Source organism: Sphingobium sp. BYY-5, assembly GCF_022758885.1.
Lineage (GTDB): Bacteria > Pseudomonadota > Alphaproteobacteria > Sphingomonadales > Sphingomonadaceae > Sphingobium.
The window spans coordinates 3,119,540-3,175,281 of record NZ_JALEBH010000001.1; the positions used below are offsets into that span (position 1 = coordinate 3,119,540).

Here is a 55,742-nt window from a genome sequence, read left to right on the forward strand (position 1 = left end):
TGTATGAAAAGACCCCGGCGTGTCGCCACGCCGGGGTCAGGGATTCCTGAAGGCCAGTCCAGGAAGGGGATTTCGTCGAGTGCGCCTTCACTTACCAGAAGAAGTCGCGGATCACGTCGACGACATAGCCGTCGCGGACGTCGACCAGCAGCGCGTCGTCATAATAGCGGACCCAGCGCAACGTGCCGTAGGCCGGCGGCAGGCGATAGCTATAGGGATCGTTCAGCCAGTAATTATTGGCATAGAGCGAGCTGTTCAGGACAATCCCGACCGAAAAGGGCCGATAGCCATAATTCCAGCCGCGCGGGGCATAATAGCGGCCAATCCGGTAGCGGTCGCCATAGCGGTTGCGATAGCTGTTCCAGTCGTAACGGCGATCCTGGCGCCAGCCACTGTCCCAACGCCGCTGATCGTTCCAGCGGGTGCGGTCGTCAAAGCGGCGGCCATTGTTGTTCCAATTGGCGCCGTTCCAGCCGCGATTGTCGGACCAGCGCTGATCCGGGCGCCCGTCTTGGCGGCCATCGCGACGGTCATTGCGCCAGTCCGGACGGTCATTGCGCCGGTCGTTGCGCCAATCAGGCCGGTCGTTCCCACGCCCATCCGGGCGCCCGTCCTGGCGGCCATCGCGCCGGTCGTTGCCCCAGGCCGGGCGATCATCCCGCCGTGCATCGCGCCAATTGCGTTGCTGCTGTTGCTGGTCGCGCACGGCATTTTCGATCGCGCGATTGGCAGGTGGATTGGAATCGCCGCGCCAGCGCGGATCGGGACGCTGCGGCATCGCCTGTCCGGCAGGCCGTTCGGCCGCGCGCTGCTGCCAGCCTTGTCGGCCGGCATCGCCGCGCTGTTGCCAGCGCTGCCCGCCGTCATCGCCGCGCGGCTGGGTCATGCGGTTGCCGCGAGACGCTGCATCACCGCCCTGGCGCATGGATCGCTCGCTGCGATCACCGCGTTCCTGACCGGCCTGGGCATAAGCAGGGGCAATGCCGCTCAGCAGCGTTGCGCCCATCAGCCCGGCCAGCATCATCTTCCTGAACATCGTTCGGTCTTTCCTCTAGCGGGGGCAAATTGTCCCCTGATGATGCCGGTCTATCGGATGCGGCGTGTCGCAAGTCTGAACCCGTTCGACAGCATTCCGAAAGAATCATGCCGTGGTGGGCGCGAATAGCGACAGCGAAACGGACAGTTTCCGCATTGTTCGTTGCTGGAGCCGGGGTCGGTTCCGATGTTGCCGTCATGAAACAACCGACCTTCTTCATCCCCCATGGCGGTGGACCCTGCTTCTTCATGGACCCGACCGATCCGGACCGGCCGCACAGCGACCCGATCTGGCAGCCGATGCAGGACTATCTGGCCGATCTGATCGACGGCCTGCCCGAACGGCCCAAGGCGATCCTGATGGTTTCCGGTCATTGGGAAGAAGCGGACTTTACTGTCCATGTCGGTGTCCGGCCATCGCTGCTGTTCGACTATCACGGCTTTCCGCCGCACACTTATATGCTGCGCTGGGACGCGCCGGGCGCGCCCGATCTGGCGCGGCGTGCGGCCGGTCTGCTGCGCGGCGCGGGCTTCGCCACGGCGGAGGAAGGCGCACGCGGCTGGGACCATGGCGTTTTCGTGCCGATGAAGGTCGCGCTGCTCGATGCGGATATCCCGCTGGCGCAATTGTCCCTGCGCCATGACCTCAATCCCGCCGCCCATATCGCTGCCGGTCGCGCCCTGGCGCCGCTGCGCGATGAAGGCGTGCTGATCGTCGGATCGGGCATGAGCTTCCACAATCTGCGCGTGCGCGGGCCGCAGACGATCGCGCCATCGACCGCCTGGGATTATGCGCTGACCGCCGCCGTCACCGATCCGGACCCGCAAAGCCGTGCGGCGCGCGTGGCCGCCTGGGACGAACTGCCGCACGCTCGCTTCGCCCATCCGCGCGAGGAGCATCTGTTGCCGCTGATGGTGGCGCTGGGCGCGGGCGGTGATGGCGGGGCGACATGTACCCATCGCAGCAGCGTGATGGGCTGGACGGTGTCGGGCTATCGTTTCGGCTGAGGACCGGGGCGACCGAGCGCCGGGACGGTCTTCGCCGCCTCTTCGGGCGTGATGCCCGGCGGCGGCGCGGCGGCCACCTGTTCCTCGCCGCGCATGATCCGGCCCGCGCGCTTGATCGCGCCACGCAGCCGGGGATAGATGCCGCAGCGGCAGATGTTGGTGATCGCGGCGTCGATCTCTTCATCGGAGGGATCATTGGTCCGGCGTAGCAGAACGGAGGAGGCCATGATGATGCCGGGAATGCAATAGCCGCATTGGGAGACATTATCTGCCGCGAACGCCTGTTGCAGCGGATGACCGCGATCGGGCGACAGTGCTTCTATGGTGGTGACGAACCGGCCTTCGGTCTTGCCGATCGTCACCTGGCAGGAGCGCACCGCTTCCCCGTCAATATCGACCGTGCAGGCGCCGCAATCACCGGTGCCGCAGCCATATTTGGTCCCGGTCAGGTTGGACGCATCGCGCAGCGCCCAGAGCAAAGGCGTATCCGGGTCCATCCGATACTGGACCGGCCGGTCGTTGACGGTGAAGCGGGTCATGCTGCCTCATCCTCCTCCACCTTATGATAGAGAACCTCGTTGCGGATATGGATGATCCGCGAGGCGAGCCGGATTTCCTGGATGAAGGTGGCGAAGCCCGCCGCCTGCAATATCATCGCCAGGCTGAAGAGGACCGCGACCGGCGTGCCGAGATGCGCGCCGAAGAGATTGCCGGCGAACAGCAGGATGACGACCAGGCAGACGGCGCAGGCGGAAGCGACCGACAGGAAGATCGCGCTGTTCACCACGCTCATTCGCCGGTCGAGCACGCGGATCTCGCCCACCAACCGGTCATGCTCCTTGCCGCGGGTGGTGAGGATCTGCGCCTCCACCGCGCGCGCGCGGTCGATGATGCGGGCCAGGCGGCTGACGCAGACATTCAGGAACGCGCCGATGCCCGCCAGCAGGAAGACCGGGGCGAGCGCCAACTGGATCGTCTGTGCGACCTGGCTGACCTGGGGCAGGGGGATCATCAAGCGGCACCTCTCATCGGATGCAGCTATCCTTTATCGCGGAACAAGGGGCAAGGGGTGCGATTGGGTATAAATGCGTGGCAAAGCGCCACTTTTTCCGGCGTGGCGCTCTCGCAAGGCGGGAGCGCCACCATCCGGATCAGGCAGCGCCCTTGGAGGACGGCGTGTTGATGCCCATCGACTGGAGATATTTCTTCACGTTCCGGGCCGCCTGCCGCAATCGCTGCTCATTTTCGACCATGGCGATGCGGACGAAGCCTTCGCCATCCTCGCCATAGCCCACGCCCGGCGCGACCGCGACCTTGGCATGGGTCAGGAGCTGCTTGGAAAATTCCAGGCTGCCCATGTCCTTGAGCGCGGGGGGCAGCGGCGCCCAGCAGAACATCGATGCGCGCGCTGCGGGAATGTCCCATCCGGCGCGGCCAAAGCTTTCCACCAGCACGTCGCGGCGTTTGTGATAAAGTTCGCGGTTCTTTTCGACGATGTCCTGCGGGCCGTTCAACGCCGCGCAGGCCGCCGCCTGGATCGGGGTGAAGGCGCCATAGTCGAGATAGGATTTCACCCGCGTCATCGCCGCGATCAGCTTTTTGTTGCCGACCGCAAAGCCCATGCGCCAGCCGGCCATGGAGTAGGTCTTGCTGAGCGAGGTGAACTCGATTGCCACATCCTTGGCGCCCGGCACCTGGAGGATCGAGGGCGTCGGGTTGCCGTCATAATAAAGCTCGGAATAGGCCAGGTCGCTCAGCACCCAGACCTTATTCTCCTTCGCCCAGGCGACCAGCCGCTCGTAAAAGGCAAGGTCGACCGTCTCGGCCGTCGGGTTGGACGGATAGTTGACGACCAGGATGGACGGGCGCGGCACGGTGAAGGCCATGGCGCGATCGAGCGACCGGAAATATTGTTCGTCCGGCGTGGTCGGGACGGAGCGGATGGTCGCACCGGCGAGGATGAAGCCGAACGTATGGATCGGGTAGCTGGGATTGGGGGCCAGCACGACGTCGCCTGGCTCGGTGATCGCTGTGGCCAGGCTGGCGAGGCCTTCCTTCGACCCCATGGTGACGACCACTTCCGTCTCCGGATCGACTTCGACGCCGAAGCGGCGGGCGTAATAATTGGCTTGCGCCCGGCGCAGGCCGGGAATGCCGCGCGACTGGGAATAGCCGTGGGCGCTCGGCTTCCTGGCTACCTCGATCAGCTTTTCGATCACATGGTCGGGCGGCGGCAGGTCGGGATTGCCCATGCCCAGGTCGATAATATCCTCTCCCGCCGCACGGGCTGCGGCTCGCATCGCGTTCACTTCGGCGATGACATAGGGCGGCAGGCGCTTCATGCGGTAGAATTCTTCGGACATTATAGGGGCTTTCCTGAAAGCTCTCTGTAGGGAATAGTGCGAGACACGCCGTTTGCGTGTCACAATCTGGCTATAACTGGCCAAACGGTGACGCGCCAGCGAAAGCCGCGCGAACCGAGGATGCCAGGAGGAGGAAGGTGGCCATGGAAAGGATCGACATCATGGAACCCCATCTGCCCAGCCTGGAGGAAATGCAGCAATGGACGCAGATGATCGGCCGGGCGCAGCAATTGATGCTGGAGCAGGCGGCGGGCGCGGTTGGCCAGGCGCTGCCCTTCGACCCGGCGATCGTCTCACGCATCCAGACCGGCTTTGCCGATGAAGGGCTGGCGCTGTGGCAGCGTTTCCTCGATTCGGGCGGGTTGTTGCGCGATCAGCCCGAACCCGCGCCGGTAAACAGCCCCGCAGCGCGCAAGGACCGGCGCTTTGCCGATCCGGCCTGGACCGACCATCCCTTTTACGACCTGATCCGGCAAAGCTATCTGCTGGTTTCCGATTACCTCATGAAGATGGCCGATGCGATTGACGGCGTGGACCCCAAGCAGAAGGCCAAGCTGCGTTTCGCGACGACAGGCCTGCTCGACGCGATCTCGCCCAGCAATTTCCCCTTCACCAATCCGCAGGTGGTGCAGAAGACGATCGAGAGCGGCGGCGAGAATCTCGTCCAGGGCCTCAAGCATATGCTGGCCGATCTGGAGAAGGGCCAACTCACCCATACCGATGGCACCCGGTTCGAGCTGGGGCGGAATATCGCCGCGACGCCGGGCAAGGTGATCCACGAAACCCCGCTCTATCAGCTTATCCATTATGCGCCCTCGACCGGGACGGTGCTGCAAACGCCGCTCATCATCTTCCCGCCCTGGATCAACCGTTTCTACATTCTCGACCTCTCGCCCGAGAAGAGCTTCGTCAAATGGGCGGTGGACCAGGGGATCAGTGTCTTCCTGGTGTCCTGGAAATCGGCCGACGCATCGATGAAGGACATGGTCTGGGATGATTATATCCTGAAAGGCCAGATCGACGCGATCGACACGGTGCGTGACCTGCTGAAGGTGGAGAGCGTCCACACGATCGGCTATTGCGTGGCGGGCACCACATTGGCCGCGACGCTGGCCTTGCTCGCCGCACGAGGCGAAGCGGAGAAGGTGGCGAGCGCAACCTTCCTCACGGCGCAGGTCGATTTCAGCCAAGCGGGCGACCTGACCCTGTTCGTAGACGATGAACAGATGAAGATGATGGAGCAGATTTCATCGGCCGGCTTCCTCGACGGGCGCTATATGGCGGCCACCTTCAACCTGCTGCGCGGGCGCGATCTGATCTGGAACTATGTCGTCAACAACTATCTGCTGGGCATGGATTACCCGCCCTTCGACCTGCTCTATTGGAATGGCGACACCACCAACCTGCCGGCGCGCTGGCACAGGGATTATCTGACCCAGCTCTATCGTGACAATCTGCTGGTCGTGCCTGGCGCGATCAGTGTCGCCGGCACGCCGATCGACCTGACGAAGGTCAAGACGCCCGCCTATGTCCAGGCGGGCAGGGAAGATCATATCGCGCCGCTGGAGAGCGTTTGGAAATTGACCCGGAATCTGTCAGGGCCGACCCGCTTCCTGCTGGCCGGATCGGGCCATATCGCCGGGGTCATCAACCCGCCGGCGGCAATGAAATATCAATATTGGGTCTGTGACGAAGCGCAGCCGACCCTCGATGCCTTCCTGGCAGAAGCGAAAGAAACCAAGGGCAGTTGGTGGCCCGATTGGCAGGCCTGGATCGCAGGACTCGATTCGCGCACCGTTCCGGCGAAGGGCGCGCGCGTGCCGGGGAAAGGCAAACTCAAGGCGATCGAAGATGCGCCGGGCCACTATGTCAAGGCGCGTTAAACTCTTCATTTTCGCGTCTTTATGACGGACCGCGATCCGCTGGCGGTGGCGTGTAGATGGCACTTTTGTTGCACTGCACAATAAGCCTTGCAATCGGTGGGTGAAAACTATATTGTGCAGTGCAACAAACGGAGGATGGTGATGGCCGAAACCCCGAAGACCCCGAGGAAGACCGCGCGCAGCAAGGCCGGTTCGACGACATTGTCGGCGAGCGAGGCGCTCAAGGCGGCTGAAGCGGCTATCGGAAGCGAGCCAGCGAAAAAGAAACCCGCTCCGAAGCCTGCGCGTGTGAAACCGATTGACGCCAACCCGCAAGCTGCGCGTGTGAAGCCGATCGATGCTAACCCGCAAGCCGCGAGCGTGAAGCCGATCGATGCTAACCCGCAGGCCGCGAGCGTGAAGCCGATCGATGCTAATCCGCAAGCCGCAAGTGTGAAGCCAATTGACGCCAACCCGCAGGCCGCGCCCGAGCCGGTTGTCGAACCTGTCGAGACCGAACCAAAAACCACAGAGAGCCTGACTAAGGCCGAAGCCATAGCGATCCAGCCGCTGCCCGCCATAGAAGGAACGAAGATCATGAACGACGTTATCGAGACCGGAAAGAAATTTGCCGAGGAAACCAAGGCCAAGTTCGAAACCGCCTATGCCGATTTCAACGAAAAGGCGAAGGCCGGTGTTGAGAAGTCGACCAAGGCGATCGAAGAGCTGAACGACATTGCCAAGGGCAATGTCGAAGCGCTGGTCGAATCCGGCAAGATCGCAGCCAAGGGCATCGAGACGCTGGGTCAGGAAGCTGCCGATTACAGCCGCAAGAGCTTCGAGAAGGCGACCGCCTCGTTCAAGAGCTTTTCGTCGGTCAAGACGCCGACCGAATTCTTCCAGTTGCAGAGCCAGCTGCTGTCGAGCAGCTTCGACGAGTTCACCAAGGAAGCTGCCAAGAACAGCGAAGCGCTGATCAAGCTGGCTGGCGACGTCGCCCAGCCGCTGACCGCGCGCGTGACCCTGGTCACTGACAAGGTGAAGACGCTCGCAGCCTGATCGGCGGCATCGTCCAGTCATAGCGTGAAGGGCGTCTTTTCCATCGGGAAGAGGCGCCCTTTGCTTTGCAAAGAGGCTGCGTGCGTGGCGATCGGCTGTGTCGCCCCCTTGCCATGGACGGACGAATCGCCATATTCTTTTCCATCATGAACAGTGTCACCACCGCATCGGCGTGGTCCGTGAATATGGCGGGCCGGGATCAGGACGATCAGGGCGAGGGGCCGGATGGCCCCAATGTCGGGATCGCGACCCGTACCCGCACGCGCACCAAAAAGCCGTCACTCTACAAGGTGTTGATGCTGAACGACGACTATACGCCGATGGAATTCGTCGTGCATGTCCTGCAGAGCTTCTTCCGCATGGACATGGAGGAGGCGACCCGCGTCATGCTGCATGTCCATCAACGCGGAGTCGGCGTCTGCGGCATTTTCAGCTATGAGGTCGCAGAGACCAAGGTGAACCAGGTGATGGATTTCGCCCGGCAGAACCAGCATCCGTTGCAATGCACGCTTGAAAAGGCGTGATGTCGGCAGACCGGTGATCTCGCGCCGGCAATAGCGGCCTTATGCGATCCCTCCGCATATGAAGGGGGACTTCCCCTCGATGCTTTCCATGACGGCCGCTGCGGCCTACAGGGTTACGGGTGAGCGAAGAACGCCCAGCCGCCATTCATGATCTGGCCGTCATCGGCGGCGGCGTGAATGGTTGCGGCATTGCCCGCGACGCGGCCGGCCGGGGCGCCAGGGTGCTGCTGCTAGAGCGGGGCGACCTGGCGCAGGGCACATCATCGGCATCGACCAAGTTGATCCATGGCGGTCTGCGCTATCTGGAGCATGGCGAGTTTGCGCTGGTGCGCGAGGCTCTGTCCGAACGCGAACGGCTGTGGCGGATCGCGCCGCATATCATTCATCCGATGGGCTTCGTCCTGCCCTGGACCAGGGGGCTGCGACCGCGCTGGATGCTGCGGCTCGGGCTTTTCCTCTACGATCATATCGGCGGCCGCCGCGCCTTGCCTGCGACCAAGGCGATCGATCTGCGCCGTCATGAATCTGGCGCACCGCTCAAGCCCGGCTTTGGCCCCGCCTATTGCTATTCGGACGGTTGGGTCGACGATGCGCGGCTGGTCGTGCTCAACGCGCGTGATGCCGCCGATCGGGGCGCGGACGTGCATAGCCGTACCGAGGTGACGGGATTGGCGCACGAGGCTGGACTCTGGACGATTGAGACGCGCGCGGCGGACGGAACCATGCGTCATTTTCAGGCGCGGGCGCTTGTCAATGCGACCGGACCCTCTGTGCTGGCGCTGAAACAACTGGCCCATGGGCATGGGGAACGGCACATGCGGCTGGTGCGTGGATCGCATATCGTCGTGCCGCGCCTGTTCGATCATGGCTTCGCCTATTTCTTCCAATTGCCCGATGGCCGGATCTTCTTCGCCATCCCCTATGAGCGCGACTTCACCCTGATCGGCACGACCGACCGCGATCATGCCGGCGGACTGGAGCATGTCGAGGCGAGCGCCGAGGAGGTCGCCTATCTCTGCGAGGGAGCGAATCGCTATTTCGCGCGCCCGATCACGCCTGACGACGTGGTCTGGTCCTATGCCGGCGTCCGTCCCCTGATCGACGACGGATCGGCAAGGCCGGAAGCGGCGACGCGCGGCTATCGACTGGAACTGGAGGCGGGTGGGGAGGGAGATGCGCCCCTGCTCCATGTGCTGGGCGGCAAGATCACCACCTATCGTCATCTCGCAGCGGAGGCGGTGGCACTGCTCCAGCCGCATCTGCCGGCGCTGCGCGGCGGCGACTGGACGGCGAAGGCGCCATTGCCTGGCGGGGATTTTCCAATGACCGGTCTTGCCGATCTGATCGCGGGGCTGGCGCGCGACTATCCCTTCCTTGACGCTGCCGATGCTGATCGCATCGGTCGGGCCTATGGTACGCTGGCGCGCGTCTGGTTGGGCGGGGCGCGTAGCCGGGATGATCTGGGTGTCCATTTCGGCGCTGGCCTGAGCGAGGCGGAAGTCGCCTATCTGGTCGAGCGCGAATGGGCGCGGGCGAAAGAGGATATAATCTGGCGCCGGACCAAATTGGGCCTGCGGCTGAATGCGGCGCAGGTCGCCGCGCTCGATACGTGGCTGAAGGAGAGGGGATGAGCGAGCGCATGATCCTGGTGCTGGATGAAGGCACCACGTCCACCCGCGCCATGCTCTACACGGTTGACGGCCGGCGGGTCGCGACGGCGCAGCGGGAGTTGACCCAATATTATCCCCGACCCGGCTGGGTCGAACATGACGCGGCGGAGATATGGGATCGCACGCTGGCCTGCGCGCGGGAGATAGTCTTGCAGGCTGGCGGCGCGGACCGGATCGCGGCGATCGGCATCACCAACCAGCGCGAAACGGTTGTCGCGTGGGACCGGCGCACCGGCGAGCCATTGGCGCGCGCCATCGTCTGGCAGGACCGGCGCACGGCCGACCAATGCGAAACCTTGCGCAGCGACGGCCATGAGGCGTTGATCCAGGCGCGTACCGGGCTTGTGACCGACCCCTATTTTTCAGCGACCAAGATGCGCTGGCTGATTGACCATGTGCCGGAAGTGACGGCGGCGGGCGATGCGCTGGCGCTGGGCACCATCGAAAGCTGGCTGGTGTGGAAGCTGACCGGCGGCCTCCATATCACCGACGCCAGCAATGCCAGCCGAACCCAGTTGATGACGCTGGACGAAAAGGGCTGGGACGCGGATCTGTGCGCGCTGTTCGGCGTGCCGCGCGCGACGCTGCCGGAGATTGTCGATAACGCCGGTGACTTCGGAACGACATTGCCCGATCTGCTGGGCGCTGCGATCCCCATCCACGGCCTGGCCGGAGACCAGCAGGCCGCGACCATCGGGCAGGCATGTCTCACCCCCGGCACGGTCAAGGCGACGCTGGGCACGGGCGCCTTCATCCTGGCGCCGACCGGCGCGAGGCGGCCCGTTTCCTCGCACCGGTTGCTGGGGACGGTGCTGTGCCAGATCGCGGGCGTTCGCCACTATGCGCTGGAAGGATCGATCTTCGTAGCCGGCAGCCTGATCCAGTGGCTGCGCGACAGGCTGGGGCTGATCGCTACGGCGGCCGATACCGAGGCGATCGCCCGGTCGGTTCCGGACAATGGAGGCGTCGTCATGCTGCCCGCTTTGTCGGGCCTGGGCGCGCCCTATTGGCAGCCAGCGGTCACGGGAAGCATCCACGGGCTTACGCACGGCACGGGCCGGGCGCATATCGTCCGCGCCGCGCTCGAATCGATCGCGCATCAGGTGCACGACCTTGCCTCCACCTTCGCGGCCGATGGCGCGCCCTGGCACATGCTGCGGATCGATGGCGGCATGAGCGCCAATGACTGGATTGCGCAAGACATGGCGGACATGTTGCGCCTTACGGTGGAACGGCCCGCCGATGTCGAGACGACGGCCAGAGGCGTGGCGATGCTTGCGGCCGTAGGGGCGGGATTTTTCCCGACGCTGGCATCTGCCGCTATTGGCGAATCGGGGCGGACGCGGTTTGAACCCATTCTGCCCGATGCTGCACGGGAGCGGCGGCTCGCGGGCTGGCAATCGGTTCTCGCCCAGGTGCTTCCGGCAGGCTGACGGGGGCATTGGCGACAATTATCCGGATGTTATATTGTAACTTACGGCCGATTGCCTTATGTAGCGGCGATCATGCCGCAGAGCCTTCATCACGCCTTTTCCACTGGGCGAATCGACCGTATCGCGATTGCCCTGTCGGGTTTGTGCGTGGCGCATTGCTTCGTCACTGCCGTGGTGCTTGGGCTATTGGCTTCGGCAGGCGGCATTTTCGCAAGCCCGGTCTTCCATGAAGTGGGTTTGGGGCTGGCCATCCTGTTAGGCGCGGTGGCCCTGGGCCATGGTGCGATCGTCCATCGCTTCATGATGCCCGCAGCCATCGGATCATTGGGGCTGGGCGTGATGACGGGCGCTCTCACGATGGATCATGGCCCGCAGGAAAGCCTCTATACGCTGATCGGCGTCGGTATATTGGCGCTGGGCCACGACCTCAATCACCGGGCTGGCCGATAATCGACGCAAAAAAGGGAGCCGTCTCCGGCTCCCTTTTCCGTTCTGCCGGTTGCACCCGGCTCAATTGCCCTTGTGGTCGATCCTGTGTTCGCCCTTCACCCAGCGCACCGTGCCGGTGCTGGCGCGCATCACCACGCTTTCGGTCGTGAGTTTCCCGCCAGGCAGGCGCTTGACCCCCGCGAGCAACGATCCGTCCGTCACCCCGGTCGCGGCGAAGATGCAATCGCCCTTGGCCAGTTCCTTGAGGTCGTAGATCCGGTCCAGATCGGTGATGCCCCATTTGCGGGCACGCGCCTTCTCATCCTCGTTGCGGAAGAGCAGGCGCCCCTTGAACTGGCCGCCAACGCAGCGCAGCGCTGCGCAGGCCAGCACGCCCTCCGGCGCGCCACCCGACCCCATATAGATGTCGATCGTGGTTTCTGGATTGGTGGTTGCGATGACGCCCGCCACGTCGCCATCCGGGATCAGCATGATGCCGCAGCCGATGGCGCGCAGGTCCGCGATCAGCCTTTCATGACGGGGGCGGTCCAGCACACAGACGATGATCTCATGGGGATCGACGCCCTTGGCGGCGGCGACCGCCTCGACATTCTGCTTCACCGATCGGTTCAGGTCGATGACGTCTTCGGGGTAGCCGGGACCGACCGCCAGCTTTTCCATATAGACGTCGGGCGCGTTGAGCAGGCCGCCTTCTTCGGAGATGGCAAGGACAGCAAGCGCATTCGGCCCCGCCTTGGCGGTGATCGTCGTGCCTTCCAGCGGATCGAGCGCAATGTCGATCTTCGGCCCGGTGCCGATCGCATTGCCGACTTTCTCACCGATATAGAGCATCGGGGCTTCGTCGCGCTCGCCTTCGCCGATGACGACGGTTCCGTCCATATAGAGATCGTTGAAGGCGAGGCGCATGGCTTCGACGGCGGCGGCATCGGCAGCCTTCTCGTCGCCGCGGCCGACCAGCTTCGACGCGGCGATCGCGGCGGCTTCGGTGACGCGGACCATTTCCAGCACCAGGACACGGTCGAGAATCGAGCTTCCCTGCACTATCTTCTTCCTCTTCCTTTTCGCTTTGGCCAAGGGCGATAAGCGGTCCACCAGCCCTTGTCGAGCGCTGGTCATGATGCGGCCATGATTGAATGATCTGGTGTCCAACCGATGAGAATGTCGGGCTTTCCTGTCCTATTCCCCCTGTTGCTGCCGGGTATCGTCTGGGCGGCTGACGAGGATGAATTGATGGCTGCCTACCGTGCCAAGACGCAGGTGGTGAAGCCGTGCGACCGCAGCGGGGGTGGCATCGTCGTGTGCGGCAATAGGGGAGAGCGCAATGCGAAGGAGCGACTGCCCTTGCCGCGTGAGGCGGAGAGCAGCGGCATCGTGAAGGGAGACGCACCGCGCGCCTCCGCCGCGCCTGTCCGGCAGGGCGCTTGCGGCGTGTCGGGCGGACAGGGGGCAGGCTGCACCGGCGGCTTGCCCGTGCTCCAGGCCGTGGGGATATTGGTGAAGGCGGCGACCGCGATCATCGATCCCGATGCCGATCTTTCGCCACCGCCGGCGTTGCCAGAACGCGCCACCGGCGCCAGGCAATATTGAAAATTCTCAATCGAGAATATGCATCACCATCGGCGTGTCGAGCAGGCTGTCCGAACCCGCCAGCCGTTCGAGCGTGTCGCGCACGTTGCGCTCCTCGCTGGCATGGGTGACGATCGCGACCAGAACGCCGTCTTCCTGATGCGCGCCGCGCTGGATCATGCTTTCGATCGATACGCCGGCGTCGCGGGTGGCCGCGGCAATCTCGGCCAGCACGCCGGGCTGGTCCTTGACCTTGAAGCGCAGATAGACGCGACCGGTGCGGGCGCCGGCGTCAGCGGTCTTCTGGGGGCTGAGCGCGGCGACCGGCATGGCGAATGCGTCGCCATATTCGTCGCGCGCCACGTCGATCAGGTCGGCGACCACTGCCGATGCGGTCGGGCCGTCCCCCGCGCCGCGTCCCTGGAAGAAGAGGCGACCGACGAAATTGCCCTCCGCCACCACGGCGTTGAGCGACCCGTCGACATGGGCGAGCGGATGGTCGAGCGGCACCAGCATCGGGTGGACGCGCTGGAACAGGCCATCCGGACCGTTCTGCGCCATGCCGACCAGGCGGATGCGGAAGCCCAGTGCGCCCGCTTCGGCGATGTCGGCGGCGATGACATGGCGGATGCCGGTGGTCGCGACCGCGTCGAAATCCAGTTCGGTGCCGAAGGCCAGGCTGGCGAGGATGGTCAGCTTGTGCGCGGCGTCTATGCCGTCGATGTCGAAGCTGGGATCGGCCTCCGCATAGCCCAGCTCCTGCGCTTCCTTGAGCACCTCGTCAAAGCCCCGGCCTTCCTTCTCCATGGTGGTCAGGATGTAATTGCAGGTGCCGTTGAGGATGCCGTAGACACGGCTGATTTCATTCGCGGCGGCGCCTTCGCGCATCCCCTTGATGACCGGGATGCCGCCCGCGACCGCGGCTTCATATTTAAGCGCGATGCCGCCCTTTTCCGCCAGCCGCGCGAGGTCGAGGCCATGATGCGCCAGCATCGCCTTGTTCGCGGTGACGAAGGGCTTGCCCAGGGTCAGGCATTGACGGGCGAGAGTGAGGGCGGGGCCGTCCGCCCCGCCGATCAGTTCCACCACCACGTCGACATCGTCGCGCGTGGCCAGCGTCGTCATGTCGTCCACCCATTCATAGGGAGAAAGGTCGACGCCACGATCCTTGTTCCGGTCGCGCGCGGAAATGGCGACAATCTGGATCGGGCAGCCGGCGCGGCGCGCAATCAGGTCGCCATTTGTCTTCAGCAGACGAATGACACCGCCGCCCACCGTACCGAGACCGACGAGCGCGACGCGCAGCGGGGCATGGCGGTGCAGATTGGTCATGGCGGCTATCATCCCTTCCGACTTTCGAAAGCCGGGCTGATAGCCGCCTCCGCGCGCCTGTCCAAAGGAAAAGCGCGAATCAGCGTGTGGAGCGGGTGCGGCCACACGGCCCCAAAGCGTCGATCACCAGTTTATAGTCCGCGCGTGCCGCTTCGGCATCCGGTACGGACAGGGTGCGCACCGCTTGCGGCGACAGAGCGGGGGGCAGGGCGCAAGCGAGACGATACCAGAGCAGGCTGCCCGGTTCGGGCGGTCGGGCGGCTTCATCCACGATTTCACCCAGGGCGACCGCCCAGCGGGGTGCCTGGCCCGGACGCCGCAGGATGGAGAGCGAGACTGGATCTCCACTCTCCGTACGCAGGAATATCTGGGTTTCGCCTTCCCCGGCGATCGTGCCCGCGACATGGAAAGCATCGCCCAGGCCGAGAATCCGGGGCGGCGCGCCGGGCGCGACGAGTGCGGAAAGAATCTGCTTCACCTGCTCCACCCGGCCGGGCGTGGCCGGGACCTGTGCATCGGGGGCGACGAGCTGAACTTCGCCCGGACGTCCTCCGGGCCGGGCGAAGAGGATGATCTGCGCCTTTTTGAGCTTCGGCAGCTTGCCGCGCGCGTCAAGCGGTGCGTCGTAAAGATAGGTAATGACGGGACTGATTCCCGCGTCGCCGCGAATCAAACCCGTAACATCCGCCTCGATATAGAGCCTTTCATGCCCTGGAAGCGTCGCTCCGGCCTGATCGGGCTTGAGTTTGACGATGTTGCGAATACGCACATTGGCCACTAACGGTGCATTGTCCGCCAGGTCTACAATGTCGGCATAGAACAGGTCCGGACGCCCCGTTGATGATGACGTTACCATCGGACCGTTCTGCGCTAAGGCAGGGAAAACCGAAGGATATACGGCGAAAATGAGGCATGTGGCGACCAGCCTGCGAAAGAGGGTGGCGGATTTCATGATGAACTTCGTCCTATGGTTTTGGCCCGTGGCAAGGATATCACAGGCAAGTTTTTCTGATAGGAATTGGTACACGCAAATGAGGATATCGATAAAGCGTTTGCGTGCCACGATGCGCCGCGATAGGAGTTCGCTCGGTAGCAATTGGACGGACAGGGGCCAAAGGTGGCCGGGATAGCTCCCGGACAGCTGTGGTCGTTTTTGGCTGATTTGTATAAACCACTGGTAAGATGAGTTAAGGAGTGTCGTTGCCGAATGGCCTATGCTGACCACTCGCAAGGATCGAGTCGCACGATATCGATCGTCATCGTCGCCCTGATTCACGCTGTTCTCGGCTATGCCTTCGTCACCGGTCTTGGCATGAAATATGTCAAAAAGGCGGCGGAACAGCTGAACGTGATCGACGTAAAAGAGGAACCGCCACCACCGGACGAGGAGCCACCGCCACCGCCGCCCGATCAGCCGATCGAGCCGCCACCGGTCGTCGCTCCTCCGCCGATCGTTCAGACCCCGGCTCCGGCGCCGCCGATCCAGACGGTTCGGACGCCCCCGCCGGTGTTCAACCCGGTTCCGGTCGCCGCCCCGCCGCCACCGCCGGCTCCGCCTCCCCCGCCTCAGGCAGCGACGCGCGCTACACCGCGCGGTGCTCCTGGCAGTTGGGTGAGCGATGCGGATTATCCGAGCCGCGCGCAGCGTGAAGAACGCTCAGGCACGGCTGGTTTCCGCTTGGAAATCGGAGCGGACGGCCGCGTGACCAACTGCACCATCACCTCTTCGACCGGCCATGCCGACCTCGACGAGGCGACCTGCCGCCTGCTGCCGCGCCGCGCGCGTTTCAAGCCGGCCAAGGGTTCCGATGGTCAGGATATGCCCGACACGTACAACGGGCGTATCACTTGGCGTTTGCCGGAATAATCGAAATCGGGACGGCGTGCGCCGAGCGCCGCCTGTCCCACGCTTGATCTCATTGAGAGGGAAGTCTTGAACATGTTGATGTATCTCGCAGCCGCGGCTCCGAAGCCCGAAAACCCCTATGGTCTGATGGAGGCCCTGCAACAGGGCGGCACCATCGCCTGGACCGTCTTCCTCATCCTGTGCGCCATGTCGGTCGGCACCTTCTACATTCTGTTCACCAAGCTGATCGAACAGCAGAAGGTTATCAATCAGGGCAAGAAGGTTCGTGCAACCTTCTGGCGCGCCGCTTCGCTGAAGGAAGCCGCCGCCAAGCTGGACAAGAACTCGGCCTATAAGCAGATCGTCGACGACGGCATCAAGGCCCAGGACGAGCATAGCAAGCTGAAGGATCCGGTCGAAGCGCATGACTGGCTGCACGGCTCGCTGGCTCGTTCGGAAGCTGCGATCAACTCCAGCCTGAATGGCGGCCTCGCCTTCCTCGCGACCGTGGGTTCGACCTCGCCGTTCATCGGTCTGTTCGGTACGGTTATCGGCATCTACCGCGCGCTCATCAAGATCGGCGCTGCCGGTCAGGCTTCGATCGACGCCGTCGCCGGCCCGGTCGGTGAAGCGCTGATCATGACGGCTCTGGGTCTGGCCGTGGCCGTTCCTGCGGTGCTCGCCTACAACTTCCTGCAGCGCCGCAACAAGTCGATCGCCGAACAGCTCAACGGCTTCACCGTCGATCTGCTGGCCTATCTGGTTTCGGATGGCGCCGTGAAGCCGACCGTTGCTGCCGCTCCGGTTGCTTCGGCCGCCAAGCCGGCCGCCACACCGACCAAGGCCTGATCGGTCTCAAGACGCCGGTGTGGGAACCGGGTGGCGGCTGTGACCGCCCGGTTCCCCGCCGACCATGGCCTTCAATCAGCCAAATGGCTGACGAGGCGCCATCGACACCAATGTTAGGATAGTATCAATGGCAATGAGTGTTGGCCCCGGCGGCGGTGACGACAAGCCGTTGTCCGACATCAACACGACGCCGCTCGTCGACGTCATGCTGGTGTTGCTCATCATCTTTCTCATCGCAGTCCCGGTCGTCGTCCAGACGGTCGATCTGCAGCTTCCCAAGGTGGCGTTCGAGCCGACCACGACGAAGCCGGAAAATGTGTCCCTTTCGGTCACAACCGGCAAGGATGGCGGTTGCGCGGTTTTCTGGGGCATGGCTCCGGTTAATTCGAGCGAACTGCTTAACCGCGCGGTCGCGAAGCTTGAAGCGGACATCAAGAAGGCTGGCGGCGTTGAAAATATGACGCCTGAGGATCTGCCCGAAGTGCATATCCGTGGCGACATCAACGTTCCCTATCGGTGCATCGGCGGCACCATCTACACGATGCAGCGCGCCGGTTTCCCGAAGGTGGGCTTCATCTCCGAGCCGGAACCCGGCACGACGACGACCCGCCTCTGACCGGTTGATTAAGGAGATTTCGCTATGGCCATGAGCATGGGCTCCGATGATGGCGAGCCGATGATGGAAATGAACACGACGCCGTTGATCGACGTCATGCTCGTTCTCCTCATCATGTTCATCATCACCATCCCGATCCAGACCCACGCGGTGAAGATCGACCTGCCGCAGAACGCGCCGCCTACGGACAGCGTGATCGATCCGGTCAAGAACAAGGTCGCGATCGATACCGGTGGCGTCATCACCTGGAACGGATCGCCGATCGACCTGCTGACCCTGCGTCAGTATCTGCAGCAGTCGCTGCGGCTGCCGGTCGAACCGGAACTGCAGTTCCAGCCGAGCGCTGCGACCCGCTATGTCGTTGTTGACGAGGTATTGGCGGAGATCAAGCGTGCGGGCGTGACCAAGCTGGGTTTCGTCGGCAATGAACAATATGGCAGTTTTTAAGGTCTGAATCCCGGCCGGTCCGCGTCAACAGGACTTCCCCTTCTTCGCGGGGCGACAGGAAACGGAAATTTATATATCTGCCTCAATCTGTAGGGGTCGCCTCGGCGGCCCCTTATTTTTTGCCCGATGCAGATGGTCGTTTAACTTTTTCCTTACCTTGGCATCCGATCATGGAATCATGGGCGCAGGACCGCATCTCGACCAGGATCGCAAACAGCGCATCGCCGAGCGGCATCATATGCAGATCGGCGTCAAGGTCCGGCGTCCGGGTGAAACCTGGTTCACCAGCCGCATTACCGACCTGTCGATCAGCGGTTTCCGGCTCCAAAGCTTCATGAAACTGACCGTAGGCAGTGAATTATGGGGGCTTTGAAGGGCGCCGTGCGCGAGTGCAGTGGACGCGCGCGCATGAGGGGGGCTGCACCTTCGAGCGGCCACTGCACCCCGCCATTCTCGATCATGTCATCCGACTGAGCCAACTCGCGGCGGGCTGAACCTTGCGCTTCGCCAAGCCGCCGTCAGGCGACGGGAGTGTCCTGGAATTGCAGGCTCGCCAGGCGGGCATAGAGGCCGCCGGCCGCGACCAGCGCGCCATGATCGCCCTGTTCCACGATCCGTCCCTCATCCAGTACGACGATGCGATCCGCCGCGCGAACCGTCGCTAGCCGGTGGGCAATGACGATTGTCGTGCGACCCTGCATCAGGTGCCCCAGTGCATCCTGCACCAGTCGTTCCGATTCTGCATCGAGTGCGGAGGTTGCTTCATCCAGCAACAGGATCGGCGCATCGCGCAGCAGGGCGCGGGCGATCGAAAGCCGCTGGCGCTGTCCGCCCGACAGACGTGCGCCGCCTTCGCCCAGAAATGTATCCAGCCCCTGCGGCAGGGTGCGCAGAAAGGCTTCGGCGTTGGCGGCCCTGGCCGCGTCCCATATGTCGGCGTCGCTTGCGTCCCAGCGGCCATAGCGCAGATTGTCGCGCGCTGAGGCTGCGAAGATGACGCTGTCCTGCGGCACCATCGCCACCATGGCGCGCACCATGGCGGGATCGGTATCCGTCAGATGTACGCCGTTCAGCCGGATCACGCCGCTGTCGGGATCGTAGAAACGCAGGGCAAGCTGGATCAATGTCGACTTGCCTGCGCCCGACGGACCGACCACCGCGACCGTCTCCCCAGGAGCGATGTCGAGTGTGATGCCGTTGAGCGCTGCCTGATCCGGGCGGGTGGGATAATGGAAATGAACCGCGTCGAAGCTCAGCCTCGCGCCTTGCGGAGCGGAGGGAAGGGCGGTCGACCGGGTGGGCGGAAGGATGTCCGGTTCCGCGCGCATCAACTCGTCCAGCCGGCTTGCCGCCCCCGCGCCGCGCAGCAGGTCGCCCCAGCTTTCCGACAGCGAGCCGAAGGCGCCGGCGACCAACCCCCCGGTCAGAACGAAGGCAGCGATGCTGCCGCCCGACAGACGGCCTGCGGCCACGTCGATCGCGCCCAGCCACATCACCCCGGTGATCGACCCGAACACCAGGGCGAAGGCCAGGGCGGTCATGGCGGTCCGCAACAGGATGCGCCGCCGCGCCGTGGCGAAGCCCTTCTCCACCGTTGCATCGAAACGCGCCGCCTCACGCGCTTCCTGCCCGAAGGCCTGGACGATTTTCATTGCGCCCAGCACCTCGGTGGTGAGGCTGCCGATATCGGCGAGCCGGTCCTGGCTGGCGCGGGACAATAAGCGCACCCGCCGGGCGAGGCCGAGGAGGATGAGGAGGATGACGGGAATACCCAGCAGCAGCAGGCCCGCCAGCTTGGGCGCCAGCGTGAAGAGATAGACAAGGCCGCCAATGGCAGTGACCAGGTTGCGCAGCGCGACCGATACGGTCGAACCTACCACCTGCTCGACGATCGCGGTGTCGGCGGTCATGCGCGACGCGATTTCGGAGGGGCGATTCTCTTCAAAGAAGCGTGGCGCCTGGCGCAGCAGATTGGCCTGGGTGGCGCTGCGGATATCGGCGACGACACGCTCGCCCAGCCATGAGACGAAGTAGAAGCGCAGCGCGCTCGCCAGGGCGAGCACCACGACGATCATCAGCAGATATTCGAACCAGCGGCTGATGTCGCCGCCGCCCATGAAGCCCTTGTCGATGACCAGGCGGAAGCCGTTGGGAATGGCCAGCGTCGCGGCGGAGGAGACGATCAGCGCCGTCAGCGCCCCTGCGATCCGCGCAGGATAGCAGCGGGTGAAGCGCCAAAGCATCGCCAGGCTGCCGAGGGCGGGGCGCCTGGACACAGGCGGCGAAGTGGGTGCGACATCCTCCATGCGCGGCGCTTAGAGCATTTTGCCGGGCTGGGGAATTACCTGATGCGCCAATGTGCCATGTAGCGCGCTGGCGGGTTTCACCGCGCCGATCGCAGATGGATCAACGGATAGGGACGATCCTGGCCGTCGCGTTCGGATCGTCCGATGCGGATGAAGCCGAGACGATCGTAGAAGCCGACCGCCTGGCCATTTTGTTCATTCACATCGGTCGACAGGACCGGATGCAGCGACAGGGCATGATCCACCAGCGCACGCCCGACGCCCCGCCCTCTCCAGGCCGGATCGATGAACAATGCCTCCATATGGGAGCCGTCGAGCAGCATGAAGCCAACCGCATGATCCTGCGCATCCACGGCGAGCCAGAGCGGAGCGGCGGGCAGAAATGCGACCACTTCCCGTTCGATCGCAGCACGATCTTCGGGAAGGAGGAAGTCGTGCGTCACATCGACCGCATCGCGCCAGATCTCCAGGACGCGCGGTCCGTCGCTCGCATGGGATAGCCTGATGTCCATGCGCTATCCCGTAGCAGGCGCGGGACGGTTCGCAAGGGTCAGGCGTCCGGCGCGATCGTGTCCGCCAGTTCCTTGATGCGGCGCGGGGTGGCCTGTCCCGTCAGCGCATAGGCCATGTCCCCCGCTTCCCAATAGGCGCTCACATCGCCTGCCCGTTCGGCCAGCAGCGGCTTGCCTTCCGCGGGCGTTTCGGCGCGATCGGCGAAGAAGGAGAGATGTTCGCCGTGCGCGGTTTCCAGGCTCATGGCGATGGCCGAGCTGTCCGGCGTGGGGAAGAGCTGGACATCGGTGACGCGCCAGTCGGCCGGCAGGGTGGGCAGAATGATGCCGGTGGACCGCTCTATCTCCTGCGGGTTGAGGGTCGCGCTCTTGACCTGGGATGCCATGGCCTGTCGCAGCAGCCCGGCCCGGCGCGATGCCGCCGCCTCGTCCAGGAAGCTGCTCGCCTGCGCGGGTTGCGTCAGTTCACCCAATTCGTCCCGCGCAATCCAGCCGGTCGCGATCAGGGCGGCGATGCCGGCTGCGCGGCTCAGATGGCGCCAGGTGCGGCCGGCCTCATTGTCGTTGGCGACCGGCAGCGTCACGTCGCGGCGGCGGCCGATCAATGTGCCCTTGGTCCCATCCTTCACCAGGCGAAAATCGATATGCGGCCAGCGCTGCCGCCAGCGGCGTGCCACCAGCCGCTCGCCGGGCCGGGCCGCATCGTCCAGCAACACCACGCCATTGGGGGAGAGGCGCGCGAACAGGCTGTCGGCGGCGCCGCGCACCAGCGGATGCACGCTCCATGGCGGGCCGTCGATGATGATGAGGTCGATCTGATCGGGCAGGCTGTCGATCGCATACCAGCGGCCGGGCCAGTCGGCGCTCTCCTGAGTCAGTGGTGCGTGGCGGATATCGACGTCGAGGTGATTGTCCGCCAGCCACTGGCGCGTGGAGTCGACGAAGCCGCCATGCTGGTCGAAGCTGTGCAGCCGTCCGCCGCCATGGAGTTGCAGCGCCCGCGCCGCGACGAGCGAGGAGGCGCCGGCGCCCAGTTCCACGACATGGGCGGGGCGGAGCCGGGTGATTTCGCGCACGATATGGCGCAGGAAACCGACATCCGCTTTCCAGCTTCCCAGATGCGGAAGGGCGTCATGGGCAAGGCCGAGTTCGTCCAGCAGCGCGCGCTTGTCCGCCTTGCGTCCGCCCGACAGGCTGGCGAGCAGCCAGGGCCAGCCGATTGCGCCGAAGCCGATGCGCCAGGCCATGTCGGACAGGCGGCGGGGAAGATCGTCCTCGCCGGTCTGCGCTTCGCTCAGGGAAAGAAAGCCGGTCAGTTCGCGGGATGTCACGGAAAACAGGTTCCTTCTGAAAACTGGGCCTATGCCGACTATTTTGTTCAGGCTTGTGACGGAGGAAATCTCGTCAATTGCTGACGCAGGGAAGGCCGACAACCCGTATAATTTCCGCGACCGTTACACGCGGGCGGCGGTGAGCGGAAGGGATCGCTCGATTGCCGGTGAAAGGATCGGGATGGGCGGCGCGTCCTGCACGAGCGCCTGCGCCATCCCGATCCGCCGTGGAGCAGGGGTGCCCCCTGCGATCCCGGTGCGTCAAAGTGACGTGTGATAGATATGGTACTGAAAATTCGTAATTTTCTTGAAGAAGGCTATTCTTAATAGCCCAGGGTCAGGCCGAACGCATAATATTTGGGACCGACATTGGCCTTGGCGCGCAGCTTGGGGATGAGCGGCATGGCGATCGTCGCATAGGGGCGGGTATTGTCGCCGCTGAAACGCACGCCCGCGCCGATCGTGGCGGACATGGGCAGGGTATAGGCGGCCTCGACCCGGCCATAGAGTTTGGTATCGCCATCGCGCAGATAGACGCCGCCGCCGGGCGTCAGGCTGAAACCGGCGATGCCCATCGCATAGCCCGCGCCGATCTCCGTCCCCCAATGGCCGTCGGCGCGGCCATAGTTGATTTCCGCGCCCAATCCTTCGGCGTGGGCGGTGGCGGGGAGGGCGGCGGTCAGCGCCGCGGCGGCGAGAGCAAGGCGGAAGGTCTTCATGACATTGCGGCTATGCCTCTGCCCGCCGCTGGGCAACAGCCGGCGGGATGAGGCGAGTCGCTGGCGCGGCGACATGAGCGTTGGATGCTGCCCCGGTCGAATGCGGTGTCCTGCTGTCGCGGGAACACGGATATTATGGCTCTACCCCCTGTCCCCCGCCAGCCGCGACGCTTCTTCGCCGGCATAGGGCATGATCAGCCGTCCGTCCGGCGCGGCGGTGAAGGTCGTCTGGGACGGATAGGCGAACTCGATCCCCTCGGCATTGAACCGCTTCCAGATGGCGAGGCCCATGCGATGGCGCGACAGGAAATAGTCGTGATGGTCCGGGTCGGGCACGTCGAAGCTCAGCTCATAATCGAGCGAACTGGCGCCAAAGCGCACCATCCCCGCATTGACGAACAGGAAGCCTTCCGCCTCGACAATCTCCTTCAATATCGTGGGGATCGCCTCCGCCTTCTCTTCGGGCGTGTGATAGACGATGCCGATGGCGAAGGTGACGCGCCGCTGGATCAGCGTCTGGAGGCTGGTGATTTCCTTCTGGAGCAGGTTCGCGTTGGAGATGACTTTCTTCTCGCCGCTCATGGCGCGTAGGCGGGTGCTCTTGAGGCCGATCTTTTCCACGCGCGCGGTGGTCTGGTCATAGGTGATGATCTCGCCCCGGCGGAAAGGCTGGTCGAAGATGATCGAGAGGGCGGCGAACAGGTCGGAGAAGATGCCCTGCGCGGCCAGGCCGATGGCGATGCCGCCGATGCCGAGGCCCGCGACCAAGCCGGTCACGTTCACGCCCAGATTGTCGAGCACCACGATCGTCGCGATCGCGAACAGCGCGAAGGTGACGAGCACGCGGATCAGGCCCATGGCGTTGGCCAGCGTTTCGCCCTGGCTGTCATTGGCCAGTGTCTTGCGCTCGATCAGGCCCAGGATGATTTCGCGCGCCCAGGTGGCGGCCTGGAACACTGTGGCGATGGTGAAGAGGAAGGTGATGGTCTTCGCCAGTGAGGCCGGCGCGTCGGCATAGCCCGACACCAGCCGCGCCGCGACCATGACCATGAAGAACTGCGTCGTGCGCGCCGCCGCGCGGCCCAGCACATTGGCGTAGCCAAGCGGATCGCCGCGATTGCCCTTATACCGTTTGCCCAGCTCGCGCAGCGCGGCGAGCAGCAGGTAGATGATGACGGCCGCACCGATGGCGATCAGGATCTGCACATAATGCAACTGGAACCAGGCGATGGTGGAATGCCACATTTCGTACAGGTTCGGAGGCGTGACGGCGATGTCGGGAAGGGCGGGGTCTTTCTTGTCGGCCATGCCTGCTCCTGTCTGGTTGAAAAGGCGGGGGGTCAGGCCGCCGCTGCAAGCGGGGCGCAATATCTGTGAGAATCGAAAGATAGCGCGTCCGGCGCAGCAAGCGAAGCCCTGCGCGCCGTGCATCCCCCCTGCCCGCGACGGAGCGCGATCAGGACAGCGGCGCGCGCAACTTCCCGCTTATGCCGGCAGCGCCCGGCGAGTGGCGAGCGAGGCGGCCAGGCTCTGCCGCGCTGCGTCCTTGCGCCTGCGGGTCAGATAAGTGTCCAGTCCGATCTGCAGGGCCAGCATCATGAAGATGAAGGGCTGATAGGCGATGCCCACGAACAGCGACCCGATCATGTAGATGATATGTCCTTGCTGCAGCGCCACGGCGAAGGGCGCGATCCAGGCTTCATCGGGGCCGTCACGCTTGCGGTAGAAGCGGCGGATCGATTCGGTGCGGATGAAACAGATGAGGTGGAGCAGCGCCCAGATCGCGAAGCCGAAATAGCCCTGCTCGCCCAGCAGCTCGAAATAGGCGCTGTGATAGGCGCGGCCCTTGTCGGTGACGAGTCGGCGCTCGATCCGGGTGCCGCCGCCATCGGTCACGGTGCTCTGGGCGAAATAGGTGAAGCTGTTCTGGAGATAATTGTCGAAGCCGCCGCCGCCCGGATGCTGCTTCACATAGTCGAGCGTCCACATCCACACGGCGACGCGGGTGGAGGCGCTTTCGTCACCCTGGTGGTTCTCGATCGTCTGCATCCGCTGGGTGAAGCTGGCGGGCAGGAAGGGGATGGCGGCGAGCGCGGCCAGCAGCATCAGCGGGCCATAGACGAATTTCCGCTTCGATCGCATCAGCATCATCCCCGCCAGGATGACGAGGCAGACCAGGCCCGTGCGCGCTTCGGTGCCGACCGGCATCAACATGCAGGCAAGGCAGAGGGCGTAGCAGAAGGCCTTTACCTTCCAATCGGGGGGGAAGATGGTGCCATGGTTCGCGACCCAGAGAATCAGCGGGATCAGCGCGACGGCGACGCAGCTGATGATGCTGCCTTCATAAAGGCCGCTATTATTGTCGACCATCAGGTTGAGCACGCCATAGCCGCCGCCCGACAATGCCGTCTTCATCCCGCCATTGATGATGATCGCGCTGGCGCACAGGATCATGAAGACGGTGAGCGCCTCGATTCGCAGGCGGGTGCGCAGCACTAGCGGCAGGAAGACGCCGGCGATGATCGCCTTCCACACCCAATTCCATTTGTTGAGCGCCTCGACCGGGAAGTCAGCGGTCATTGTGGTGTAACCGCACCAGACGAGCAACAGGAGCATCAGCCCCTGCCGCGCGGAAAATCGGCAATCCTTCTTGTCGTCGATCACCAGCCAGGCGCCAACCATCGCAGCGAAGGCGATGAAGGAAATGGGGATGGAATTGAGCAGGAAATAGGAGAGCCGCTGCGGCGAAACGATGTCGATATAGGCATAGACCGCGACCAGCAGGAACGGTCGGCGCAGGCCCATGAGGAAGAAGAGGCCCAGGAAGGCGATGAAGAACAGGTCACGCATCGGAATGCGGTTCCTGTGGCTCTGGATCGCGATCCAGGTCGGCGCGTGGCAACAGACGCCAGGCGGCGAGCAGGATCGCGCCATGGCTGACTAACAAGGACAGAGCGTCGATCATCGCGGGGAGAAGGGTCCGGTGCGCACGGCCCCGTCCTAGCGCGACAGAGTTGACGGGCCGTTAAACCTTTTGAGTCACACAAAGCGCGCTATGACACGCATTCTCCACGTGCTGGACCACAGCCTGCCGATGCACAGCGGCTATACTTTCCGTACCAGGGCGATTCTGCGCGCGCAGATCGCCAAGGGGTGGGAGGTACGCGGGATTACGGGCCGCCGCCACAGCGTAGCAGGGCCGCAGACGGAAGCGGTGGACGGCCTGACCTTCCACCGCACGCCGGGCGATCCGGCGAAAGGCAATGCGATGCTGCGCGAATGGCGCGATATTTCGGCCCATGCCGACTCGATCGACGCGGTGGTGCGGCAATGGCGGCCGGACGTGATCCATGCCCATTCCCCGGCGCTCAACGCCATCGCCGCGCAGCGCGTGGCGAAGCGCCATGGAATCCCCCTGATCTACGAGATTCGCGCCTTTTGGGAGGATGCGGCGGTCGGCAACGGCACGGGGACGGAGGGCAGCCCGCGCTATTGGCTGACGCGGCAGCTCGAAAGTCATGCGGTGCGCAGCGCTGACGCGGTGGCGGTGATCTGCGAAGGGCTGCGCGGCGACCTGATCGCGCGCGGCATCGATGCGGCCAAGATCATCGTGTCGCCCAATGGCGTCGATATGGAGCAATTTGGCGCGCCGGTCCCGCGCGATCCCGCGCTGACCGCGAAGCTGGGGCTGGATGGGGCCGACGTGGTCGGCTTCATCGGCAGCTTCTATGCCTATGAAGGGCTGGATGATCTGATCGCCGCCATGCCGCGACTTGTGCGGGCGCGGCCCAAAGCGAAGCTGGTGCTGGTCGGCGGCGGACCGATGGAGCAGGCATTGCGCGATCAGGCGAAGGCCTCGCCCTTTGCCGACCATATCCTCTTCGTGGGGCGCGTGCCGCACGATCAGGTCGAACATTATTATGCGCAGGTCGATGTGCTGGCCTATCCGCGCAAGGCGATGCGGCTGACCGATCTGGTGACGCCCTTGAAGCCGCTGGAGGCGATGGCGCAGGGCCGGCTGGTCGCGGCGTCGAGCGTCGGCGGTCATCGCGAACTGATCGAGGACGGCGTTACCGGCTCCCTGTTTGCGCCGGATGATCCGGCCGCCATTGCCGATGCGCTGGCCGGGCTGTTCGCGGACCGGAGCCTCTGGGAGCAGCGCCGCGCCGTGGCGCGCACCTTCGTCGAGCGCGAACGTAGCTGGTCATCGAATATTTTGCGTTACGAACCTGTTTACCAACGCCTGCTATCCCGTTCTGCTCGGACGCGTGCGGCGGCGTGAACAAGGACGGGGCTTAGGGGTGAAGGCGGCGAAATCGGGACACGGAGTGAAGATGGCGGCGCTGTCCGGCATTGCCGCTGCGACCGCCCTGCTGATGACGCCGGTCGGCCTACTGGAGATGGTCGTGGCGTCGAGCGGTCTCAGCGAGGCGCTGCCCGCCGCTGCGCCGCCGCTGGGACTGACGGCCCGGCTGTCACTGGCTGGCTTTGCCGCGCTGCTGGCGGTGGGACTGGCGGGCGTCATGCGCCGCGATTCGCGGCACGGGGACGATGGGATTGAAGAAGAAAGGCGTGCATGGCGCGCCCAGGGAGCAAGAAAGATGAGTTTCGCCTTCTCCAAGCTGACTGCCCTCGCACGGGGCCGCGCCATGTCCATGGCCGAACCCGAAATGCCGGTGCTGCGCCGCGCTGATGCGCATCCCGATGCGCCGCCGCGCCTGCCGATCTTTGCCAGTCGGGATTTCGGCGGGGCGGAGATTTTCGCACGCCCCGAATCGGGCCGTCGTTCCCTGGTCATCCACACCGGGCCTGAGCCCGAACCAATACTGCCGCCGTCAGGTTTCGCCAGGGCGCGCGCGGCAGCGCCGTCGCTGGAAGAAAGGGAGGCATTGCCGCAGCCGGTCTTCCGCCCGACTGAGCCTTTCGCCGAGCCGATCGAGGTCAAGGAAGTGCCGGAACCGATCATGAAGGTGGAGTCCAGGCCGCTGGCACCGTTACCGTTGCCGGCCCACGGCCTGTCCATCCCGCAATTGACCGAGCGGCTGGAGCGGGGCCTGGCCTCGCGCCGCCGCATTCAGCCGACCTATCCAGCGCAGGTGCTGGCCGACATGCCCGTCGCCGCCCGCGTGCCGGTGCGCGATACGGTCGCGCCGGACGCGGACGAGGCGCTGCGTGCCGCGCTGGGTGCGTTGCGCAGCATCGCGTCCATCCGTCCGCGCTGACGCCTCCTCACCAATCGCGAATCGTCAGCGCCGACAGATCGATCCAGCTTCTGTCGGCCTCTTCTCCCAGGGCGTCGACACAGATGTCGGCGACGAAATGATCGGGTAGCGTCCATTCGGCATCTTCCAGCCCATCGATGAAGCGAATCTGGCGCGCCGCCGCATCGCTGCCTTCCAATTTTAGGCGGATGACATGGCGACGGCCCTCGAACAGGGCGCTGGCCCAGGGACGGCTGGTTGCGCGTTCGATCATAGTCGGGCTGCCCGCCCGTGCGACCAGTTGCGCGAGCAGGCGGGGCAGGGGGTCGGCTGAGCGATTTCCTATTGCATGAGAACGGACGAGATTGGCCCGCGCGAAAAGAGGATCGATGCTTGTCATTGGCTCAGGCTCCTGCGATAAGTGTTCATGAAATGTTCTATTCTTCTCTGCACCCGTTCGCCCGGCTCGCGGCCGTTGCGCAGGTCGAAGACCAGCCGCGGATCACGCGCGCATTCGCGGCCGAATCTGGTGGGTGGCATGGCGTGCCGACGCAGGAATTTCTCGATCGTCATCAGCAGAAGCATGGGCTCTCATCTCCCCGTTGGATGCGACTCGTCGGATACGAGTCGATAGGTATATTCCTATCTCAATCTCAATTTCCTACTTGTCTAGGAAAAATCTTATCGATAATGGATCGGATATGGATGACTCGCAGGACGCCCGGATCGCGCTGGATCGGCTGATTGCCGAACGGGGTGAGAATTATGCCGATCTCTCGCGGCTGATCGGCCGCAACGCGGCCTATATTCAGCAATTCATCAAGCGCGGCACCCCGCGCAAACTGGATGAAGAGGATCGGCGGGTGCTGGCGCGGTATTTCGGCGTGTCCGAAACGATGCTGGGCGGGGCGTCGGTGGGCGCTGTTCCGCCAACACGCTTGCGAGGGCTGCTGGCCATCGTCGCCGTGCCGCGTCTTGCGCTGGGCGCATCTGCGGGCGGCGGCACGCTGGACGAGGATGAACGGGCGGCGGGCGTGATGGCGTTTGACGCGCGCTGGCTGCGGCATCTGGGCGTGCGACCGCAGCGCGTGTCGATGATCCGGGTCGACGGCGAATCGATGGCGCCTACGCTGAGCGACGGCGACGACATCATGGTCGATCATGACGATGATGCGGATCGGTTGCGCGACGGCGTCTATGTGCTGCGGCTCGACGGCGTGCTGATGGTCAAGCGCATTGCCATGGGGCCGCTGCGCGGGCGGTTCAGCGTCGTCAGCGATAATCCCCATTATCCCGACTGGGCCGACATCAATCCCGCGCTGGTGGATATTGTCGGTCGCGTCGTCTGGACCGGCCGCCGCTTGAACTGAGCGCCCTTCGTCCCCATTGCCGTCAAGTGGATGTTTCACGGCTGCGCCGATGCACGGGGAAGGGCATGATCCATGCCAAGGGAGTTTCGCATTGAATGACAATGGCGCGGTGATCCGCAAGGCGATCGAATGGCGCGGTGCGCCGATGGCGCTTGCGACGGTCATTTCCACCTGGGGGTCGGCGCCACGCCCGCGCGGCAGCCATATGATCGTCCATCAGGACGGCCGGTTGGAGGGCAGTATTTCGGGCGGCTGCGTCGAGACGGACGTGCTACAGCGCGCGGCGGAGGTGATCGCCGGACGGGCTGCCCATGTCCAGCGTTACGGCGTGGCCGATGGCGATGCCTGGGATGTGGGGCTACCCTGCGGCGGTGAAATTGCCGTGCTGATCCAGCCGGTAAGCGAGGACGGCTTTGCACCGCACCTGTTCGATCGCATTCTGGCCGAAAGCGGGCGGGGACGGGCGCTGACGCTCGCCACCGATCTGGCGACCGGCGTGACCCGTGAGGAGGGGGAGGAAGACGCCTTCCTCAACCGCTATGATCCGCCGCGCCAGTTGCTGATCGTGGGCGCGGTTCAGATCGCCCAGTCGCTGGTGCCTCTGGCGCAGGCGATCGGGGTGACGCCGGTGGTGATCGACCCGCGCGGCCGTTTCCTGACGGAAGAGCGTTTCCCCGGCGTCGAACTGGACGATCGCTGGCCCGACGAAGCGATCGCGGCCCGCTTCCCCGGTGAAGCGACGGCGGTCGTCACCTTGAGCCACGACATCAAGATCGACGACCCGGCGCTGGCGGCGGGGCTGCGTGCGCCGACCGGTTATGTAGCGGCACTGGGGTCACTGCGCAGCCATGCGGCGCGGCTGGACCGGTTGGGCGCGATGGGGTTCGGTGCGGGGGATCTGGCGCGGATCAACGGCCCGGCGGGGCTGGATATTGGCGCGGTCGGACCAGCGGAAATCGCCCTGTCGATCACGGCGGGCATGGTAGCGAGCTTCAACGCGAAGGGCTGAAAGCGGAATGCCCCCTGCCGCAAGGGATGGACAGGGGGCATATCCCCAGGCTGTCGGGCACCAAGGACGGGCGGCCCGTATCAGAGATAGGCGAAACAGCAATACTGAAAATGGATAAAAGCTAAATTTATCGGTCGTAAAACTGTAATATGTTGTAATTTTGTTACAAAACTAGCAACAACGGCCACCATTCTTGCCGCCATAGCGGGCTTCCTGTCGATCCCGGAAAAACTGGACGCGGTTCATCACCGACTGATTGGGGTGATGATCGGCCATGTGGCGCAGATAGGCGTCATAATCTGGCATGCCAACCATCAAGCGCGCGGTGCGGCGGAGCGTATCAAGAAGGCCGCTCATTCGGCCGGTACCAATTGCGCCGGGATTTCACGCGCCGTGGGGGCGGCCACCCGGCGCGCAGCGAGACAGGTCTTCACGGTGAAGAACAGGATCGCCAGCACGACGGCCAGGAACAGCGCGACCAGTGCCGCGTCGATCCGGTCGTTGAAGATAATTCGCTGCATCTCCGCCATCGACTTGGCCGGGCTGAGTATCTCGTCCGCGTCGGCCGCCGCGCTGAATTTCGCGGCATGGGCGAGGAACCCGACCTTGGGATCGGCCGAGAAGAGCTTGAGCCAGCCGGCCGACAGGGTGCAGATCAACAGCCAGGCGGTGGGAACCAGCGTCACCCATGCGAACCGGTCGCGCTTCATGCGGAAGAGAACGGCCGTGCCCAACATCAGGGCGATTGCCGCGAGCATCTGGTTGGAGATGCCGAAGACCGGCCAGAGCGTATTCACCCCGCCCAGCGGATCGGTGACGCCCTGATAGAGGAAAAAGCCCCATGCCGCGACGGTCAGGCCTGTAGCGATGATGCCGGGGACATGGCTCTTCGTTTCCTTGAAGGCGGGGACAGCCAGCGCGATCAGATCCTGCAGCATGAAGCGGCCAGCGCGAGTCCCCGCATCGACGGCGGTCAGGATGAACAACGCCTCGAACAATATCGCGAAATGATACCAGAAGGCCTTCATCGCCGGGCCGCCGATGACATGGCTGAAGATTTCGGCCATCGCCACAGCTAGCGTCGGCGCGCCGCCCGCGCGGCTGATGATGCTATGTTCGCCCACATCCTTCGCCGTCTGGACTATCAGGTCGGGCGCGATGGGGAAGCCCATGGCGGTGACGGCGGCCGATGCGCTGGCCGCATCGGTGCCGATCAACGCGGCGGGGCTGTTCATCGTGAAATAGATGCCGGGGTCCAGGATCGAGGCGCCGACCAGCGCCATGATCGCGACAAACGCCTCCATCAGCATCGCGCCATAGCCGATCATCGGGGTATGGGCTTCGCTGGCGATCAACTTGGGCGTGGTGCCGCTGGCGATGAGCGCGTGGAAGCCTGACACCGCCCCGCAGGCGATGGTGATGAAGAGGAAGGGGAAGAGGCCGCCCGACCAGACCGGCCCGCCCCCGGCGGCGAACTGGGTGATGGCGTGCATCTTGAGCGGCGGGGCCATGATGACGATGCCGATGGCCAGCGCCGCGATCGCGCCGATCTTGAGGAAGGTCGACAGATAGTCGCGTGGCGCCAGCAGCAGCCAGACCGGCAGCACCGACGCAACCGCGCCATAGCCGATCAATATCCAGCAGAGCTGGACCGGGGTGAAGGTGAAGGCCGGCCCCCAGACCGGCGACCCAGCGATCGCCTGGCCATAGATGATTGCCGCGAGCAGACCGACCAGGCCGAGCAGTGACACTTCACCGATCCGCCCCGGCCGTATCCATCGAGTGTAGACGCCCATGAACATGGCGAGCGGCACGGTGGCGGCGACGGTGAACATGCCCCACGGACTTTCCGCCAGCGCCTTGACCACGATCAGCGCCAGCACGGCGAGGATGATGACCATGATCATGAAGGCGCCGAACAGGGCGATGGTGCCCGCAACCTGGCCCATCTCCATACGGATGAGTTCGCCTAGCGATTTGCCGTCGCGGCGCATGGAAATGAACAGGATCATGAAGTCTTGCACCGCGCCGGCCAGCACCACGCCGAAGATGATCCACAGCGTGCCGGGCAGATAGCCCATCTGCGCCGCCAGCACTGGTCCGACCAGCGGCCCCGCGCCCGCGATCGCCGCGAAATGGTGGCCGAACAGGACGGTGCGGTCGGTCGCGACATAGTCCAGGCCGTCGGCGCGACGAATGGCCGGGGTGGGGCGCAACGGGTCGAGCCGCATCACATGGCGGGCGATGTAGAGGGCGTAATAGCGATAGGCGACCAAGAAGCTGCTGACCGCCGCCACCACGATCCAGAGGGCATTGACCGCCTCGCCGCGCGACACGGCCACGATCGTCAGGGCGACTGCACCGATGATGGCGATCAATATCCATGGAATATGCCGGGTCATCGCTCTCTCTGGTCCTGGGGTGGGAACGCCACAGTAAGGCCATGGCTCTCAAAGACAATCGCCAGAACATCGTGCATCACAATGGATATCATTTTGCGTTCGTAGAAATGATTGATGTCCCGGAACGGGCTGCCGGACGCTGGATTATAGGAAGACAAACGGCCCTTTTCTCAAGATAAAAATCATTACGGGATCGAATAGGTTGGTTGGGCGTTGTGGCCAACTGAGGTCGATGGAATCCAGTCTCCATGCCTCACATTCATACTGAGAATCCTGTTCGATGATGAAACCATCGGACGAAGCGGAGGATAAGTCGATGGCAGAAGATTGGTCCCTTGATGTTAAAAAATATGTCCCGGCTGCTGATCCAGCGATCATTACCGGAATCATTCGATATTGTGGCATTGCCTTGCAAAGCCGTGATGCCTCGTTGGTATCATTTAGCGATAAAACCGAAACAGGGCGTGTCCGCGAAAATTTCCTGAAAAAGAAACTCGCTCTGACCGCATCCGATGAAGAGCTGGACAGCGCAATTGCCGCTGTTGGCGAACGGATGAAAGGGGATCGGACGAAGAATCGCGTCACGGTCTATTATCTGCTTGCCGAACATTTCGGGAAATTGGGGCTGTTCGACAAATCCTCATCGTCGTCGTCGGCCATTCCGCCTGTCACGAAGGGACCGGCCGTGGACGAGCCGACCGCTCCAAAGACGAGCGACATCTCGGATATCGCTGCCGCCGCCAAGTCCGGTGTGGCCGATGTCACCGCTCTGGGCGCGGCGGGTGTAGCCGCCGGAGCAGCCGGTCTTGCCGCTGGCGCGAGTGCGATCAAGGGCACGTTCAGCGGAAGCCCCTCGGCCGCAGGCATTGCGAGTGGAGGAGGCGCGCAGGCTTTCGCTGGCCGCGTGCTTGACGATGTGCCTGTCGCCAAATCAGGCTGGGGGCGCTGGTTGCCTTGGCTTCTGCTGGCGGCCGCCCTCCTTCTTCTGCTCTGGTATCTGGGCCTGTTCAGGTGGGGCGCAGGAACGCATGAGTCCGCTCCCTCCACCACCACGCCCGTGGCCGGCTCTTCGGTTACGCCTGGAAATGAGACGGCTGTGGCGCCTGCGACCGTCACGCCGACTGCACCGACAGAGGGAGCAGTCGCTCCCGCTACGGCCGCAGCGGCCATTCCGACCGGAGCCGGTGTGACGAGCGAGGTTCGCGACGGCAAGCCGGCGGTGAACGTCTATTTCGCCACCGGCAAGACTGACGTGGCACCCGCCTTCACGCCGGCGGCCGCGTCGCTCAAATCCTATCTGGACAAGAATGCTGGCAGCAAATTGACGGTATCCGGCTTCAACGACAAGACGGGCAACGCCGCACTCAACGCGGAATTGTCCAAGAACCGGGCAAAGGCCGTCGAAGCCGCGCTGGTTGCATCCGGCATCCCGGCAGGTGCGATCGAACTGGTCAAGCCGTCCGACGCCACGGACGTCAGCACCTCAAATGCCGGCGCACGGCGGGTGGAAGTCGTCGTCAAGTAAAGCGTGAATGGAGCATGTTTCGATCCAACCCGATCGGAACATGCTCCCGCACCGGTCGAGCCCCTATCGTTTGCGCACGAACTCCGCGCGCAGAACCAAGCCCTTAATACCATCATATCGGCAGTCGATTTCCTGCGCATCGCCGGTCAGGCGGATCGATTTGATGAGCGTGCCGCGCTTCAGCGTCTGGCCTGCGCCCTTGACCGTCAAATCCTTTATCAGCGTCACCTGGTCGCCATCGGCCAGCAGGTTGCCGACCGAATCCCGTACTTCAACCCGACCGGTCAGGTCAGGTTTCGCGGCGGCTTCAGCGGGGCTGATCCATTCGCCACTGGTTTCGTCATAGACATAATCGTCGTTGCTCATCGCCTGCCATCCGGCCTCAATAAATCCCGCCCTGGCCTTCCAGGAAGTCCGCGTCCGTCCTCTGACGACCGCGGGAGACTGCGGCGGCGGCGCGCTGGTCGGCGACCTTGGCCTGGGCCTCGGCCTCCTCCTTGCGGATGGAGCGGCGGGGTTCGGATTCGGGCTTGAACGCTTCCCAGATGACGGCAGGTTTGGGGTCGGTGGTCGGCCAGGCGCCATAGACGCGCTTGCCTGATCGGCGGTCGATGGCGACCATGCGCACGCCCGCCGGGGCGATGAACGGCGTCTTGGGCATGGTTTCCAGGATCGGCGCCATCGCCGCTTTCCAGATCGGTGCGGCGATGCGGCCACCCTGCGCCCAGCCGCCCAGGCTGCGCGGCTGGTCATAACCGATATAGATGCCGGCGACGAGGTCGGGCGATCCGCCCACGAACCAGACGTTCGTCGGGCCGTTGGTGGTGCCGGTCTTACCGAACAGTGGACGGTTAAGGTCGGCCAGCACCGTCGCGGTGCCGCGCTGGATCACGCCTTCGGTGATGTGGACGACCTGGTAGGCGGTCATCGGGTTCATGACCTGTTTGCCCTCCATGCCGAAGCGGGGCATCGGCTTGCCGTCCCAGTTCGCCATGTTGCATCCGTCGCAGGGGCGCCAGCGCTGCGGCCAGATCACCTTGCCATGCCGGTCCTGCACATAGTCCATGACCTTGGATGGGAACTGCCGACCCTGGTTCGCCAGCGCCGCATAGGCGTTCACCATCCGCTCCACCGTCGTTTCGCCAGCGCCCAGCGCGAAGGAGAGATAGGGCTGATAGTCGCCGATTCCCATCGCCTTGATGGTGCGCACGACGCGGTCCATGCCGGTCTGGCTGGCGGCGCGCACGGTCATCAGGTTGCGCGATTGCTCGACGCCCCAGCGCATCGTCTGCGGCCCGGCGCTGCCGCCGGAGAAGTTGCGGAAGCATTTCTGACCCAGGCCCGTGCCCTGATAGACGCACAAGGGGCCATCGACGATGATCGACGCCGGGGTCATGCCATTGTCGAGCGCCGCGGCATAGACGAACGGCTTGATGGTCGATCCCGGCTGGCGCAGCGCCTGGGTGGCGCGATTATAGGAGGAAAGGCGCGAATCGAAGCCGCCCTGCATCGCGCGGATACGGCCCGAATGCACTTCCTCCGCGACCATGCCGCCGGACACTTCGGGGATGTTGCGCAGCGCCCAGCTTGATCCGTTGCGCGCGACGACGATCAGGTCGCCGGGCTGCATCGCGGAGAAGGCCGAGCCACCGGTCTTGCGATAGGGGAGTTGCGCCGCGCTGGCCGGCAATGTGCCGGTCGTGCCGTCGGCAAAGCCGATCTGCGCGTCCGACGCGGATCGGCTGATGATGACGGCGATGCGCCACTCCGCATAATCGACATCGATATAGCTGGCGGCCAGTTCGCGTTCCCAGCCATTGGCGACATTCACCTGGCCGACCGGGCCGGACCATCCGCGCCCCGCGTCGAAGCGCAGCAGGCCGTTGCGCAGCGCGGTCGCGACACTGTCCTGCATCACCGGATCATAGGGGCTGCGCACCCACAGGCCGCCGGCATAGACGCTGTTGGGGCCGTCCTCCGCCTTTTCGCCGAATAGCTGGATCAGGCGGCGGCGCACCTCTTCCATATAATAGCCGCCCGCGCGCGCATCGAAGCCGGAACTGTGCGCGGCGACGGTGCCGAGGGGCTGGGCGGCCGCCTCGTCGCGCTGCGCGGCCGTGATCCAGCCGTTCTTGAGCATTTCGCCCAGCGCCCAGTTGCGACGGTCCAGCGCGCGTGCATGGCCGGTCTGGTTTTCGGGGCGATAGTTGGCCGGCCCCTTGGGCAGGATGGCGAGATAGGCCATTTCAGGAAGGGTGAGGTCGGCCACGTCCTTGTCGAAATAGGCGCGGGCGGCGGCCTGCACACCATAGGCGTTGCGACCCAGGAAAATCTGGTTGAGGTAGAGTTCCAGGATCTGCTGCTTCGACAGCACATTTTCCATGCGCCAGGCGAGGATCATCTCCTTCACCTTGCGGGTCGGCGAATATTCGTCGCCGATCAGTAGATTCTTGGCCACCTGCTGGGTGATGGTGGAGCCGCCGCGCGCGCGCTGGCCCGACCCCAGCTTGCTCGCATAGTCGAACACCGCGCCGGCAAAGCCCGGCAGGTCGACGCCATGATGTTCGAAGAAGGTCTTGTCCTCCGCCGCCAGATAGGCGCGGATCAGCAGCGGCGGATAATCGCTATATTGCAACTGGACGCGCCGTTCGCGGGCATAGCTGTGGACCGGCTGGCCGTTGATGTCGCGCACCATGGTCGGCAACGGCGGTTCATATTCCAGCAGTGTCGCCGCATCGGGCAGGCCGCGCGCGAAGATCAGCCAGAAGAGAAGATAGGCGATGCAGACGCCGCCGATCAGGATCGCACCCCAGCGGAACAGGCGGCGGCCCCAGAGCGGGCGGAGCCGGCCCAATATGCCACCGGCGTCGCGGCGCAGGCGATAGGCGAAGGACGTCGGGGCGGTTTCGGAACGGGCCTCTTCCATGGGAAAGAGGCTCTAGGGTCAAAATGCGCCCAAGGCCAGTGTGTATGACACCGCCTGCCGCATCTCCTGCCCGTGGCTGCTCAATCCATCCTCCCTACATCCATTCGGCGTGGGGCATTCGCGAATTTCAGTTCCTCGCCGCAGTGCCGTGCGTCGCGAGTTGGCGGGCGAAATGCACCTCGATCGCGCGGGCGACGCCACGGGCGATCCGATCCTGCCCCTCGCGCGAGGAGAGGAAGGCGGCGTCATCGCCATTGCTGATATAGCCGGTCTCGAACAGCACTGACGGGATGTCCGGCGCTTTGAGCACGATCAACGACGCGAAGCGGTGATAGCTGCTGCGAAAAGGCATGAGCGGCGATGCCTCGCGTTGCAGCAGTCTGGCGAAACTGGCGGAGGCATTGAGCGATTCGCGCTGCGTCAGGTCGATCAGGATCGAGGAAACGTCGCCCGACTGGCCGCCCAGGTTCACGCCGTTGATGATGTCCGCCCTGTTCTCCCGCGCGGCCAGCCTCGCCGCCTCGCGGTCCGACGCTGTTTCCGACAAGGTGTAGACGGTTGCGCCATGCGCCTCGGCATTGTCGGCGGCGTCTGCGTGAATGGAGATGAATAGGTCTGCCCCCAGCTTGCGTGCGATGCCGTAGCGTTCCTCCAATATCAGGAACCGGTCGTCGTTGCGGGTCAGGGCCACGCGCACGCGACCCGATTTCACGAGCTGGTCGCGGATCGCCTGCGCGATGGCCAGCGTCACATCCTTCTCGCGCCTGCCATTTTCCTTGTTGATCGCGCCTGGATCATGGCCGCCATGTCCGGCGTCGATCACCACCAGCGGCCGCGCGCCATCATTGACACCTTCCACCCGTGGCAGGGCGACCCCGCGCGATGCGGCCGGGATCGGCACGGTGATCGAATGCAGGCGTTTGCGCGGCCGCGCCGCCATGTCGGCAGGCGCGTCGAAGCGGACGACGCCCCTGTCGCTCAGGGCATCGACGTTGGGAATTCCGCCCGTGCTGCCGGGAACGGAAAAAAGGATGCTGCTTGCCAGGGCAAGGCTCTGAAACATGCGCCGCTTGTGCAACGCATGGTGATCGGCCGTCCAGCCAAATTTCATCCTGATCCGTTCAGCATCCTCACGCTGACTATCGGATCAAGCATAGGCGCCTTCTGTCTCCCTAATATGCAAGGCGTTATTATCGCCCTTGGGATGATCGGCGTCGAAGGACGCCGGAACAGGCAGCTATGTCATAATATTTCAACCAGCCGTTGCTCCGGGGGTTTTTGGCTGCTACCCATTCACATTCCTGTAAGTGTCGCCATAAGTGGGCGGTCCTGCGGGACGATAATGACGCGCCGGCCGTTTTTCGCCGGCGGTACAGAACAGGTTGACGCTGCATGAGGCATGAATTTCCTTCCACGCTTGCCCCGGTAACGGGTGTGGCGGCGTGGATGGTTCGGCCCGGCGCCTTGTCCGGCCCTGCCGACGCAGCAGACACGCAGTTTTTCCTTCAAACCCGGACGATGCCGACATCCGCGCCCTTACCGGAGCGCGCCCGGCCGTCCCTTCACTATCGCGTGACGGCGCGGCTCCATGCCGCAGCCCGCCCACGCCGGAGACTTATAAATGACAATGCGTATGCTGATCGATGCGCGCCACCGGGAAGAGACCCGGGTCGCGGTCGTCAAGGGTAACCGGATCGAGGAGTTCGATTTCGAATCGGCCGAGCACAAGCAGCTCAAGGGTAATATCTATCTCGCCAAGGTGACGCGCGTGGAGCCGTCGCTCCAGGCGGCCTTTGTCGATTATGGCGGCAACCGCCACGGCTTCCTCGCTTTCAGCGAAATCCACCCCGATTATTATCAGATCCCGCGCGAAGACCGCGAGGCGCTGTTGCGCGAAGAACGCGCGCACGCCGAGGAAGAGGCCGCGCTGCGCGCCGACTATGATGATGACGAAGATGAGGGCATTCACGGCGAAGACGGCGTGGAAGTCGTCGAGGCCACCCATCATCATGACGATGAAGACGGCGGCGAAGCCGAAGTCAGCGTCGAGGGTGACGCGCCCAGGAACGGCCGTCGCAAGAGCGGCGGCAAGGGTGACGACGCCGCCGATGAACTGCGCCGCAAGCGCATGGCGCTGCGCCGCCGTTACAAGATCCAGGACGTCATCAAGCGCCGCCAGGTGCTGCTGGTCCAGGTCGTCAAGGAAGAGCGCGGCAACAAGGGTGCGGCGCTGACCACCTATTTGTCGCTCGCCGGCCGTTATTGCGTGCTGATGCCCAACACGTCGCATGGCGGCGGCATTTCGCGCAAGATCAGCAATGCGGCGGATCGCAAGCGGTTGAAGACGATCATCGCGGAAATGGCGTTGCCCTCCTCGATGGGCTGTATCGTCCGCACCGCCGGTCTCCAGCGCACCAAGCCGGAGATCAAGCGCGACTTCGACTATCTCGCCCGCCTGTGGGATGAGATTCGCGAGCAGACGCTCAAGTCCGACGCGCCCGCGCTGATCCACAATGACAGCGACCTCATCAAGCGCGCGATCCGCGATATCTACAACAAGGATATCGAGGAAGTGATCGTCGAGGGCGAGGAAGGCTATCGCGCGGCGAAGGACTTCATGAAGCTGCTGATGCCCAGCCATGCGCGCCGGGTGAAGCAATATGCCGACGCCGTGTCGCTGTTCCAGCGCGCCAGCGTCGAGGACCAGCTTGCGGCCATGTACAACCCGGTCGTGCAGCTCAAGTCCGGCGGCTATCTGGTCATCAACCCGACCGAAGCGCTGGTGTCGATCGACATCAACTCCGGCCGCTCGACCCGCGAACATGGCATCGAGCAGACCGCCGTCGCCACCAATCTGGAAGCCGCGCGCGAAATCGCCCGCCAGCTCCGCCTGCGCGACATGGCGGGCCTGGTCGTCATCGACTTCATCGACATGGAGATGAACTCCAACATCCGTAAGGTCGAGAAGGCGATGAAGGAGGCGCTGAAGGACGATCGCGCCCGCATTCAGGTCGGCCGCATTTCGGGCTTCGGCCTGATGGAAATGAGCCGCCAGCGGCTGCGAACCGGCGTGCTCGAAGCCTCGACCCGCCAGTGCCCGCATTGTGAGGGCACTGGCCTGGTCCGCACCGCATCGTCGGCGGGCCTAGGCGCGCTGCGCATGTTGGAAGAGGAAGCGGCGCGTGGTCGCGGCAGCATCATCACGCTGCGCGCGAGCCAGGAAGCGGCCTTCTATGTCCTCAACAACAAGCGTCGCGAACTGGACGAGATCGAGCAGCGTTATGGCGTGACGATCGTCATCCTGCCCGATGGCGAGATTGAGGGCGCGCGCATGTCGGTGGAGGCCAGCGGTCCCCGGCCGGAACGTGTCGTGACCTATGCCCCGCTCGCGGAGGAAGAGGATGACATCGATCTTTCGGAGGAGGAAGAAGAGGAAGAGGTCGAAGAAGCCGACGCCGCATCCGAGCGTGAAGAACGTAGTGATCGTGGCGAGGATCGCGAAGGCGGTCGTCGTCGTCGTCGCCGCCGCCGTCGCCGTGGCGGCCAGCGCGAGGAAAATCGCGAAGGATCGACCGAGGAATCGGGTGAAGAAGGCGACGATGCCGAATCCGATGCGGCTGAAGAGGATGAGGTTGTCGCGGCCGAAGCGGTTGCCGAAGATGCGGAGGCCGATGAAAATGGCGCCCGTCGTCGCGGGCGTCGTGGCCGCCGGGGCGGTCGCCGTCGTCGCGAAGGCGGTGATGATGTCGTGAGCGGGCAGGGCGAACCTGCCGAATCGGCAGAGGGTGAAGCCGTGGCGGAAGAAGTGCCGGCTGCCGAAGCTGTGGTCGAGGAAGCTGCCGAGCCGGCTCCCAAGGCCCGTCGCCGTCCGCGCGCGCGCAAGAAGGCGGATGCCGAACCCGAAGCCGCCGCACCGGTGGAAGCGGTTGAGGTGCCTGCCGAACCCGTTGCCATAGTGGAAGAGGTTGCTCCCGAAGCTCCGGCCAAGCCGAAGCGGACGCGCAAGAAGAAGCCTGTCCTGAGCGACGCCGAAGGGGTCGAGCCGGCCGTCGAAGCCGAAGCGGCGCCCGCCGTCGAGGTCGAGGAAGCTGCGCCGGTCAAGCCGAAGCGGACGCGCAAGAAGAAGCCTGCGCTGAGCGACGCCGAAGGGGGCGAGCCTGCGGTCGAGATCGTGGCTGAAACCGCGAGCGCGCCTGTGGCCGAGACGCTGGTTGCCGAACCGGCCGAGGAAGGCGCCGAGGGCGACGAAGGTGGTCCGCGTCGCGGCTGGTGGCAGCGCACCTTCGGTCAGTAGGCCCCGGACGTATAGATGAAGAAGCGCCGCTGCCCTTCCGGTTTCGACCGGCGTGCAGCGGCGCTTTGCTTTTGGCCCCGCCCGAACGACTGCTTCACGGCAGGTTCAGGGCGGGCATGGCATCGGCCCCGTCCGATGGCCCGGCAGATGACCAGAATAGTCCAGTTCTTCGCCCTGGTGCTGGCGTCGTTCGCGCTGATGACCCGCCCGGCGCTCGCCCAGCAGATATTGCGTGACGCGGAAACCGAAGCCTTCATGGCCGACATGTCCGGCCCGCTCGTCAAGGCGGCGGGGATGGAACCGAAGAATGTCCAGGTGATGGTCATCAACGATCCGGAGATCAACGCCTTCGTCGCGGGCGGCCAATATGTCTGGGTCCATAGCGGCCTGATCGCGCAGGCCGACAATGTGAACCAGATTCAGGGCGTGGTCGCGCACGAACTGGGCCATATCGAGGGTGGCCATGTCATCCGTTCGGGCGAGGGGGTCAAGGAAGCCACCAGCGTCACGCTGCTCAGCCTGGTGCTGGGCGCCGCCGCCATCGCGGCGGGCGGCGCGGAAGCGGGTTTGGGCATCATGGGCCTGGGCCAGCAGGCGGCGATGACTCGATATCTCGCCTTTTCCCGCGCGCAAGAAAGTTCGGCCGACCTTGCGGGCGCGCGCTATCTGCACACTGCCGGCATCAGCGGGCGGGGCAGCCTGGAATTTTTCAAGAAGCTGCAGAACCAGGAATATCGCCTCGCCATCCCGCAGGGCAACAGCTACGGCCGCACCCATCCGCTGTCGGGCGAGCGCATCAATGTGCTGCGTGAAGTCTATGAGGTCGATCCGGCATGGAACAAGCCGCTGGACCCGAAGCTGGAGGCGCGGTTCGAGCGGATCAAGGCGAAGCTGATCGGCTTCGTTTCGGAACCCGCCCAGACGCTCGCCAAATATCCTGAAAGCGATCAGTCGATCCCGGCCCATTATGCCCGCGCCTATGCCTGGCATAAGAGCGCCTATCCCGACAAGGCGCTGGCGGAGGCGAACGCCTTGCTCGCCGCCGCGCCGCACGATCCCTATTTCCTGGAACTCAAGGGGCAGATATTGCTGGAAAGCGGCAAGCCGGCCGACGCCATCGCGCCGCTGCGTGAGGCGGTGAAACTGACCAACCAGCCGCTGATCTCCGTGCTCCTGTCCCACGCCCTGATTGCGACCGAGGATGAAGCCAATTTCGCGGAAGCCGAACAGGTGCTGCGCGTCGCGGTCAACCGCGACCGGGAAAATCCCTTCGCCTGGTATCAGTTGGGCGTCGTCTATGAGCGGCGCGGCGACATTCCCCGCGCGGCGCTGGCCACGGCGGAGCGCTACGAGATGATGGGTCAGCATCCCATGGCGCTGCGCAGCGCGGACGCGGCGATGCAGGGGTTGAAGCCCGGCACGGTTGACTATCTGCGGGCACAGGATATCGCCATGGTCTCGCGCGCGGCGATCGAGCAGCAGCGGAAGAAAAGATAGCAATGACAGATCAGACCCGGCCGGACTTTCGCGCCGCTTTATCCAACAGGACCATGCAGATGACCCTAGGGGCCTTCGCCTTCATCGCGGCTGCCGCCGGCACCGCACTTGCCGTGCAGGCCGCGCCCGCCAGCGTCAACGCCACCGACAAGGCAGCGATCGAGAAGATCGTCCACGACTATATTCTCGACCATCCCGAAATCATTCCGCAGGCGATCGAAAAGCTGCAGGCCAAGCGGGTGTCGAGTACGATCGAGGCCAGCCGCAGCGCGCTCGAAACGCCCTATGCCGGCGCCTGGGAAGGGGCGGCCAATGCGGATGTCACCGTGGTGGAGTTCTTCGACTATGCCTGCGGCTATTGCCGCGCCTCGCTGCCCGATCTGGCAAAGCTGGTCGGCTCCGACGCCAAGGTGAAGGTCGTCTATCGCGAATTGCCGATCCTGTCGGAAGCTAGCGGCGACGCGGCCAAGGTGTCGCTGCTCGCGGCCGAGCGCGGTCAATATATGGCCTATCACAAGGCGCTCTATGGCGCTGGCAAGGTGACGCGCGACACCATCATCGCCGCCGCGGCCAAGGCGGGCATCACCAAGTCCGAGGCCGAATCGGCGATCGCATCGAGCAAATATGACGCCGAGATCCAGTCCAACATCGCGCTCGCGCAGAAATTGCAGGCGACCGGCACCCCGACCTTCGTGATCGGCGGCCAGGTGTTGAGCGGGGCTGTGGGCTATGACACGCTGAAGGAAGGCGTCGCGGCGGCGCGGGGGAAGTAGGCACGGTAAATCCAACAGCCGTTCGTTTTTCGACTTCGCTCGAAACGAACGGACTCTTCCAGCCTCGCCCATTGACTTGCCCCCCCCTTTTCCCTATCGGACGCCCCCTGACTTGCGGTCGCTGCACAAGCGGCCCTTTTTTGTCACGCCCGATTCTCTATTTGTTTTGAGGAATGAACGATGAAGCGCACTTTTCAGCCGAGCAATCTGGTTCGGAAGCGCCGTCACGGTTATCGCGCCCGCATGGCGACCCCCGGCGGCCGCAACATCATCCGCGCGCGCCGTTCGCGCGGCCGCAAGAGCCTGAGCGCCTGACCCACTTGCCGCAGGAAGCTGACGCGCCGGCCATGATGGTCCGGCGCGCGGATTTTCTGGCGGCGAATCGTGGACGCCGCGCCCCCATGCCGGGCTTTGTCCTGCTGGTGCGTGAGCGCGGCGACGGCGATCCGGCGATGCGATATGGCATCACGGTCACGAAGAAAGTCGGCGGCGCCGTCATCCGCAATCGGATGAAGCGCCGTTTTCGCGTTCTGGCGCGCGAACTGCTGCCGGCCCATGGTGTGGCCGGGGCGGACCATGTGCTGATCGGCCGTGACGGTGGGATTGAGCGTGACTTTTCGCTGCTCCATGCCGAACTGACCAAGGCGCTGGGCAAGATCATGACCCGCCCCTTATCCTCCCCGGCACGGGGAGGGTCGGATCGAGTCACGCGCCTCGATCCGACGCGCCCGAAGGGCGTGGTGGAGGGGGTTTCCCCTTCACGTCGCGCTGTGGGGCCAACCCCCTCCGGCGTCCCTTCGGGTCGCCACCTCCCCGCGAGCGGGGAGGAGTGATGATCGCGCGCCTGCTCATCGTGATAGCGCGCTTCTGGCAACTCGGCCCCTCGCGCATTTTGCCCCCCACTTGCCGCTACGCGCCCTCCTGTTCCGAATACACGATTCAGGCGGTGCGCAAATATGGCGCGATCAAGGGTAGCTGGCTGGGGTTCAAGCGGCTAATGCGATGCCACCCATGGGGCGGATCGGGCTACGATCCCGTTCCCTGACGACATATAGACATAAGACGGCGGAGCCGAAAAGCGTGGACGACAAGAAGAATATCATTCTGGCGGTGCTGCTGACAGCAGCGATCCTGTTCGGCTGGCCCTATGTCTCGCATTATTTCTTCCCGACGGCCAATCCGCCGGCGACGAAGATCGAGGGCGGCAAGACCACGCCGGTCGCTGCGCCCGGCACCGACACGGCGGACGGCCCAGGGGTGATTCGCGATCGCGCGGCCGTGCTCAAGGAAAGCCCGCGCGTGGCGATCCGCACGCCCAAGCTGATCGGATCGATCAACCTCAAGGGCGCGCGCATCGATGACATCGTGCTGCCGACCTACAAGGAAACCATCGCCAAGGATTCGCCCGACGTCCGCCTCTACAGCCCCAGCGGCACGCAGGATGCCTATTTCGCCGGCTTCGGCTGGCAGGGCGAAGGCCTCAAGGCGCCGAACAAGGACACGCTCTGGACCGCGCAGGGCAGCGCGCTGACCCCGACCAGCCCGGTCACGCTGACCTGGAACAACGGCGTCGGCCAGATTTTCGAAATCCGCCTGTCGGTCGACGAAAATTACATGATCTCGGCCGCGCAGAAGGTGTCGAACACCGCCGCCGGCGCAGTGGGCGTGAAGCCCTATGCCTATATCAGCCGTACCGGCATCCCCAAGGACCCCGATACCTGGACCATCCATATCGGCCCGATGGGCGTGTTCAACGGCGCCGCCAATTATGACGTGAACTACAAGGATCTGGACAAGGGGCCGTCGACCCAGAGCTTCCAGTCCAAGGGCGGCTGGATTGGCTTTACCGACAAATATTGGCTTTCGGCACTGGTTCCCGGCACCGACGCCGATTTCGCCGGACAGTTCCGTAAAGGGGCAGGCACGCAGTATCAGGCTGACGTCGCGCTCGATTCGACCACGCTGGCCCCCGGCAAGGCGGCGACGCAGACGCTGCGCCTGTTCGTTGGTGCAAAGGAAGTGAAGACGCTCCAGGCCTATGAGCGGGACGGCGTCAAACTGTTCGACCGCGCGATCGATTGGGGCTGGTTCTACTGGTTCGAACAGCCGATCTTCGCGCTGCTCCACTGGCTGTTCACCGTCATCGGCAATTTCGGCGTGGCCATCATCTGCCTGACGCTCTGCGTCCGCGCCCTGATGTTCCCCGTCGCCCAGCGACAGTTCGCCAGCATGGCGGCGATGCGCGCGGTGCAGCCGAAGATGAAGGCGCTCCAGGAAAAATATAAGGACGACAAGCCCAAGCTCCAGCAGGAGATGATGGCGCTGTACAAGAAGGAGAAGGTCAATCCGCTCGCCGGCTGTCTGCCCATCTTCATCCAGATTCCGATCTTCTTCGCCCTCTACAAGGTGCTGATGCTGACGATCGAAATGCGTCACCAGCCTTTCGTCCTGTGGATCAAGGATCTGTCCGCGCCCGATCCGCTGCACATCCTGAACCTGTTCGGCCTGCTGCCCTTTACCCCGCCGTCCTTCCTGGCGATCGGCGTGCTGGCGCTGCTGCTGGGCATTTCGATGTGGTTGCAGTTCAAGCTGAACCCGGCGCAGATGGACCCGATGCAGCAGCAGGTCTTCGCGATCATGCCCTGGATGATGATGTTCATCATGGCGCCCTTCGCCGCGGGCCTGCTGGTCTACTGGATCACCAACAACTGCCTGTCGATGGCGCAGCAATGGTGGCTGTACAAGCGCCACCCCGTGCTGAACACCGCGACGGCCGCGAAGTGACACCCCCAATCCTCCCCTTGCAGGGGAGGTGGCGGGGCGAAGCCCTGACGGAGGGGTGTTACCCTAACGATGGCGGGACACCCCTCTACCACCGCCTTCGACGGCGGTCCCCCTCCCCTTATAGGGGAGGATGAAAGAGAAGACGATGACCGACCAAGAAAAGCCGGAACTGATCGAGGAAGCGCGCAAGCTGTTCGCCGGGCCGATCGCATTCCTCAAGTCCGCGCCGGACCTTAAATTCCTGCCCGACATGGCGGTGAACGAGGTAGCCTTCGCGGGCCGCTCCAATGTCGGCAAGTCGTCGCTCCTCAATGCGCTGACCAACCGCAACGGCCTTGCGCGCACGTCCAACACGCCGGGCCGCACGCAGGAACTGAACTTCTTCGACGTGGGTGATCCGCTACGCTTCCGCCTGGTCGACATGCCCGGCTATGGCTATGCCAAGGCGCCCAAGGATATCGTGCGCAAGTGGAAGTTCCTGGTGAACGACTATCTGCGCGGGCGGGCCGCGCTCAAGCGGGCGCTGGTGCTGATCGACAGCCGCCACGGCATCAAGGATGTCGACACCGACATGCTCGACATGCTGGACGGCGCGGCGGTCAGCTACCGCATCGTCCTCACCAAGACCGACAAGATCAAGGCGAGCGACCTCGCCGCCGTGACGCAGGCGGTTGCGGACGCGATCCGCAAGCGCCCCGCCGCCCATCCCGACATCATCGCCACGTCGAGCGAAAAGGGCATGGGTATCCCCGAACTGCGCGCCGCCGTGCTGGAAAGCGTGATGGGGGGGTAATCACGTGTATCAGATGCATTCTGCTGATCGCACTGCTATTCGGCAGTGTCGGCTTGTCTGATGGGGATTTTCCGATCAGGCGTTGCGGATATAGATACCATTTGCAGGGGTGGAGGCAGCATATCTATAGTTATGCTCCAGCAAGAACTGGTCGATGGGCGCATATACCGGATCTCCATAGATCATTTCCACGCAAATCACGATCGGTTTCCATGTCGTGAGGTCTGCAGTTTCCAGAACGGCGAGATCATGGCCCTCCGCATCGACTGACAGAACGGCATAGTCATTCGGGACATTGTGATGTTCCAAAAGGCTCCTGAGCGGACATGTTTCCACGGAGATTGTCGTGGACCTCAGGTTGAATGGAACACCTTCTGCGGAAAGGGAAGATCCCATCTGCAAAAGGTCGCGATCCAGTTCGTCCGTTACGAAGAAATCGGCTATGCCTACTTCTAGTGAAATGGCTTTCTGTTCGACAATAACAGATGGTTTGTCTGCGTATAGGCTGCGGCAATAGTCGGCCAGCCGGGGGATTGGCTCGATCAAAAGGAGATCCCAATCCCCTCTTCCGAAAAACCAGCTATTGCTCCAACTCCTTCCGTCATTGGCTCCTACATCCACGAAATATGGGGAGTATCGAGCCGTTGTAGTACCCAGGACTGATGCAATCACCAGATCTTCATTAAACTGACTGAATGTTTCGTCGATCAACATGGAAAATATTCTCCGAACCGGGGAAACTGATAAACCATATTGGTTAACTGGATCACCTTCAACCCACAAGGGTAATCGGCAGCGGCAGGCGCGTTGCAGACCGTGTTGTAGGGGGGCATCCCGTTGGATCACAATCTGCTTGACGATAATGGCTTTACCCTGTCGAAGCGTTCTCCTGTTTTTTGGCAAGTTCCGGGTTTGTGGGCTGCTGGGATTGCCTTATGCGCACCCGTTACGATTATATGATTTTTGGAGTACGCATCATGCGCGCCGAAGCGCAGCAATATATCGACCGTATCGACGCCGCGCTGGACTTGTTGCGCCGTTTTCTCGATTGGGACCGCGCGCTGCGCCGGCTGGATGAGCTGAACGCGCGTGTCGAGGACCCGACCCTGTGGGATAATCAGAAGGCGGCGCAGGAGGTGATGCGGGAACGCACCCGGCTCGATTCGGCGATCGGCGCAACCCGCGCGATCGAGACGGAAAAGACCGACACCGCCGAACTCATCGAAATGGCCGATACCGAAGGCGATGAGGATATGGTGGGTGAAGCCATCGCCGCGCTCAAGGCGCTGGCCGACCGTGCGGACGAGGACAAGATCAAGGCGCTGTTGGCAGGCGAAGCGGACGCCAGCGACACCTATCTGGAAATCCACGCCGGCGCGGGCGGCACTGAAAGCCAGGATTGGGCCGAAATGCTCAGCCGCATGTATCGGCGCTGGGCGGAACGGCGCGGCTACAAGGTGGAACTGGTCGACTATCAGGCAGGCGACCAGGCGGGCATCAAGTCCGCGACCTTCCTGTTCAAGGGCGAGAACGCCTATGGATATGCCAAGACCGAAAGCGGCGTCCACCGCCTGGTGCGCATCAGCCCCTATGACAGTTCGGCGCGGCGTCACACCAGCTTCTCGTCGGTCTGGGTCTATCCGGTGATCGACGACGACATCGATATCGAGGTCAAGGAAAGCGACCTCAAGATCGACACTTATCGCGCATCGGGCGCGGGCGGGCAGCACGTCAACACCACCGACTCCGCCGTCCGCATCACTCACGTTCCGTCGGGTATCATCGTTGCGTCGCAGAATGACCGCTCGCAGCACAAGAACCGTGCGACCGCGATGAACATGCTCAAGGCCCGCCTGTACGAAGCCGAACTGCGGCGGCGTGAGGAAGCCGCGTCGAGCGACTATCAGGCCAAGACCGAGATCGGTTGGGGCCATCAGATCCGGTCCTACGTTCTCCAGCCCTATCAGTTGGTGAAGGATCTGCGCACTGGCGTTACCTCGACCGCGCCGGACGACGTGCTGGATGGCGCGCTCGATCCCTTCATGGCGGCCGCCCTGTCGCAGAAGGTGACGGGTGAGAAGGTCGATGTGGAGGATGTCGACTGATGATGGTCCGGGTGGTTTTGGCGGGTGTGCTTGTCCTGCTGGCCGCCTGCGATCAGTTGACGGGCGGCAAGGAGGCCGAGCGTCCCGCCGCCGCGCGGGATTTTCCGCGCGCCGACCGCCCGGTCGCGCCGATCGTGTCGACCCGCTGGTCGAGCGAGGAGGCGCGCGACCGCGTCAATGAAGCGGAAGACATCATGGACCGCGCCGAGGTGCGATCCGGCATGACGGTGGCGGATCTGGGCGCGGGCGAGGGCTATTATACCGTCCGCCTGGCCGATCGTGTCGGCGCCAACGGCCGGGTGCTTGCCGAGGATATATTGCCTGAGGTGATCGAAGCGCTCTCGCGCCGCATCACGCGGGAAAACTGGGACAATGTCAGCGTGAAGCTGGGCGCGCCCGAAGATCCTAAGCTACCCGGAAACAGTTTCGACCGCATCTTCATGGTCCATATGTATCATGAGATTTCGGAGCCTTATGCCTTTCTCTGGCACCTCAGCCCCGCGCTCAAGAAGGACGGCGAACTGATCGTGGTCGACGCCAACCGGCCCACCGACCAGCATGGTACGCCGCCTCGTTTGCTCACCTGCGAACTCGCCGCGATGGGTTTCCGCATGGAGCAACTGATCCCCAAGCCGACCGCCGGCGGTTATTTCGCACGCTTCCGCCGCATCGCCGCGCGGCCCGATCCGGCCAGCATCGTGCCCTGTACGCTGAACGACGGTAAGGAACGCTGATCCCCGCTCAGCTTTTGCGCCGCCAGCGCCGGAACAGAGACACCCCTACATATCCGCTGCCCAGCACGGCTGCGATCACGCCACCGGCCGAGGCCAGCGCCCAGGCGCCGGCCACGAGCAGTCCCGTCAGGAAATCGACGATGATAAGGGTGAGATGGATCATGTCAGGAACAAGACGGAGCTACTGCCCCAGTTCCTTGGCTTCCTGATATTTCAGTTCCAGAAAACGGTTCTGCGTCGCCAGCTTGTCGATATCGCCGCTCGCCAGGTTCTCGGTCATGCGGGCGATTTCGGCGTCGATGACGGACAGGCCTTCGATCAATTGCTTTTCCGGCACCCGGCCGTTGCGGGTCTCGCGCCGGAGCGGTTCCGGGATGGATTGATAACCCGTCACCAGTTCGGGAAGATGGTCGGAGAGAAGCCGCCGGATTTCCTGCGCCGCTGGCTCCTGCTCTCCCAGCCGTTCCAGTTGTGGCGCCAGTGTTTCGAGCTTCACGCCGATGCTGTCGACCAGGGTGACGGCGGGGGCGGGCAGGGCCTTGCGCTGATTTTCCAGCCAGATTTCGGTCTTGAGCGGCAGGGCGGTCAATTCGGTTGCGGCCAGCGCTTCGGTCTTCACCTGGCTTTCCGTAGGGAGCAGCGCGATCAGCAGCACCGCCGCGATCATCACGCCCAGCGCGATCATCACCCCGGTCACGCCCAGCGGCAGGATGAAGCCTGCCACCGCGCTGCCCAGCAGCACCGCCAGCACGGCCCAGAACGCATATTTGACCTTGCGCAGCAGCCCGGCATTGCGCCGCTGGCGCGCGCGTGTCGACAGGCTGCGCCCGCGATCGCTATGACGGCGGAGGGTAGGTTCTATCCGGTCGCGAATATAACGATCGACATCGCTGGTCATGATCTCAATCCCCAAATCCGTTCGGGCTGAGCGAAGTCGAAGCCTTTGCCTGAGCGGAGGCGAAGGCACCACACTGTGTTCGGCGTAGCCCTTCGACTTCGCTCAGGGCGAACGGATGGTGAAATTCCACTCACCCCTCGATCGCGCTCAGCAGCGGATTGTCCGCGCGGACTTCCTTGGCGGCCTGCGCCTGACCTTCGGCGCGGGCGATATAGCCCTTGGACTTTTCCACCTCGTTCGACAGCGTGTTCACCGTCGTCTTCATATTCTCCAGCGCCTTGAGCTTGAACGTGTCGATATTGTCCATCGTGTCGTAGATATTCTGGAACGCGCGCTGCAACGTCTCGATCGGAATGGTCGAAGAGGCCGCCTGCTCGTGGATCTGTGCGGTCTGGCTCTTGAGCAGTTCGCCGGTGCGGTCGATCATGTTCGCGGTCGTAGTGTTGAGCGCGGTGATCTGTTCCAGCACCAGCCGCTGCCCGACCAGCGCCTGCGCGACCGTCACCGCCGTGCGCAGCGCCGCGACCGTGGTGGTGCTGGCGCGGTCCACGCCCTTCACCAGCTCGACATTATTCTTCTTCACCAGGTCCAGCGCCAGATAGCCCTGCACCGTCACCGCCATCTGCGTCAGCAAATCCTGCGTGCGCTGGCGGATGTAGAAGAGCGCGCTCTCGCGGATCGCCTTGGCCTTGGTCGGATCGGTCGAATCCAGTTCCAGCGCCTTGGCCTCAAGCCGGGCGTCCATGGTCTTGCTGATATGCACCATCTGCTCCAGGCGGCCCATGGTCTGCCACATATTCTGGCGTTCCACGTCGATCGCGGCATTGTCCTTGATAAGGACGTCCTTGCCGCTAGCCAGGCTGCCGAGGATCGAATTGATATGGCTCTGCGCGCTCTTATAGCCGTCGAAATAGTCGCGCATCTTGTTGCCGAAGGGGATGATGCCGAACAGCTTCTTGGGCGCCAGCAGATTGCCGCGCTTGCCGGGGTCCAGATCCTCCACCGTGCGGCGCAGTTCGGCCAGGTCGGCGCCGACCTTGGTGTCGCTGTCCATCGCGCGCACCGGCCGGTCGAGGAAGCGGTTGCTATGGCCCGCGGCCTCCGCAATCTCCTTGCGTCCCATATTGGTGAGTTGGTCGACGCGCTGCCCGAACTCCGGCGAATTGGCGTCCTGCGCGACGAGATCGGCGACGAAGGCGTCAACCTTCTCGTCCAGCTTGGATTTCTTCTCATCCTCGATCGGCACCAGCCCCGCCGCCTTTTCGGGCGCGATCACCGGCACCGGATCGGGCGGCGTCAGGTTCAGGGCGTCTACGGTTGCGGTCGTGGTGGGCGCGGTGCTGGCCATGTCGTCTCCTTGAAGCTGTCATATGTGACTATAACAGTTGCGCTTCAATGCGAAATATGGCCCGGCCCTGCGCCCGATGCAATTCAAACCGGGCCGGCGTGCGCCGTGGGAGCAAATAGCGCGCCATGTCGAACCGGATCGGTGGCGACACCGGCCCTCACCCCCGCCCGGCCACCCATATGATATTGCCGTTGGGTGGCCGGGCGGGGGTGAGGGCCGGTGCGGTCTTAAAAATGCGCTCTTCCGCGCATTTTCAAACAAGCTCTCAGGTCTGCCGCAGTCCCTCGATCACGGCCGCCACATCATCGTCGCTGTTATAGATGTGCGGCGAAAAGCGGATCGCGGCCTGCCCGTCCACCTTCGACGCGGCGGTGGCGATCTTCGCCTGCCACAGCCGGGCGCGCATCGCCGCCACGTCGCGGCCGGGGAAAGCGACGGTGATGACCGGCCCGGTGATCGCCGCGTCGCCGTTGCCGAAGGGCCGCGCGCCTGCCACGGCGGACAGCGCCTGCCGCATCGATGCCGCGCGCTCGCGCGCCGCCTGCTCGATCGCGGCTTCGCCCACGCCGTCCAGCACGTCCAGCGTCGCGGCGACCGCCATCAGCCGGGGGTCGTCGCGCTGGCCCAATATCTCATATTTCTGCGCCGTCGCCAGATTGGCCGGGTCGGTCAGCCAATAGCCATGGCTCATCATGATCGGCTGCAATTCGGCTTGCCGCTCGCGACGGACATAAAGGATGCCGCCCTCCAGCGGTCCCATCAACCATTTATGCGTGCTGCCCGAATAGGAATCGACGCCCATTGCCGCCAGGTCCAGCGCCATCCAGCCAAAGGTCTGGGCGCCATCGGCATGAAGCCAGATATTCTTCGATCGTGCGAGCTGGGCGATTTCCGCCACCGGATAGATGATGCCGGTGATATTGCTCATATGCGACAGGAAGATCGCCCGCGTGCTGGGCGTGACGGCGGCGGCGATCCCGTCGAACAGTTCCTGCGGCGATTGCGCGCCGACCGGCACCGGCACGATATGCAGGTCCAGCCTCTCCCGTTCCGCCCGCAATTGCCAGCTATCCAGCGTCGATGGATGATTATGGTCGGTCAGGATGATCCGGTCGCCCGGTGACAGCGTCAGCCCGCGCACCGCCACCGTATTGGCCTCGCTCGCATTGCGGACCAGCGCGATTTCCTGCGGCGCGACCTTCAACCGCGCGCCGATCCGCGCGCGCAGCGCGTCGGCCGCCTTGGGATATAGGGTGCGCCGCTCGACCGACGGGTCCATCTGGAAGGCGCGCGTCTCCCGTTCATGGATCGCCGCCACGCTGCGGAAGGTCGGGGCGATATTGGCGGCGTTGAAATAGCGGATCGCGGGATCGAGCAGCATCGCCTCGCGCAGCGCCGGCTTACCCGCGGCGCTCAGCAGTTCGGGCGACAGCGCCAACGGCCCCGCCAGGGCAGTGGCGTGGATCAGGGCGCGGCGGCTGATGGGCGGGCTGTCGGTCATGCGCGTCTTCTCCTCTGGCATGGGGTTCGACGGATCGGGCGACCCAACCCGCCATCTGCCCCTGTCTCTGTGCGTCGCCCTTGCCGCAGCGCGGCATTTCCTGTAGGGGCGCGCCCGAAGCCTCTGCGCGGCCCCGTGTCGGCCAGGGGAGCCCATATCCCGAAGGCCCAACATGTCCCTGCGTAATATCGCGATCATCGCGCACGTCGACCATGGCAAGACGACACTTGTCGACCAGCTTTTCCGCCAGTCCGGCACCTTCCGCGACAACCAGCGCGTCGAAGAACGCGCCATGGACTCCAACGACCTGGAAAAGGAGCGTGGCATCACCATCCTGGCGAAGCCGACCTCGGTCGAGTGGACGCCCGAAGGTGGCGAAGCCGTGCGCATCAACATCGTCGACACGCCCGGCCACGCCGACTTCGGTGGTGAAGTCGAACGCATCCTCTCGATGGTCGACGGCGTCGTCCTGCTGGTCGATTCGTCGGAAGGCGCGATGCCGCAGACCAAGTTCGTGACCGGCAAGGCGCTGGCGCTGGGTTTGAAGCCGATCGTCGTCGTCAACAAGGTCGACCGTCCCGACGAACGTATCCAGGAAGTGCTGGACGAAGTGTTCGACCTGTTCGTGTCGCTGGATGCGACCGACGAACAGCTCGACTTCCCCGTCCTCTACGCTTCGGGCCGCAACGGCTACGCCAATGAGGATTCGTCGCTGCGTTCGGGTACGCTGGTCCCGCTGTTCCAGAAGATCGTCGACCATGTGCCGCCGCCGGCGCTGGATGTCGACGCGCCCTTCACCTTCCTGGTGACGCTGCTCGACCGCGACAATTTCCTCGGCCGCGTGCTGACCGGCCGCGTGACCAGCGGTCGCGTGAAGGTGAACCAGGCGATCCACGCGCTCGACATGGACGGCAATGTGATCGAAACCGGCCGTGCGTCGAAGATCATGTCCTTCCGCGGCCTCGATCGCGTCCCTGTCGACGAAGCGCAGGCGGGCGACATCATCTCGCTTGCCGGTCTTGCCGTCGCGACCGTGGCGAACACCATCGCGGACACTTCGGTCAGCGAACCGATCCAGGCCCAGCCGATCGATCCGCCGACGCTGTCGATGCGCTTTGCCGTCAATGATTCGCCGATGGCCGGCCGCGAAGGCAGCAAGGTGACGAGCCGTATGATCCGCGACCGTCTGGAGCGCGAAGCCGAATCGAACGTCGCCATCAAGGTGACGGAGAGCGAAGACAAGGACAGTTTCGAAGTCGCCGGCCGTGGCGAACTCCAGCTTGGCGTCCTGATCGAAACGATGCGCCGCGAAGGCTTCGAACTGGGCATCAGCCGCCCGCGCGTGCTGTTCGGCACCGATGAGGACGGCAACAAGACCGAGCCGTATGAAACCGTCATGATCGACGTGGACGATGAATTTTCCGGCACCGTTGTCGAGAAGATGAACATCCGCAAGGCCGAGATGACCGACATGCGTCCTTCGGGCGGCGGCAAGACCCGCATCACCTTCTCCGCGCCGTCGCGCGGCCTGATCGGCTATCATGGCGAATTCCTGTCCGACACGCGCGGCACCGGCATCATGAACCGCCTGTTCGAGAAATACGGTCCTCACAAGGGCAAGATCGAAGGCCGCAAGAATGGCGTGCTGATCTCC

At 63.9% G+C, this 55,742-nt stretch carries 55 protein-coding genes and 1 pseudogene (1 of these 56 cut by a window edge); 30 read left to right on the forward strand and 26 right to left on the reverse strand.

The genetic code is table 11. The features are described 5' to 3' along the window. Window positions 1-91: 91 nt before the first annotated feature. The gene (locus MOK15_RS14990; RefSeq protein ID WP_242932340.1) at window positions 92-1,036 is read right to left on the reverse strand and encodes an RcnB family protein; all 945 of its coding nucleotides are present in this window, start codon (window positions 1,034-1,036) and stop codon (window positions 92-94) included. Window positions 1,037-1,233: 197 nt separating this feature from the next. On the opposite strand from MOK15_RS14990, the gene MOK15_RS14995 reads away from it, so the two are divergent. Next, complete coding sequence (locus tag MOK15_RS14995) at window positions 1,234-2,043, forward strand: class III extradiol ring-cleavage dioxygenase (RefSeq protein WP_242932341.1); 810 nt, start codon at window positions 1,234-1,236, stop codon at window positions 2,041-2,043. On the opposite strand, the gene MOK15_RS15000 is transcribed toward MOK15_RS14995, so the two are convergent. From MOK15_RS15000 to MOK15_RS15010, 3 genes are all read right to left on the reverse strand, one after another. Beyond that, window positions 2,028-2,582: a (2Fe-2S)-binding protein gene (locus MOK15_RS15000; RefSeq protein ID WP_242932342.1), complete on the reverse strand. Its 555-nt coding sequence runs from the start codon at window positions 2,580-2,582 to the stop codon at window positions 2,028-2,030. The two genes, MOK15_RS14995 and MOK15_RS15000, sit on opposite strands and share 16 nt — an antisense overlap. Further along, window positions 2,579-3,055, reverse strand: a complete 477-nt coding sequence (locus MOK15_RS15005) for a DUF2721 domain-containing protein (RefSeq protein ID WP_242932343.1) — start codon at window positions 3,053-3,055, stop codon at window positions 2,579-2,581. Before MOK15_RS15005 ends, MOK15_RS15000 begins: the two co-directional genes overlap by 4 nt. A 139-nt stretch (window positions 3,056-3,194) precedes the next feature. Next, on the reverse strand, window positions 3,195-4,406 hold the full coding sequence (locus MOK15_RS15010) for an LL-diaminopimelate aminotransferase (RefSeq protein ID WP_242932344.1): 1,212 nt from the start codon (window positions 4,404-4,406) through the stop codon (window positions 3,195-3,197). A 143-nt stretch (window positions 4,407-4,549) separates the two neighbouring features. Here MOK15_RS15010 and phaC point away from each other — a divergent pair, with 143 nt between their 5' ends. The 6 genes from phaC (at window position 4,550) to MOK15_RS15040 (ending at window position 11,404) form a co-directional block, all read left to right on the forward strand. After that, window positions 4,550-6,289 (forward strand): class I poly(R)-hydroxyalkanoic acid synthase, encoded by a 1,740-nt coding sequence (phaC, locus tag MOK15_RS15015; protein WP_242932345.1) that lies wholly within the window; start codon window positions 4,550-4,552, stop codon window positions 6,287-6,289. A 141-nt stretch (window positions 6,290-6,430) separates the two neighbouring features. Continuing rightward, complete coding sequence (locus tag MOK15_RS15020; protein ID WP_242932346.1) at window positions 6,431-7,327, forward strand: phasin family protein; 897 nt, start codon at window positions 6,431-6,433, stop codon at window positions 7,325-7,327. Between the two features lie 146 nt (window positions 7,328-7,473). Next, window positions 7,474-7,851, forward strand: coding sequence for an ATP-dependent Clp protease adapter ClpS (gene clpS / locus MOK15_RS15025; RefSeq protein ID WP_242932347.1), 378 nt, complete (start codon window positions 7,474-7,476; stop codon window positions 7,849-7,851). A 119-nt stretch (window positions 7,852-7,970) separates the two neighbouring features. Beyond that, window positions 7,971-9,482, forward strand: coding sequence for a glycerol-3-phosphate dehydrogenase (locus MOK15_RS15030; RefSeq protein ID WP_242932348.1), 1,512 nt, complete (start codon window positions 7,971-7,973; stop codon window positions 9,480-9,482). Next, on the forward strand, window positions 9,479-10,954 hold the full coding sequence (locus tag MOK15_RS15035) for a glycerol kinase (protein ID WP_242932349.1): 1,476 nt from the start codon (window positions 9,479-9,481) through the stop codon (window positions 10,952-10,954). Before MOK15_RS15030 ends, MOK15_RS15035 begins: the two co-directional genes overlap by 4 nt. A 72-nt stretch (window positions 10,955-11,026) precedes the next feature. Beyond that, window positions 11,027-11,404: a MerC domain-containing protein gene (locus MOK15_RS15040; RefSeq protein ID WP_242932350.1), complete on the forward strand. Its 378-nt coding sequence runs from the start codon at window positions 11,027-11,029 to the stop codon at window positions 11,402-11,404. Between the two features lie 60 nt (window positions 11,405-11,464). On the opposite strand, the gene glpX is transcribed toward MOK15_RS15040, so the two are convergent. Continuing rightward, complete coding sequence (gene glpX / locus MOK15_RS15045; RefSeq protein ID WP_242932779.1) at window positions 11,465-12,448, reverse strand: class II fructose-bisphosphatase; 984 nt, start codon at window positions 12,446-12,448, stop codon at window positions 11,465-11,467. Window positions 12,449-12,562: 114 nt separating this feature from the next. Here glpX and MOK15_RS15050 point away from each other — a divergent pair, with 114 nt between their 5' ends. Then, window positions 12,563-12,991 (forward strand): hypothetical protein, encoded by a 429-nt coding sequence (locus tag MOK15_RS15050; RefSeq protein ID WP_242932351.1) that lies wholly within the window; start codon window positions 12,563-12,565, stop codon window positions 12,989-12,991. A 6-nt stretch (window positions 12,992-12,997) separates the two neighbouring features. Here the strand turns inward: MOK15_RS15050 and MOK15_RS15055 are convergent, their stop codons facing one another. Further along, entirely contained in the window at window positions 12,998-14,302 is a 1,305-nt protein-coding gene (locus MOK15_RS15055; RefSeq protein ID WP_242932352.1) for a homoserine dehydrogenase, read from the reverse strand. 79 nt (window positions 14,303-14,381) lie between these two features. Next, window positions 14,382-15,158, reverse strand: coding sequence for a hypothetical protein (locus MOK15_RS15060; RefSeq protein WP_242932353.1), 777 nt, complete (start codon window positions 15,156-15,158; stop codon window positions 14,382-14,384). A gap of 351 nt (window positions 15,159-15,509) precedes the next feature. Here MOK15_RS15060 and MOK15_RS15065 point away from each other — a divergent pair, with 351 nt between their 5' ends. From MOK15_RS15065 to MOK15_RS15085, 5 genes and pseudogenes are all read left to right on the forward strand, one after another. Further along, on the forward strand, window positions 15,510-16,169 hold the full coding sequence (locus tag MOK15_RS15065; protein ID WP_242932354.1) for an energy transducer TonB: 660 nt from the start codon (window positions 15,510-15,512) through the stop codon (window positions 16,167-16,169). A 72-nt stretch (window positions 16,170-16,241) separates the two neighbouring features. Then, window positions 16,242-16,997 carry a MotA/TolQ/ExbB proton channel family protein gene (locus MOK15_RS15070; RefSeq protein WP_242932355.1) on the forward strand — a complete coding sequence of 252 codons (756 nt, stop codon included), beginning with the start codon at window positions 16,242-16,244 and terminating at the stop codon, window positions 16,995-16,997. Window positions 16,998-17,124: 127 nt separating this feature from the next. Next, entirely contained in the window at window positions 17,125-17,613 is a 489-nt protein-coding gene (locus tag MOK15_RS15075) for a biopolymer transporter ExbD (RefSeq protein WP_242932356.1), read from the forward strand. Between the two features lie 24 nt (window positions 17,614-17,637). After that, window positions 17,638-18,060, forward strand: a complete 423-nt coding sequence (locus MOK15_RS15080; protein WP_242932357.1) for a biopolymer transporter ExbD — start codon at window positions 17,638-17,640, stop codon at window positions 18,058-18,060. A 178-nt stretch (window positions 18,061-18,238) separates the two neighbouring features. After that, window positions 18,239-18,554 (forward strand): annotated as a pseudogene (locus MOK15_RS15085) (PilZ domain-containing protein). Window positions 18,555-18,578: 24 nt separating this feature from the next. Here the strand turns inward: MOK15_RS15085 and MOK15_RS15090 are convergent. The 7 genes from MOK15_RS15090 to MOK15_RS21910 form a co-directional block, all read right to left on the reverse strand. After that, window positions 18,579-20,366 carry an ABC transporter transmembrane domain-containing protein gene (locus tag MOK15_RS15090; protein ID WP_242932358.1) on the reverse strand — a complete coding sequence of 596 codons (1,788 nt, stop codon included), beginning with the start codon at window positions 20,364-20,366 and terminating at the stop codon, window positions 18,579-18,581. Between the two features lie 77 nt (window positions 20,367-20,443). Continuing rightward, window positions 20,444-20,878: an acetyltransferase gene (locus MOK15_RS15095; RefSeq protein ID WP_242932359.1), complete on the reverse strand. Its 435-nt coding sequence runs from the start codon at window positions 20,876-20,878 to the stop codon at window positions 20,444-20,446. A 38-nt stretch (window positions 20,879-20,916) separates the two neighbouring features. Further along, window positions 20,917-22,209 (reverse strand): class I SAM-dependent methyltransferase, encoded by a 1,293-nt coding sequence (locus tag MOK15_RS15100; RefSeq protein ID WP_242932360.1) that lies wholly within the window; start codon window positions 22,207-22,209, stop codon window positions 20,917-20,919. Window positions 22,210-22,532: 323 nt separating this feature from the next. Continuing rightward, window positions 22,533-22,928, reverse strand: a complete 396-nt coding sequence (locus MOK15_RS15105) for a hypothetical protein (protein ID WP_242932361.1) — start codon at window positions 22,926-22,928, stop codon at window positions 22,533-22,535. Window positions 22,929-23,069: 141 nt separating this feature from the next. After that, entirely contained in the window at window positions 23,070-24,236 is a 1,167-nt protein-coding gene (locus tag MOK15_RS15110) for a mechanosensitive ion channel domain-containing protein (RefSeq protein ID WP_242932362.1), read from the reverse strand. 177 nt (window positions 24,237-24,413) lie between these two features. Continuing rightward, window positions 24,414-25,778 carry a putative O-glycosylation ligase, exosortase A system-associated gene (locus tag MOK15_RS15115; RefSeq protein ID WP_242932363.1) on the reverse strand — a complete coding sequence of 455 codons (1,365 nt, stop codon included), beginning with the start codon at window positions 25,776-25,778 and terminating at the stop codon, window positions 24,414-24,416. Beyond that, on the reverse strand, window positions 25,771-25,893 hold the full coding sequence (locus MOK15_RS21910; RefSeq protein ID WP_278254158.1) for a hypothetical protein: 123 nt from the start codon (window positions 25,891-25,893) through the stop codon (window positions 25,771-25,773). The genes MOK15_RS15115 and MOK15_RS21910 overlap by 8 nt, the downstream gene beginning before the upstream one ends. A gap of 90 nt (window positions 25,894-25,983) precedes the next feature. Here MOK15_RS21910 and MOK15_RS15120 point away from each other — a divergent pair, with 90 nt between their 5' ends. Further along, on the forward strand, window positions 25,984-27,210 hold the full coding sequence (locus tag MOK15_RS15120) for a TIGR04063 family PEP-CTERM/XrtA system glycosyltransferase (RefSeq protein ID WP_242932364.1): 1,227 nt from the start codon (window positions 25,984-25,986) through the stop codon (window positions 27,208-27,210). A gap of 52 nt (window positions 27,211-27,262) precedes the next feature. Beyond that, the gene (locus MOK15_RS15125) at window positions 27,263-28,150 is read left to right on the forward strand and encodes a hypothetical protein (protein WP_242932365.1); all 888 of its coding nucleotides are present in this window, start codon (window positions 27,263-27,265) and stop codon (window positions 28,148-28,150) included. A 7-nt stretch (window positions 28,151-28,157) separates the two neighbouring features. Here the strand turns inward: MOK15_RS15125 and MOK15_RS15130 are convergent, their stop codons facing one another. Both MOK15_RS15130 and MOK15_RS15135 read right to left on the reverse strand, forming a co-directional pair. Beyond that, complete coding sequence (locus MOK15_RS15130) at window positions 28,158-28,529, reverse strand: hypothetical protein (protein WP_242932366.1); 372 nt, start codon at window positions 28,527-28,529, stop codon at window positions 28,158-28,160. Next, window positions 28,526-28,714, reverse strand: coding sequence for a hypothetical protein (locus MOK15_RS15135; RefSeq protein WP_242932367.1), 189 nt, complete (start codon window positions 28,712-28,714; stop codon window positions 28,526-28,528). Before MOK15_RS15135 ends, MOK15_RS15130 begins: the two co-directional genes overlap by 4 nt. Before the next feature lie 116 nt (window positions 28,715-28,830). Here MOK15_RS15135 and MOK15_RS15140 point away from each other — a divergent pair, with 116 nt between their 5' ends. Together MOK15_RS15140 and MOK15_RS15145 are read left to right on the forward strand one after the other, a co-directional pair. Beyond that, complete coding sequence (locus MOK15_RS15140; RefSeq protein WP_242932368.1) at window positions 28,831-29,499, forward strand: S24 family peptidase; 669 nt, start codon at window positions 28,831-28,833, stop codon at window positions 29,497-29,499. Between the two features lie 91 nt (window positions 29,500-29,590). After that, the gene (locus MOK15_RS15145; protein ID WP_242932369.1) at window positions 29,591-30,508 is read left to right on the forward strand and encodes an XdhC family protein; all 918 of its coding nucleotides are present in this window, start codon (window positions 29,591-29,593) and stop codon (window positions 30,506-30,508) included. Window positions 30,509-30,679: 171 nt separating this feature from the next. Here MOK15_RS15145 and MOK15_RS15150 read toward each other — a convergent pair whose 3' ends face one another. Both MOK15_RS15150 and MOK15_RS15155 read right to left on the reverse strand, forming a co-directional pair. Then, window positions 30,680-30,865 carry a CstA-like transporter-associated (seleno)protein gene (locus MOK15_RS15150; protein WP_242932370.1) on the reverse strand — a complete coding sequence of 62 codons (186 nt, stop codon included), beginning with the start codon at window positions 30,863-30,865 and terminating at the stop codon, window positions 30,680-30,682. Beyond that, complete coding sequence (locus MOK15_RS15155; protein ID WP_242932371.1) at window positions 30,862-32,910, reverse strand: carbon starvation CstA family protein; 2,049 nt, start codon at window positions 32,908-32,910, stop codon at window positions 30,862-30,864. The genes MOK15_RS15150 and MOK15_RS15155 overlap by 4 nt, the downstream gene beginning before the upstream one ends. Before the next feature lie 316 nt (window positions 32,911-33,226). Here MOK15_RS15155 and MOK15_RS15160 point away from each other — a divergent pair, with 316 nt between their 5' ends. Continuing rightward, complete coding sequence (locus MOK15_RS15160; RefSeq protein WP_242932372.1) at window positions 33,227-34,435, forward strand: DUF2853 family protein; 1,209 nt, start codon at window positions 33,227-33,229, stop codon at window positions 34,433-34,435. A gap of 63 nt (window positions 34,436-34,498) precedes the next feature. On the opposite strand, the gene MOK15_RS15165 is transcribed toward MOK15_RS15160, so the two are convergent. The 3 genes from MOK15_RS15165 to MOK15_RS15175 form a co-directional block, all read right to left on the reverse strand. Beyond that, on the reverse strand, window positions 34,499-34,801 hold the full coding sequence (locus MOK15_RS15165; protein ID WP_242932373.1) for an alkylphosphonate utilization protein: 303 nt from the start codon (window positions 34,799-34,801) through the stop codon (window positions 34,499-34,501). 16 nt (window positions 34,802-34,817) lie between these two features. Continuing rightward, a complete protein-coding gene (locus MOK15_RS15170) occupies window positions 34,818-37,361 on the reverse strand; it encodes a transglycosylase domain-containing protein (protein WP_242932374.1) in 2,544 nt (847 codons plus the stop codon). 127 nt (window positions 37,362-37,488) lie between these two features. Next, window positions 37,489-38,472, reverse strand: a complete 984-nt coding sequence (locus tag MOK15_RS15175; RefSeq protein ID WP_242932375.1) for an N-acetylmuramoyl-L-alanine amidase — start codon at window positions 38,470-38,472, stop codon at window positions 37,489-37,491. A 510-nt stretch (window positions 38,473-38,982) separates the two neighbouring features. On the opposite strand from MOK15_RS15175, the gene MOK15_RS15180 reads away from it, so the two are divergent. From MOK15_RS15180 to yihA, 8 genes are all read left to right on the forward strand, one after another. Next, complete coding sequence (locus MOK15_RS15180) at window positions 38,983-41,655, forward strand: ribonuclease E/G (protein WP_242932376.1); 2,673 nt, start codon at window positions 38,983-38,985, stop codon at window positions 41,653-41,655. A 147-nt stretch (window positions 41,656-41,802) separates the two neighbouring features. Beyond that, entirely contained in the window at window positions 41,803-43,152 is a 1,350-nt protein-coding gene (locus MOK15_RS15185) for a M48 family metalloprotease (protein WP_242932377.1), read from the forward strand. A gap of 2 nt (window positions 43,153-43,154) precedes the next feature. Beyond that, a complete protein-coding gene (locus tag MOK15_RS15190; RefSeq protein WP_242932378.1) occupies window positions 43,155-43,925 on the forward strand; it encodes a DsbA family protein in 771 nt (256 codons plus the stop codon). Between the two features lie 180 nt (window positions 43,926-44,105). Continuing rightward, entirely contained in the window at window positions 44,106-44,240 is a 135-nt protein-coding gene (rpmH, locus tag MOK15_RS15195) for a 50S ribosomal protein L34 (protein WP_031308989.1), read from the forward strand. Window positions 44,241-44,275: 35 nt separating this feature from the next. Then, window positions 44,276-44,758: a ribonuclease P protein component gene (gene rnpA, locus MOK15_RS15200; protein WP_242932780.1), complete on the forward strand. Its 483-nt coding sequence runs from the start codon at window positions 44,276-44,278 to the stop codon at window positions 44,756-44,758. Beyond that, window positions 44,758-44,970: a membrane protein insertion efficiency factor YidD gene (gene yidD / locus MOK15_RS15205; protein WP_242932379.1), complete on the forward strand. Its 213-nt coding sequence runs from the start codon at window positions 44,758-44,760 to the stop codon at window positions 44,968-44,970. Before rnpA ends, yidD begins: the two co-directional genes overlap by 1 nt. 35 nt (window positions 44,971-45,005) lie before the next feature. Further along, entirely contained in the window at window positions 45,006-46,709 is a 1,704-nt protein-coding gene (yidC, locus tag MOK15_RS15210; protein WP_242932380.1) for a membrane protein insertase YidC, read from the forward strand. A 145-nt stretch (window positions 46,710-46,854) separates the two neighbouring features. Further along, a complete protein-coding gene (gene yihA / locus MOK15_RS15215; RefSeq protein ID WP_242932381.1) occupies window positions 46,855-47,502 on the forward strand; it encodes a ribosome biogenesis GTP-binding protein YihA/YsxC in 648 nt (215 codons plus the stop codon). A 75-nt stretch (window positions 47,503-47,577) separates the two neighbouring features. On the opposite strand, the gene MOK15_RS15220 is transcribed toward yihA, so the two are convergent. Beyond that, window positions 47,578-48,216 (reverse strand): FkbM family methyltransferase, encoded by a 639-nt coding sequence (locus tag MOK15_RS15220; protein WP_242932382.1) that lies wholly within the window; start codon window positions 48,214-48,216, stop codon window positions 47,578-47,580. A 263-nt stretch (window positions 48,217-48,479) separates the two neighbouring features. On the opposite strand from MOK15_RS15220, the gene prfB reads away from it, so the two are divergent. Then, window positions 48,480-49,607, forward strand: coding sequence for a peptide chain release factor 2 (gene prfB, locus MOK15_RS15225; RefSeq protein WP_242932781.1), 1,128 nt, complete (start codon window positions 48,480-48,482; stop codon window positions 49,605-49,607). 2 nt (window positions 49,608-49,609) lie between these two features. Next, a complete protein-coding gene (locus tag MOK15_RS15230) occupies window positions 49,610-50,341 on the forward strand; it encodes a class I SAM-dependent methyltransferase (protein WP_242932782.1) in 732 nt (243 codons plus the stop codon). Between the two features lie 7 nt (window positions 50,342-50,348). Here the strand turns inward: MOK15_RS15230 and MOK15_RS15235 are convergent, their stop codons facing one another. From MOK15_RS15235 to MOK15_RS15250, 4 genes are all read right to left on the reverse strand, one after another. Then, on the reverse strand, window positions 50,349-50,504 hold the full coding sequence (locus tag MOK15_RS15235; protein ID WP_242932383.1) for a hypothetical protein: 156 nt from the start codon (window positions 50,502-50,504) through the stop codon (window positions 50,349-50,351). Window positions 50,505-50,522: 18 nt separating this feature from the next. Next, window positions 50,523-51,239: a hypothetical protein gene (locus MOK15_RS15240; protein WP_242932384.1), complete on the reverse strand. Its 717-nt coding sequence runs from the start codon at window positions 51,237-51,239 to the stop codon at window positions 50,523-50,525. 130 nt (window positions 51,240-51,369) lie between these two features. After that, complete coding sequence (locus MOK15_RS15245) at window positions 51,370-52,587, reverse strand: toxic anion resistance protein (protein ID WP_242932385.1); 1,218 nt, start codon at window positions 52,585-52,587, stop codon at window positions 51,370-51,372. Window positions 52,588-52,852: 265 nt separating this feature from the next. Next, window positions 52,853-54,088 carry an aminotransferase class V-fold PLP-dependent enzyme gene (locus MOK15_RS15250; RefSeq protein ID WP_242932386.1) on the reverse strand — a complete coding sequence of 412 codons (1,236 nt, stop codon included), beginning with the start codon at window positions 54,086-54,088 and terminating at the stop codon, window positions 52,853-52,855. On the opposite strand from MOK15_RS15250, the gene MOK15_RS21915 reads away from it, so the two are divergent. After that, complete coding sequence (locus tag MOK15_RS21915) at window positions 54,069-54,194, forward strand: hypothetical protein (RefSeq protein WP_278254159.1); 126 nt, start codon at window positions 54,069-54,071, stop codon at window positions 54,192-54,194. The two genes, MOK15_RS15250 and MOK15_RS21915, sit on opposite strands and share 20 nt — an antisense overlap. Window positions 54,195-54,260: 66 nt before the next feature. Further along, window positions 54,261-55,742: the 5' portion of a translational GTPase TypA gene (gene typA, locus MOK15_RS15255; RefSeq protein WP_242932387.1), read on the forward strand. 351 nt of this gene lie beyond the right edge of the window; 1,482 of the gene's 1,833 nt are visible here — the first part of the coding sequence; it begins with the start codon at window positions 54,261-54,263; the stop codon falls past the right edge of the window.

Excerpts from the sequence above, each read along its gene's own strand:
- MOK15_RS15005 (WP_242932343.1), bottom strand. The coding sequence starts at position 3,055 with ATGATCCCCCTGCCCCAGGTCAGCCAGGTCGCACAGACGATCCAGTTG.
- MOK15_RS15160 (WP_242932372.1), top strand. The coding sequence starts at position 33,227 with ATGGCAGAAGATTGGTCCCTTGATGTTAAAAAATATGTCCCGGCTGCT.
- MOK15_RS15140 (WP_242932368.1), top strand. The coding sequence starts at position 28,831 with ATGGATGACTCGCAGGACGCCCGGATCGCGCTGGATCGGCTGATTGCC.
- yidD (WP_242932379.1), top strand. The coding sequence starts at position 44,758 with ATGATCGCGCGCCTGCTCATCGTGATAGCGCGCTTCTGGCAACTCGGC.
- MOK15_RS15155 (WP_242932371.1), bottom strand. The coding sequence starts at position 32,910 with ATGACCCGGCATATTCCATGGATATTGATCGCCATCATCGGTGCAGTC.
- phaC (WP_242932345.1), top strand. The coding sequence starts at position 4,550 with ATGGAAAGGATCGACATCATGGAACCCCATCTGCCCAGCCTGGAGGAA.
- MOK15_RS15065 (WP_242932354.1), top strand. The coding sequence starts at position 15,510 with ATGGCCTATGCTGACCACTCGCAAGGATCGAGTCGCACGATATCGATC.
- rpmH (WP_031308989.1), top strand. The coding sequence starts at position 44,106 with ATGAAGCGCACTTTTCAGCCGAGCAATCTGGTTCGGAAGCGCCGTCAC.
- MOK15_RS15120 (WP_242932364.1), top strand. The coding sequence starts at position 25,984 with ATGACACGCATTCTCCACGTGCTGGACCACAGCCTGCCGATGCACAGC.
- MOK15_RS15105 (WP_242932361.1), bottom strand. The coding sequence starts at position 22,928 with ATGAAGACCTTCCGCCTTGCTCTCGCCGCCGCGGCGCTGACCGCCGCC.
- MOK15_RS15165 (WP_242932373.1), bottom strand. The coding sequence starts at position 34,801 with ATGAGCAACGACGATTATGTCTATGACGAAACCAGTGGCGAATGGATC.
- MOK15_RS15060 (WP_242932353.1), bottom strand. The coding sequence starts at position 15,158 with ATGGTAACGTCATCATCAACGGGGCGTCCGGACCTGTTCTATGCCGAC.
- MOK15_RS15040 (WP_242932350.1), top strand. The coding sequence starts at position 11,027 with ATGCCGCAGAGCCTTCATCACGCCTTTTCCACTGGGCGAATCGACCGT.
- MOK15_RS15190 (WP_242932378.1), top strand. The coding sequence starts at position 43,155 with ATGACAGATCAGACCCGGCCGGACTTTCGCGCCGCTTTATCCAACAGG.
- MOK15_RS15070 (WP_242932355.1), top strand. The coding sequence starts at position 16,242 with ATGTTGATGTATCTCGCAGCCGCGGCTCCGAAGCCCGAAAACCCCTAT.
- MOK15_RS15115 (WP_242932363.1), bottom strand. The coding sequence starts at position 25,778 with ATGCGTGACCTGTTCTTCATCGCCTTCCTGGGCCTCTTCTTCCTCATG.
- MOK15_RS15170 (WP_242932374.1), bottom strand. The coding sequence starts at position 37,361 with ATGGAAGAGGCCCGTTCCGAAACCGCCCCGACGTCCTTCGCCTATCGC.
- MOK15_RS14990 (WP_242932340.1), bottom strand. The coding sequence starts at position 1,036 with ATGTTCAGGAAGATGATGCTGGCCGGGCTGATGGGCGCAACGCTGCTG.
- MOK15_RS14995 (WP_242932341.1), top strand. The coding sequence starts at position 1,234 with ATGAAACAACCGACCTTCTTCATCCCCCATGGCGGTGGACCCTGCTTC.
- MOK15_RS15020 (WP_242932346.1), top strand. The coding sequence starts at position 6,431 with ATGGCCGAAACCCCGAAGACCCCGAGGAAGACCGCGCGCAGCAAGGCC.
- MOK15_RS15110 (WP_242932362.1), bottom strand. The coding sequence starts at position 24,236 with ATGGCCGACAAGAAAGACCCCGCCCTTCCCGACATCGCCGTCACGCCT.
- MOK15_RS15230 (WP_242932782.1), top strand. The coding sequence starts at position 49,610 with ATGGTCCGGGTGGTTTTGGCGGGTGTGCTTGTCCTGCTGGCCGCCTGC.
- MOK15_RS15010 (WP_242932344.1), bottom strand. The coding sequence starts at position 4,406 with ATGTCCGAAGAATTCTACCGCATGAAGCGCCTGCCGCCCTATGTCATC.
- rnpA (WP_242932780.1), top strand. The coding sequence starts at position 44,276 with ATGGTCCGGCGCGCGGATTTTCTGGCGGCGAATCGTGGACGCCGCGCC.
- MOK15_RS15250 (WP_242932386.1), bottom strand. The coding sequence starts at position 54,088 with ATGACCGACAGCCCGCCCATCAGCCGCCGCGCCCTGATCCACGCCACT.
- MOK15_RS15075 (WP_242932356.1), top strand. The coding sequence starts at position 17,125 with ATGGCAATGAGTGTTGGCCCCGGCGGCGGTGACGACAAGCCGTTGTCC.
- MOK15_RS15090 (WP_242932358.1), bottom strand. The coding sequence starts at position 20,366 with ATGGAGGATGTCGCACCCACTTCGCCGCCTGTGTCCAGGCGCCCCGCC.
- clpS (WP_242932347.1), top strand. The coding sequence starts at position 7,474 with ATGAACAGTGTCACCACCGCATCGGCGTGGTCCGTGAATATGGCGGGC.
- MOK15_RS15180 (WP_242932376.1), top strand. The coding sequence starts at position 38,983 with ATGACAATGCGTATGCTGATCGATGCGCGCCACCGGGAAGAGACCCGG.
- prfB (WP_242932781.1), top strand. The coding sequence starts at position 48,480 with ATGCGCGCCGAAGCGCAGCAATATATCGACCGTATCGACGCCGCGCTG.
- MOK15_RS15185 (WP_242932377.1), top strand. The coding sequence starts at position 41,803 with ATGACCAGAATAGTCCAGTTCTTCGCCCTGGTGCTGGCGTCGTTCGCG.
- MOK15_RS15150 (WP_242932370.1), bottom strand. The coding sequence starts at position 30,865 with ATGAGCGGCCTTCTTGATACGCTCCGCCGCACCGCGCGCTTGATGGTT.
- MOK15_RS21915 (WP_278254159.1), top strand. The coding sequence starts at position 54,069 with ATGGGCGGGCTGTCGGTCATGCGCGTCTTCTCCTCTGGCATGGGGTTC.
- MOK15_RS21910 (WP_278254158.1), bottom strand. The coding sequence starts at position 25,893 with ATGATCGACGCTCTGTCCTTGTTAGTCAGCCATGGCGCGATCCTGCTC.
- MOK15_RS15000 (WP_242932342.1), bottom strand. The coding sequence starts at position 2,582 with ATGACCCGCTTCACCGTCAACGACCGGCCGGTCCAGTATCGGATGGAC.
- MOK15_RS15050 (WP_242932351.1), top strand. The coding sequence starts at position 12,563 with ATGTCGGGCTTTCCTGTCCTATTCCCCCTGTTGCTGCCGGGTATCGTC.
- MOK15_RS15125 (WP_242932365.1), top strand. The coding sequence starts at position 27,263 with ATGGCGGCGCTGTCCGGCATTGCCGCTGCGACCGCCCTGCTGATGACG.
- MOK15_RS15035 (WP_242932349.1), top strand. The coding sequence starts at position 9,479 with ATGAGCGAGCGCATGATCCTGGTGCTGGATGAAGGCACCACGTCCACC.
- MOK15_RS15235 (WP_242932383.1), bottom strand. The coding sequence starts at position 50,504 with ATGATCCATCTCACCCTTATCATCGTCGATTTCCTGACGGGACTGCTC.
- MOK15_RS15130 (WP_242932366.1), bottom strand. The coding sequence starts at position 28,529 with ATGACAAGCATCGATCCTCTTTTCGCGCGGGCCAATCTCGTCCGTTCT.
- MOK15_RS15175 (WP_242932375.1), bottom strand. The coding sequence starts at position 38,472 with ATGAAATTTGGCTGGACGGCCGATCACCATGCGTTGCACAAGCGGCGC.
- MOK15_RS15080 (WP_242932357.1), top strand. The coding sequence starts at position 17,638 with ATGGCCATGAGCATGGGCTCCGATGATGGCGAGCCGATGATGGAAATG.
- MOK15_RS15220 (WP_242932382.1), bottom strand. The coding sequence starts at position 48,216 with ATGTTGATCGACGAAACATTCAGTCAGTTTAATGAAGATCTGGTGATT.
- MOK15_RS15245 (WP_242932385.1), bottom strand. The coding sequence starts at position 52,587 with ATGGCCAGCACCGCGCCCACCACGACCGCAACCGTAGACGCCCTGAAC.
- MOK15_RS15055 (WP_242932352.1), bottom strand. The coding sequence starts at position 14,302 with ATGACCAATCTGCACCGCCATGCCCCGCTGCGCGTCGCGCTCGTCGGT.
- yihA (WP_242932381.1), top strand. The coding sequence starts at position 46,855 with ATGACCGACCAAGAAAAGCCGGAACTGATCGAGGAAGCGCGCAAGCTG.
- MOK15_RS15240 (WP_242932384.1), bottom strand. The coding sequence starts at position 51,239 with ATGACCAGCGATGTCGATCGTTATATTCGCGACCGGATAGAACCTACC.
- MOK15_RS15135 (WP_242932367.1), bottom strand. The coding sequence starts at position 28,714 with ATGCTTCTGCTGATGACGATCGAGAAATTCCTGCGTCGGCACGCCATG.
- MOK15_RS15095 (WP_242932359.1), bottom strand. The coding sequence starts at position 20,878 with ATGGACATCAGGCTATCCCATGCGAGCGACGGACCGCGCGTCCTGGAG.